Raw genomic sequence first — 57671 nt, 5'->3', positions numbered from 1 at the left:
CGCCGTCCCGCACCACCGGAGGAGATCATGGCGACCACGCAGAAGGCCCTCGTCGAGTCGGTCCCGACCCGCCTGCTCATCGGCGGCCGGTGGCGCGAGGCCACCGGGGGCGCCCGCTTCGAGGTCCACGACCCCTCGAGCGGCGCGACCCTCACGACGTGCTCCGACGCGAGCCCCGAGGACGGCATGGCGGCGCTCGCCGCGGCCGCCGAGGCCCAGCCCGCGTGGGCCGCGACGGCTCCCCGCGAGCGGGGCGAGATCCTGCGGCGCGCGTTCGACCTCGTCACCGCCCGGGCCGACGAGTTCGCGATGCTCATGACCCTCGAGATGGGCAAGACCCTCGCCGAGGCCAGGGGCGAGGTCGCGTACGGCTCGGAGTTCTTCCGCTGGTTCTCCGAGGAGGCAGTGCGCATCCACGGGCGGTACTCGGTGGCCCCCAACGGCGCGACCCGCCTGCTGACGATGGCGCAGCCGGTCGGGCCGACGCTGATGATCACGCCCTGGAACTTCCCGCTCGCGATGGGCACCCGCAAGATCGGGCCGGCGGTCGCCGCCGGCTGCACGATGGTCGTCAAGCCGGCGGCCGAGACCCCGCTGACGATGCTCCTGCTCGCCGAGGTCATGCGCGAGGCCGGGCTGCCCGACGGCGTCCTCAACGTCGTGACGACGACCCGCTCCGGCGAGGTCTGCGAGCCCGTCATCCGCGACCCGCGCCTGCGCAAGCTGACCTTCACCGGGTCGACCGCCGTCGGCAAGAAGCTCGTCGAGCAGTCGGCCGAGCAGCTGCTGCGCGTCTCGATGGAGCTCGGCGGCAACGCGCCGTTCGTCGTCTTCGAGGACGCGGACCTCGACGCCGCCGTCGAGGGAGCGATGCTCGCGAAGATGCGCAACATCGGGGAGGCCTGCACGGCGGCGAACCGCTTCTTCGTCCACGAGGACGTCGCCGACGAGTTCTCCCGCCGGCTCGCCGAGCGGATGGCCGGCCTCACCGTCGGCAAGGGCACGAAGAAGGGCGTCGACGTCGGACCGCTCATCACCGAGAAGGCGCGCCGCGGCGTGCACGAGCTCGTCGAGGACGCGGTCGACAAGGGCGCGACCGTCCTCACGGGCGGGTCGCCGGTCGAGGGCCGCGGGTACTTCTACGCGCCGACCGTCCTCACCGACGTCCCGGCCGACGCGCGCTGCCTCACCGAGGAGATCTTCGGGCCGGTCGCGCCGATCTGCACCTTCGCGACCGAGGCCGAGGCCGTGCAGCGCGCCAACGCGACCGAGTACGGGCTCGTCGGCTACGTCTTCACCCGCGACAACGCCCGCGTCCTGCGGGTCGCCGAGGCGCTCGAGTTCGGGATGGTCGGCGTCAACACCGGCATCGTCTCCAACCCGGCGGCGCCCTTCGGCGGGGTCAAGCAGTCCGGGTTCGGCCGCGAGGGCGGCTTCGAGGGCATCGACGAGTACCTCGAGGTCAAGTACGTGGGTCTCGCGACCTGAGGCCTCCGGGCGCGGGCGGCCTCGTCCGAAGGGACAGGATCGTCCGCGTCCGGCTGCGCCCCACGGGTCCCGGGTGCTCCACTGGCCCCATGAGCCGGGCCCGTCACTCCGACCGTCCGGACCGCCAGCGGTCCGTGCGCTCCTTCCTCGACGACACCGACGAGGCACTGCGCCTCGGCGCCCGACCCGGGGCCACCGTGTGGCCGACCGGTTTCGACCTGCTCGACACGACCTTCACCGGTGGCCTGCGCTCCGGTGAGCTCGTGCTCGTCGCCGGCACCGAGGGCGCCGGCAAGACGACCTTCGCGATGCAGATGATGCGCAACGCCGTCGTCACCGGCCGGCACGCCGTCGTCTTCTCCTTCGAGCTGACCGCCGCCTCGCTCATCCAGCGCCTCCTCGGCCTGGAGGCCGCGGCGGCGGCCGACCTCGTGGACGACCCGATCTTCCCGCCGGCCGACGTGCGCGCCTTCCGGGCCGTCCTCGAGGCCGAGGACCCCGACCGCCGCGGCCTCGGCTCGGCGATGCGCGGACTGTCCTTCGGGCAGGAGGCGCTCATGGCGGTCGAGCGCTGGTCGGACCGGTTGCACATCGTCGAGGGCAACCGGATGACGACGATCGGCCAGATCGCCGCCACCGTCGCCGCGGTCGCCGACGAGACCGGCGAGCCCCCGCTCGTGCTCGTCGACTACCTCCAGAAGATCCCCGTCGACGGCATCGAGGGCACCGCCGACGAGACCACCCGCGTCACCTTCGTCGTCGAGACGCTCAAGGAGATCGCGATGGAGCTCGAGTGCCCCGTCGTCGCGATCACCGCCGCCGACCGCGAGGGCCTCGGGGCCGGGCACCGGATGCGTACCCGCGACCTGCGCGGCAGCAGCGCGCTCGCGTACGAGGCCGACATCGTGCTCATCCTCCAGACCAAGGAGAACATCGTCGCCCGCGAGCACCTGACCTACGACCTCGGGGCGATCAAGACCTACCGCCGCTGGGTCGTCATCTCGGTGGAGAAGAACCGTTTCGGCGGCGGGCAGATCGAGCTCGAGGTCGAGAAGGACTTCGAGCACGGGCGGTACCGGCCGCAGGTCCGTGTCGTCGGCGAGCGCCTCATCGAGGAGCGCGTCTTCACGTCGTGAGGGATGAGGCAGGATGGCGAGCCGTGAGCTCACGCACCGTCGCCGTCCTCGGCTCCACCGGGTCGATCGGCACCCAGGCCCTCGAGGTCGTCGCCGCCCACCCGGACCGCTTCACCGTCGTCGCCCTCTCGGCCGGGCGCAACCTGCGGCTGCTCGCCGAGCAGGCCGCCGCGACCCGGGCGCCCCTCGTGGCCGCCGCCGTCGGTGACGCCGACGAGGTGCGCGCCGCGGTGGCCGCCGCCGCGGGCGACCCGTCCTACCGGCCCGAGGTCGTCGTCGGCGACGACGCCGCGACGCTCGCCGCCGGCTGCGGCGCCGACGTCGTGCTCAACGGCATCACGGGCTCGATCGGCCTGCGGCCCACCCTCGCGGCCCTCGCCGCGGGCTCGACCCTGGCGTTGGCGAACAAGGAGTCGCTCATCGTCGGCGGCCCGCTCGTCAAGAAGGCGGCCCGCCCCGACCAGATCGTCCCCGTCGACTCCGAGCACAGCGCCATCGCGCAGTCGCTGCGCGGCGGCCGGGCGAGCGAGGTGCGACGGCTCGTGGTCACGGCCAGCGGCGGCCCGTTCCGTGGCCGCACGCGCGCCGAGCTCGCCGGGGTCACGCCGGACCAGGCCCTCGCACACCCGAACTTCTCGATGGGCCGGGTCATCACGACGAACTCGGCCACCCTCGTCAACAAGGGCCTCGAGGTCATCGAGGCCCACCTGCTCTTCGACGTCCCGTTCGACCGGATCGACGTCGTCGTCCACCCCCAGCAGCAGATCCACTCGATGGTCGAGTTCCACGACGGCTCGACGATCGCCCAGCTCGGGCCGCCGCGGATGCTCGTCCCGATCGGGCTCGGCCTCTCGTGGCCCGAGCGGCTGACCGACGTCGACGTGCCGTGCGACTGGACCGCCGCGCAGACGTGGAAGTTCCACCCCCTCGACGACGACGCCTTCCCGGCGGTCCGGCTGGCCCGGCGGGTGGGGCAGGCCGGCGGCACGCACCCGGCGGTCTACAACGCGGCGAACGAGGTCGCGGTCGACGCCTTCCACGACGGCGCCATCGGGTTCACCGACATCGTCGACACCGTGGCGCGGGTGGTCGAGGCGCACGAGGCGTCCGCGGGGCACAATGGGATCGATGTCGACGCCTCGAGCGTTGACTCGGTGCTCGCCGCCGACCGGTGGGCCCGCGAGCGGGCCCGCGAGATCGTGGGGGCGGCACCCGTCGAGACCCCCGGAGGAGACCGGTGACGATCCTGGCCTACGTGGTCGGCGTGCTCGCCATGGCGTTCGGCGTCGCCGCGTCCATCGCGCTGCACGAGGTCGGCCACCTCGTCCCCGCCAAGAAGTTCGGCGTCAAGGTCACGCAGTACATGGTCGGCTTCGGCCCGACCGTCTGGTCGCGACGCCGCGGCGAGACCGAGTACGGCCTCAAGGCCGTCCCGCTCGGTGGCTACATCCGGATGATCGGGATGTTCCCGCCGCGCCCCGGCGACGCCCCCGGCATGCTGCGCGCCTCGAGCACCGGCCGGTTCAGCCAGCTCGTCGACGAGGCCCGCGCGGCGAGCCTCGAGGAGGTCAAGCCGGGGGACGAGGACCGCGTGTTCTACCGGCTCTCGGTCCCCAAGAAGGTCGTCGTCATGATGGGCGGCCCGCTGATGAACCTCCTCATCGGCGTCGTCCTGCTCACCCTGTTCGTCACGGCCCACGGCCTGCCGACGGCGCAGCCCGGGGCCCAGGTGGCCTCCGTCGCGCAGTGCGTCGTGCCCGCCGCGCAGGCGTCGCAGGCCACGTCGTGCGCCGGCAAGCCGCAGACCCCCGCCCTCGCGGCGGGCATCCTCCCCGGGGACCGCTTCGTGTCGATCGGCGGGCAGCCCGTCCGTGAGCTGACCGACGTGGGCCGGCTCGTCCGGCCCGCCGCCGGGCGCGCCGTCGACGTCGTCGTCGAGCGCGACGGCCGGCAGCTGTCGCTGAGCGTCACCCCGATCCGCACCCAGGTCGCCGTCCTCGACGACCAGGGCCGCCCGGTCACGAACGCGGACGGCACGGTGCAGACGACGGAGGCCGGCTTCCTCGGTGTCACGAGCAGCTCCCCGACGGCCTGGGTCCCGCAGCCGGCGACGGCGGTGCCGGGCATCCTCACGGACTCGGTGGTGCGCACCGCGGCCGCCCTCGTCGACATCCCCTCGCGGATGGTCGGTGTCTGGAACGCGGCGTTCTCCGGTGCCGAGCGCGAGGTCGACGGCCCGATGTCGGTCGTCGGCGTCGGCCGGGTCGCGGGGGAGGCCTCGGCCGGTCGGCTCTCCTCGCTGACCGGCGGGTCGGTCACCGACCGGCTGTGGTTCCTCGTCAGCCTGCTCGCGGGCCTCAACCTCATGCTCTTCGTCTTCAACCTCGTGCCGCTGCTGCCGCTCGACGGCGGGCACGTCGCCGGCGCGCTCTGGGAGGGCACGAAGCGCCGGTGGGCCCGGCTGCGCGGGCGTCCGGACCCCGGCTACGTCGACGTCGCCAAGGCCCTGCCGGTCGCCTACTCCGTGGCGATCGTGCTCATCGGGATGTCGGCGCTGCTCATCTACGCCGACCTCGTCAACCCCGTCCGCCTCGGCTGACGCCGGTCGCGGCCGCGAGGTCACCCCGACCCCGTCCTGCCGCCTCGACCTCGCCTTGCCGCACTGCCCTGGCGCCTCGGCACGGCGAGGTGTCTCCGGCACCGCGCGGTCACCCCGACCCCGTCCGGCCGACCCAGCTCCGCCCTGCCGCCCTGACTTCGCCTGGCCGACCCGATCTCGCCTCGTCGCACTGCCACGGCACCCCGGCACGGCGAGGTGTCCCCGGCACCGCGGGGTCACCCCGATCCCGTCCTGCCGCCTCGACCTCGCCTCGTCGGTCAGCCGCCGACGAGCTCGTCGCGCCGGCGCAGCAGCGCCGCCCGCTCCTGCGCGAGCAGGCCGGCGCGTCGCTCGAGGTCCGCGAGGACGTCGCGCACGGCCAGCGCCGCCGCGTCGACGTCGGCGGCGGAGTCCTTGATGCGCGCGCGGACCGACAGGTCGGTGAAGAGGTTGTCGAACCAGATGTCGACGGTCCGCATCGTCGGCCCGACGCCGAGGTCGGCGCGCAGGGTGTCGACCGCGCCGACGTCGCCGAGCTCGCGGGCGAAGTCGGCGAGGGCCGACTGCGCCGATGCCACGTGGCGGCCGGCGTCGTCGAGGCGGTCGTGCTTGACCATCGACGAGACGAGCCCACCCCCGAGCCAGGTGTCGTAGGTCGACCAGCTCTCGGCCGAGCCGAGGCGCCCGCGCGCGGCGGCCAGCTCGTGGGCGGCGCGGAGGCCGGCGGCGGTGGCCTCGTCGAGCTCGGTGCCGAGGGACTCGACCCGGGCGAGGTCGTCGAGGACGGTCTCGAGCTCGGGGGAGGAGCCGGTCGCCCGGACCGCCTGGGCGTGGGCGCGCCGGGCCCGCTCGACCCGGCCCGCGGTGTCGCCGAGGCGCTCCAGCTGCTCGACGGTCGCCTCGCGGCGGGCCTCGAGGTCGGCGACCCGCGCCGAGGCCGCCTGCAGCGCGTAGCGAGCAGCGGTCTCCTCCGCCCGCTCGCGGTCGAGCTCGCCGGTGCGGGTGCCGCGCACGGCGGCGACGAGCGAGGACCACCCGACGCCCTCGAGCCGGCGCACGTCGTCGGCCTCGAGCCGGTGGCGTCGCTCGACGAGGTCCCGCTCGCGACGAGCGGCCTCGAGCTCGGTGTCGAGACCGCCGACCAGCCGGCGCAGGTGCCCGGCCTCCTGTGCGTCGGCGACGGCCGCGTCGAGGGTTGCGCGGGTGGACGAGGTCGCGGGGAGGTCACTCATGGTCCTCCGAGGTTCGGACCGTAGGCTTGGTTCCATGTCCGTCTCCCTCGGTATGCCTGCCGCGCCGCCGCCCGTCATCGCCCCCCGCCGCCCGTCCCGCAAGATCCGGGTCGGCAAGGTCGAGGTCGGCGGGGACGCGCCGGTGTCGGTGCAGTCGATGACGACGACGCCGACGACCGACATCAACGCCACGCTCCAGCAGATCGCCGAGCTGACCGCCGCCGGCTGCGACATCGTCCGTGTCGCGTGCCCGAGCCAGGACGACGCCGAGGCCCTGCCGGCGATCGCGCAGAAGTCGCAGATCCCGGTCATCGCCGACATCCACTTCCAGCCGAAGTACGTCTACGCGGCCATCGACGCCGGCTGCGCCGCGGTGCGCGTCAACCCCGGCAACATCCGGCAGTTCGACGACCAGGTCGGCGAGATCGCCCGCCGCGCCAAGGAGGCCGGTGTCTCCATCCGCATCGGGGTCAACGCGGGCTCGCTCGACAAGCGGCTGCTCGAGAAGTACGGCAAGCCGACCGCCGAGGCGCTCGTCGAGTCGGCCGTCTGGGAGGCGAGCCTCTTCGAGGAGCACGACTTCCACGACTTCAAGATCTCGGTCAAGCACAACGACCCCGTCGTCATGGTCAAGGCCTACCAGCTGCTCGCCGAGCGCGGCGACTGGCCGCTGCACCTCGGCGTCACCGAGGCCGGCCCCGCGTTCCAGGGCACGATCAAGTCCGCGACCGCGTTCGGGGCGCTGCTGTCGCAGGGCATCGGCGACACCATCCGCGTCTCCCTCTCGGCCCCGCCGGTCGAGGAGGTCAAGGTCGGCATTCAGATCCTCCAGTCGCTCAATTTGCGTCCGCGCAAGCTCGAGATCGTCTCCTGCCCGTCGTGCGGGCGCGCCCAGGTCGACGTCTACAAGCTCGCCGACGAGGTGACCGCCGGTCTCGAGGGGATGACCGTGCCGCTGCGCGTCGCCGTCATGGGCTGCGTCGTCAACGGCCCCGGCGAGGCCCGCGAGGCCGACCTCGGTGTCGCCTCCGGCAACGGCAAGGGCCAGATCTTCGTCAAGGGCGAGGTCATCAAGACCGTCCCCGAGAGCCAGATCGTCGAGACGCTCATCGAGGAGGCCATGCGCATCGCCGAGGAGATGGGCGAGCCGGTCGACGAGGAGTCCGCGGGCGCCCCGAGCGTCACCGTCTCCTGACCGGGTGACCCCACCCGCGCTCGACGCGTTCGTCCCTCCCGTCCCGACCGGGCAGCGGGCCCAGGTGCTCGGCGAGCTCGCGGGTCGCCTGCTCGTGCTGCGGCCGGGGGAGCGGGCCGTCGTCGCCCTCGACGGCGTCGACGGGGCCGGCAAGACGGGTGCTCGCGCGTGAGCTGGCCGCGCTGCTCGACGGGCGGCGCGAGGTCCACCGGGCCGGCGTCGACGGGATCTTCCTCCACCGCCCCGAGCTCGCCGGCCTGTGGGACGCGAGCCTGTGGGTCGAGGTGCCGTTCGAGGTCTCGCTGCCTCGGGGCAACGCCCGCTTCGGGCCGCTCGACGACGCGGCGTGCGACCCCGGCTCGCCGGCCAACACGAGGTACGTCGGGGGACAGCGGACCTACCTCGCCGAGGTGGCGCCGCGGTCCCGCGCCACGTGGGTCCTGGACAACACCGACCTGGAGCATCCTGTGCTCGGGGCCGCGCGGCCCTAGGCTGTGCACGTGCTGCGCACACGATCCCCGGTCCGGCCGCTGTCGCTCGCCGACCGCGACGCCGCTCTCGAGGTGTGCGCCCGCGACCTGCCGCGCGGTGTGTTCGTCGCCGCGCGCCTCCTCGAGGGGGCGCGCACGGGCTCCATCGGCTCGGTGCTCGGCCTGCGCGAGGAGGGCGAGCTGCGCTCGCTCTGCTGGGCCAGCGCCAACGTCGTCCCCGTCGGCACGACCGCCGCCGACCAGCCGGCGTTCGCCGAGCGGCTGCGCCGCTGGCGCGGCCGGGCCGCCTCGGTCTTCGGGCCGCGGGAGGAGGTCGAGGGGCTGTGGAGCCACCTCGAGCCGCACTGGGGGACACCGCGGGCGGTGCGGGCGCACCAGCCGCTGCTCGCCGCCCACCAGCCGCCGTCGGCCCTCGGTGTCGCCCTCGACGAGCGGGTCCGCCCCGCTCGTCCCTCGGAGGTCGACCTCGTCCTGCCCGCCGCCGAGCACATGTTCACCGCAGAGATCGGCTACCGCCCCTACAGCGGCTCGAGCAGGGGCTACCGCGCCTCCATCTCCTCGCTCGTGGCCCGGGGGCACACCTACGTCGTCGTCGAGGACGGCGAGGTCGTGTTCAAGACCGACATCGGCAGCATCGCCCTCGGCTGCGCCCAGCTCCAGGGGGTCTGGGTCGCGCCGCGGCTGCGCGGGCAGGGTCTCGCGGTGCCGATGCTCGCCTCGGTGCTCGATCAGGTCATGGCCGGCCAGGCGCCGCTGGTCTCGCTCTACGTCAACGACTTCAACACCGCCGCCCGGGCCACCTACGACCGGCTCGGCTTTCACGAGGTCGGCGAGTTCTCCACGGTCCTGCTGTGAGCCCTGGGCCCCACTGATGGCCCTCACCGAGTGGACGCCCCTCGGGCCGGCGGACCTGCCCGACCTGCGCGAGCTCGCCCTGGCCTGCCTGCGCGCGGACGGCGGGCTGCCGCTCCTCGCCGACGAGGCGATGCTGCGCCGGCTCTTCCTCGACGGCCCCGGGGTCGGCGGTCGGGACGAGACCGGCGACCTCGTCGCGGCCGCCGCCGTGCGCCCGGTCGGGGGCGGGGGATGGAGCGCCACCGGGCTCGTGCGGCCCTCGGCCCGGCACACCGGCCTCGGGGAGCAGCTGGCCGCCTGGTGCACCCAGCGGTCCGGGGGAGTGCTGACCCGGGTCGTCGTCGAGACGACCTCGGCGGGCACCGACGACTTCCTCGGCGCGCTCGGGCTGCGTCGCACCTTCGCCGAGCACGTGATGCGCCACGACCTCGACGCCGTGCCGCTCGTGCGCCGGCCCCGCGGCACCAAGGCCCTGGCCTGGAGCGAGGACACCGCCCCGCTCTTCCACCGCGCCTACCGGGCGTCGTTCGCCGACCGACCGGGCTTCCCCGACACCCCGCTCGAGGAGTGGGTCGGCGAGCTGACCGAGGACCCCGGCTTCCGGCCCGACCGCTCGCGCGTCGTCCTCGACGCCGACGCCCGGGTCGCGGGCTTCGTCACGCTGTCGGACTGCTGGCTCGACCAGGTCGGCGTCGTCCCGGCCTGGCGCGGCCGGGGTCTCGGCGCGCACCTCGTCGCGCGGTCGCTGCGGGCCCTGGCCCGCGGGGGCTGCGAGGAGGCCTGGCTCGCCGTCAACGTCGACAACCCGGCCCACCGGCTCTACGAGCGGCTCGGGTTCGTCGACGCCGGCCTGCGCAGCCGCTGGGAGCGCGAGACCTGAACGCCTTCCTCGTCCTCTCCGCCGGGGACGACGGAGGGCCCGTCCGCGGGTGCGGACGGGCCCTCGTCGTGGATGACCGTGCGGTCAGCCGGCTGGGGTCACTTGGTCAGCGGGCCGAGCGTCGGGTCGTTGGCGTAGGCCTCGGCGGCGTTGTCCTTGGTGACGATGACCGGGGCGAGGAGGTTCGCCGGGACGACCTTGACGCCGTTGTTGTACGACTTGTCGTCGTTGACGGTCGGCTTCTCGCCCTTCTGGAGCGCGGTGACCATCGCGATGGTCTCCTTGACGAGCTCGCGGGTGTCCTTGTTGATCGTGGAGTACTGGACGCCCTCCATGATCGACTTCACCGACTCGACCTCGGAGTCCTGGCCGGTGACGACCGGGACCGGCTTGCCGGCCTGGTCCACCGAGGTGAGGATGGCGCGGGCCAGGGTGTCGTTGGGGGACAGGACGCCGTCGAGCTCCGTGCTGCCGCCGTAGGAGCCGGCGAGCAGGGTGTCCATGCGCTTCTGCGCGTTCTCGGCCTTCCAGCCCTGGGTGACGGCCTGCTCGAACGAGGTCTGGCCGGAGACGACCTTGAGGGTGCCGTCGTCGATCTTCGGCTGGAGGACGCTCATCGCGCCGTCGAAGAAGACCTTGGCGTTGTTGTCGTCGGGGGAGCCGGCGAAGAGCTCGATGTTGTACGGCCCGTTCGGCTTCTTCTTGGCCATGCCCTCGAGGAGCGCCTGGCCCTGCAGCTCACCGACCTTGAAGTTGTCGAACGCGACGTAGTAGTCGACGTCGGCGGTGTTCGTCAGGAGGCGGTCGTAGGCGATGATCGTCGCGCCGGACTCCTTGGCGGCCTTGAGCTGGGTGCCCAGCTGCGAGCCGTCGATGGCGCCGACGACGATGACCTTGGCGCCCTTGGTGACCATGGCCTGGATCTGGTTCTGCTGCTCCGAGACACCGCCGTTGGCGAACTGCACGTCGCCCTGGAAGCCGGCGGAGGCGAGGCCGTCCTTGAACAGCTGCTCGGCGAGCACCCAGTTCTCGGAGGTCTTCTGCGGCAGGGAGATCCCGATGACCGAGTCGGCCGCGAAGCCGCCGGCCGCGGCCGAGCTGCCTGCGCTGGCCGTGGCCGCCGTGTTGTCGGAGTCGGACCGACCGCAGCCGGTGAGGGCGAGGCCGGCGACCGCGGTGACCGCGAGCGCCTTGGTGAGGTGACGCATATGTGCTCTTCCTTCTACTCGCGCGTCCTGCGGACGCGGGGTCCTGCTCACGGGTCGGCGGGCGCCGGCCGGAGGGGTCTGGTGGTGGCTCAGGAGTCCGAGCCGAGGGTGCTGCTCGTCGAGGTGACGCTCGACTGGGCGGGGTTCTGGGTGTCGACGGTGCCGCTCTCGGCCTCGGCCAGGCGCCGGTTGCGGTCGCGGTTGCGCTGGAACAGGCCGAGGATCGAGGGCTTGCCCTGGCTCTTGTTGTAGACGTCGAAGGCGACGGCGACGAGGAGGACGAGACCCTTGATCATCTGGGTCGCGTCGGCGCCGACGCCCTGGAGCTGGAGGCCGTTGTTGAGGACGGCCATGACGAGACCGCCGACGATCGAGCCGACGACCGTGCCGACACCGCCGGTGACCGCCGCACCACCGATGAAGACCGCGGCGATGGCGTCGAGCTCCCAGCCGACGCCGTCGAACGGGCCGGACGCGGTGGAGCGGGCGACGAACATCATGCCGGCGAGGGAGGCGAGGACGGCCATGTTGGCCATGACGAAGAAGTTGATCTGCCGGCTCTTGACACCGGACAGCTCGGCCGCGTGCCGGTTGCCGCCGACGGCGTAGATGTGCCGGCCGAGGACGGTCTTGCTCGCGATGAAGCCGTAGACGAGGACGAGGACGACGAGGATGAGGCCGGAGACCGGGAAGCCCTTGCGGCCCGAGGCGATGAGGAACATGGCGCCGAGGATCACGAGGCAGACGAGCGCGAGGCGGACCCACATCGCCCACGCCTCCTCGACCTGCGCGCCGATCTTGGTCAGGCGGGCGCGGGAGCGCAGCGCGCCGAAGACGATCGCCGCGCAGCCGAGGATGCCGAGCAGCACGGTGAGGTTGTTGTAGCCGGTGTTCGGGCCGACCTCGGGGAGCGAGCCCGAACCGATGACCTGGAAGCCGGCGGGCACCGGGACGGTGGTCGAGTCGCCGACGAACTGGTTGGCGCCGCGGAAGAACAGCATGCCCGCGAGGGTGACGATGAAGGCCGGGATGCCGACGCGGGCGACCCAGAAGCCCTGCCAGACGCCGACGAGGGCACCGAGGCCGAGGCCGAGCAGGATGCCGACCGGCCAGGGGAGGCTCCAGTCGCGGATCGCGATGGCGACGACGATGCCGACGAACGCCGAGATCGAGCCGACCGAGAGGTCGATGTGGCCGGCGATGATGACGAGCACCATCCCGATGGCCAGGACGAGGATGTATGCGTTGCCCTGGATGATGTTGTTGACGTTGTTCGGGTCCAGGGTCAGGCCGCCGGTTCGCCACTGGAAGTACGCGATGAGGATGACGAGCGCGGCGACCATGCCGAGCTGGCGGATGTCGCCACCGAAGATCTTGCGGACGATGTTCATGGGGGTCCTCGGGTCGGGGTCAGGAGACCGCGTTGGCCTGGGTGCGGGTGGTGTTCTTCGTCATGAGGCGCATGAGCGACTCCTGGTCGGCCTGGGCCTTGTCGAGGCAGCCGGTGATGCGGCCCTCGGCGATCGTGTAGATGCGGTCGGCGAGCCCGAGGAGCTCGGGCAGCTCGGAGGAGACGACGATGACGCCCTTCCCCTGCGCCGCGAGGCGCTGGATGATCCCGTAGATCTCGAACTTCGCGCCGACGTCGATGCCGCGGGTGGGCTCGTCGAGGATGAGCAGGTCGGGCTCGGTGAAGAGCCACTTCGCGAGGACGACCTTCTGCTGGTTGCCGCCCGAGAGCTTGGCGACACCCTCCTCGACGTTCGGGGTCTTGGTGCGCAGGTCCTGGCGGTACTGCTCCGCGATCCGGTACTCCTCGGTCTCGTCGACGACGAGGCCGTGGGTGATCCGGGACAGCTTGGCCGAGACCGTCGTGCGCTTGATGTCGTCGAGGAGGTTGAGGCCGAGGGTCTTGCGGTCCTCGGTGACGTAGGCGAGGCCGGCGTCGATGGCGTCGCGCACGTGCTTGAGGTGCAGCTCCTTGCCGTCCTTGACGATCGTGCCGCCGAGGAGCGTGCCGTACGAGCGGCCGAAGATGCTGCGCATCAGCTCGGTCCGGCCGGCGCCCATGAGCCCGGCGAAGCCGACGATCTCGCCGCGGCGGACGAAGAAGCTCGCGTCGTTCGCCACGAGCCGGTCGGCCCGCACCGGGTGCTGGACGTTCCAGTGCTTGACCTCGAAGAACACCTCGCCGATCGTCGGCGTGTGGTCGGGGAAGCGCGACTCGAGGTCGCGGCCGACCATCCCGCGGATGATGCGGTTCTCGTCGACGCCGTCCTCCTTGACCCGGAGGGTCTCGATGGAGCGGCCGTCGCGGATGATCGTGATGGCGTCCGAGATCTGCTCGATCTCGTTGAGCTTGTGGCTGATCATGATGCAGGTGACGCCGTGCGAGCGCAGGCCGTCCATGATCTGCAGCAGGTGCTGCGAGTCGGACTCGTTGAGCGCCGCGGTCGGCTCGTCGAGGATGAGCAGCTGCACGTCCTTGGACAGGGCCTTGGCGATCTCGACGAGCTGCTGCTTGCCGACGCCGATGTCCTTGACCTTGGTCATCGGGTCCTCGGAGAGCCCGACGCGCTCGAGCAGCTGGGCGGCCTTGGCCTGCGTCTGCACCCAGTCGATCGCGCCCCGGCGGGTCTGCTCGTTGCCGAGGAAGATGTTCTCGGCGATCGACAGCTCGGGGATGAGCGCGAGCTCCTGGTGGATGATGACGATGCCGGCCTGCTCGCTGTCGCGGATCGAGGAGAACTGGGCCGGGGCCCCGTTCCAGAGGATCTCGCCGCGGTAGCTGCCGTGCGGGTGCACGCCCGACAGGACCTTCATGAGGGTCGACTTGCCGGCGCCGTTCTCGCCGCAGATCGCGTGGATCTCGCCGCGGCGGACGGTCATGTCGACGTCGGAGAGGGCCTTGACGCCCGGGAACTCCTTGGTGATGGCGCGCATCTCGAGGATGACCTCGTGGCTGCCGGTGCGGGCCGTGCCCGTGGCGGTCGGTGCGACGTTGCTCATTCCCATCCTCGACGTTGAGGGCTTCAGGCGTCCGGGGGCCGCTGGGGCCCGGGGCTCACGTGAATTGTTGTACGGCCGAACATATTGGAGACACCGTTGTCCGGCAAGAGGCTGCCCGGTACCGGCTGGTAACGATCGGGTAACTCGCCGTTCACCCGGCCGTGACGAGCCAGGCCGAGGGGTCGGCGATGACGTCGTCGAGGACGGTGAGCGCGGCGCCGCGGGCCGGCGAGCTGGAGCCGCCGAGCGCGGGGGAGACGCGGACGGCGGCCCACCGGGCGATGACGGCCCGGCGCTCGAGCTCCGCGAGGACGCGGGGGGAGAGGCGGCCGTGCAGCGTCGCGTAGACCCCGCCGAGCACGACCTCGTCGACGTCGACGACGTTGACGACGGTGGCGGCGGCCTGGCCGAGGGCGCGGGCCGCGGCGTCGACCGCATCCGCCGCCGGGCCGGCGGTCTCGGCGGCGCCGCTCAGGGCCGCCGTCGTCGTGCCCGGGGGCATCCCGGCGGCCTCGACCATCGCGTCCTTGCCGGCGTAGGGCTCGAGGCACCCGACGGCGCCGCAGTGGCAGGGCCGGCCGTCGGGGTCGACGACGACGTGGCCGATCTCGCCGCCCCAGCCGTGCATGCCCTCGAAGACGCGGCCGCCGAGCACGACCGCCGAGCCGATACCGACCGCGCCGTAGGCGAAGAGGAAGTTCTGGGCCTCGGCCGGGCGGCGGTCGCGGCGGCGGCGCTCCTCGACCTCGGTCCGCGCCGAGAGGTCGGCGTCGTTGGCCGCGGTCACCCGGAGGTGCGCCAAGGCGGGGTGGCGGGTCAGCGCGTCGTCGACCGCGATGTCGTGCCAGTCGAGGTTGGGCGCGTAGCGCAGGGTCGTCGTCTCGCGGCTGACCAGGCCGGGCAGGGCGACGCAGGCCCCCGCGACGCGCATCCCGTCGGCCGTCACGGCGCGGACGGTCTCGGCGGCGAGCTCGGCGAGGCGGGCGAAGGTGCGGTCGGGGTCGCACCCGCGCAGGTCGACCTCGACGACGCGCTCGGAGACGGTGATGCCGGCGAGGTCGAGGACGAGCGCCGAGAGGTGGTCGATGCCGACGGAGAGCCCGAGCCCGACGACCGAGCGGCCGCAGGGGGCGAGGGGGACGGCGGGACGCCCGGCCCGCGAGGCGGTGAGCGGCTCGAGCTCGGTGACGAGGCGGGCCTGGATCAGCCGGTCGACGAGGTCCGAGACGGTGGCGCGGGCCAGGCCGACCTCGCCGGCGATGGCCGCCCGGGACAGCGGGGCGCCGACGGCCTGGGCGTCGACGACGCGCTGGAGGACGACGGCGAGGTTGTGCTCCCGCAGGGTCGACTGGCGCGCGGCCTCCCGGCCCCCTCCGCGGGGCAGCGCGGACCCCGGGGCCCGACGGCTCGTCGACGTCGACATGGCGGTCACCATAGCCCCGGGGCGCCCTTTCGTTCGACCACCTGACAAATGACGGTCGGTGGCCGGCGCGCCGTGGCTCCTCGCCGGGCGCGCGTGCGGGCGGTGGGCGGAGGGCCTCGCTGTCCGGCCGCCGCACAAACCGCGCGGCACCCGGGGTGGGCGCGTCGTTATCCTTGCCGGGTTCTCTCCCACGACCCCAGGAGCCTCCCCGTGGCCATGCGCATGTCGTCCCTGTTCCTGCGAACCCTTCGCGAGAACCCGGCGGACGCGGAGGTCCCGAGCCACCAGCTGCTCGTGCGGGCCGGGTACATCCGCCGGGTCAGCCCCGGCATCTACACGTGGCTGCCGTTGGGGCTCAAGGTGCTCCGCCGCGTCGAGCGCATCGTGCGGGACGAGATGGACGCCATCGGCGCCCAGGAGCTGCTCTTCCCCGCGCTGCTGCCGCGCGAGCCCTACGAGACCTCGGGCCGCTGGACCGAGTACGGCGACGGTGTCTTCCGCCTCCAGGACCGCAAGGGCGACGACTACCTCCTCGGCCCGACGCACGAAGAGATGTTCACCCTCGCCGTCAAGGACCTGTACTCCTCGTACAAGGACCTGCCGCTGTCGATCTACCAGATCCAGACGAAGTACCGCGACGAGGCGCGGCCCCGTGCGGGCATCCTGCGCGGGCGCGAGTTCGTCATGAAGGACAGCTACTCGTTCGACCTCGACGAGGCCGGGCTCGACAAGAGCTACCAGCTGCACCGCGACGCCTACGTCCGGATCTTCGACCGGCTCGGCTTCCACTACGTCATCGTCCAGGCGATGGCCGGCGCGATGGGCGGCTCGAAGTCCGAGGAGTTCCTCGCCACCGCCGAGAACGGCGAGGACACCTACGTCAGGTGTGCGAACTGCGGGTACGCCGCGAACGTCGAGGCCGTCCGGGTGCCCGTGCCCGACGCGGTCGACGCCTCCGGCGTGCCCGCCGCGCACGTCGAGGACACCCCCGACACCCCGACCATCGACACGCTCGTCGCCCACCTCGAGCACTCCTTCCCCCGCGCCGACGGCCGGTCGTGGACCGCCGCCGACACCCTGAAGAACGTCGTCGTCATGCTCGTCCACCCCGACGGCACGCGCGAGCCGCTGGCCATCGGCCTGCCCGGCGACCGCGAGGTCGACGAGAAGCGCCTCGGGGCGCAGGTCGAGCCCGCGAGCGTGGAGGCGTTCGACGAGAAGGACTTCGCGCGCTACCCGACGCTGACCAAGGGCTACATCGGGCCGGGGGCGCTGGGGTCCGAGCGGTCCTCGGGCATCCGTTACCTCCTCGACCCCCGCGTCGTCGAGGGCACCGCGTGGGTCACCGGCGCCGACGAGCACGGCCGGCACGTCCTCGACCTCGTGGCCGGGCGGGACTTCACCGCCGACGGCACGATCGAGGCCGCCGACGTCCGCGAGGGCGACGCCTGCCCCTCGTGCGGGCACAAGCTCGAGTCGGCGCGCGGCATCGAGATGGGCCACATCTTCCAGCTCGGGACGAAGTACGCCGAGGCGCTCGACCTCAAGGTGCTCGACGAGAACGGCAAGCTGCGCACCGTCGTCATGGGCTCCTACGGGGTCGGCGTCTCGCGCGCCGTCGCGTGCGTCGCCGAGGGCAACCACGACGAGCTCGGGCTCGTCTGGCCGCGCGAGCTCTCGCCCGCCGACGTGCACGTGGTCGCCACCGGCAAGGACGAGGAGGTGCACCGGTACGCCGAGGAGCTGACCCGCGCGCTCGAGTCCGAGGGTGTCGAGGTGCTGCTCGACGACCGCCGGCAGGCTTCTCCCGGAGTCAAGTTCAAGGACGCCGAGCTCATCGGCGTGCCGACCATCGTCGTCGTCGGCCGCGGGCTGGCCGAGGGGAAGATCGAGGTCAAGGACCGTCGCTCCGGCGAGCGCCGCGAGGTCGCCACGGACGACGCCGTGCGCGAGGTGCTGGCGGAGGTCGGTCGCGCGTGAGCCGTCGCGTCGAGGCGGTCGTCTTCGACTGGGGCGGCACGCTGACGCCCTGGCACGACGTCGACCTGCCCGAGCAGTGGCGGGTCTTCGCGCGCGAGGTGCACGGCATCCCCGTCGGGTCGCCGGACGTGCCGCAGGCCGACCTCGACGAGGCGCACCGGCTGGCCGACCGCATCCTCGAGGCGGAGGCCGGGGCGTGGGCGCGCGGCCGTGACGAGCACTCGTCCGCGGCGCTCGCCGACATCCTCGACGCCGCCGGGGTCGACGCCGAGCACGACCGGCACCACCTGGCGCTCGCGGCGTACCGGCGCTTCTGGGAGCCGCACACCCTCACCGACCCGCAGGTCAAGCCGCTCTGGGAAGGGTTGCGCGAGAGGGGGATCAAGGTCGGCGTGCTGTCCAACACCATCTGGACGCGCGAGTACCACCGCGAGATCTTCGCGCGCGACGGCGTGCTCGAGCTCATCGACGCAGACCTCTACTCGAGCGAGCTCGACCACGTGAAGCCGCACCCGGAGGTCTTCCTCGCGGCGTGCCGCGCCGTCGGGGTCGAGCCGGCCGCGGCGGTGTACGTCGGCGACCGGATGTTCGAGGACGTGCACGGCCCGCAGCAGGTCGGGATGCGCGCCGTGTGGGTGCCCCACTCGGTGCTGCCCGACAACCAGAAGGTCGAGGTGACCGCCGTCCCCGACGCGCGGGCCCACGAGCTGCTCGACGTGCTGGAGATCGTCGACGGGTGGAACGCCGCGTGACCCGTGGGTGACGTCGCGCCGCACGTCCTCGCGCTGCTCGCGCTCGCCGGGTTCGTCGCCGGGTGGGTCGACGCCGTCGTCGGGGGCGGCGGGCTCGTCCAGCTGCCCGCGCTGCTGCTCGGGATGCCCGGGGCCACCCCGGCCCAGGTGCTCGCGACGAACAAGTTCGGGTCGGTGTGGGGCACCGCCACCGCGTCGGTCACGTACTACCGGCGGGTGAAACCGGATCTGCGTACGGCGCTGCCGATGGCGGCCGTCGCGTACGTCGGGGCGATCGGCGGGGCGCTGCTCGGGCTGCACATCCCGAAGTCGCTCTTCAACCCGGTCATCCTCGTCATGCTCGTCGTCGTCGGGGCCTACACGCTGCTCAAGCCGTCGGTGGGGGAGCTGACCCGGCTGCGCTTCAGCGGCGCCCGGCACACGACGGCCGCGGTGCTGACCGGCTTCGTCATCGGCGTCTACGACGGCGCGCTCGGGCCGGGCACGGGGTCCTTCCTCGTCTTCGCGCTCGTCGGGCTGCTCGGGTACGCCTTCCTCGAGGCGAGCGCCAAGGCGAAGATCACCAACCTCGCGACGAACCTCGGCGCGCTGACCGTGTTCGCCCCCGGGGGGCACGTCGTGTGGGTCGTCGGCGGCGTCATGGCGGTCGCGAACCTGCTCGGCGGGTGGGTCGGCGCGCGCACCGCGGTCGCGCGCGGCAGCAGGTTCGTCCGGACCGTCTTCGTCGTCGTCGTCGGCGCCTTCACCCTCCGCATCGGAGGAGACCTCGCCGGCCTCTGGTGACACCCCACCCCGACCCGCCCCTCCCTCGCCCCCTCCCTCTCCGCGAACGTGTGTGAAACCGCCGGGGAGCACCGGCGATTCCACACGCGTTCGCGGGGCTGTGGATGACGACCGCGGGCCGACCGCCCGGCGGTGCAGGCTGCGCGGATGGACCCCGAGCACCGACGAGGAGTCGAGAGGCTGGCCGAACCGTACGGCGGCATCCTCTCGCGGTCGCTGCTGCGCGGGCTCGGCGTCGACCGGGACGCCGTGGCGCGCCAGGTGGCGGCCGACCGGTGGGCGCTGCCCGGGCGCATGACCGTTGCGATGCACCGCGGGCCGCTGGCGGATGCGGCGAGGCCGTGGCTCGCGGTGTGGGAGGTCGGGCACGCGGTCGCCGTCGTGGACGGAGTCAGCAGCCTGGTCGCCGCGGGGCTCACCGGCTTCACCGAGCACGACGTCCACGTCTCGGTGACGCGCAACTCCCGGTGTCCGCGGGTCGACGACGTGCGCATCCACCGGGTGCGGCGACGGCCGGACGAGCTGGTCGGGGACGACTCGCTCCCGCGGACACGACCGGCGGTGGCGGCCGTCCGTGCCGCGGGCTGGGCGAGGAGCGACCGGCAGGCCGCCCTCGTGCTCGCGATGACCGTCCAGCAGCGGCTCGTCACCGGGGCCGACCTCGTCACCGCGGCGAAGGTGGTGCGGACCCGGGGTCGTCACCCCTTCATCCGGCAGGTCGTGCGGGACGTCGCGGACGGCGCGCAGTCCCTCGGCGAGCTCGACTTCGCGGCCATGTGCCGACGCCACGGCATCCCCGAGCCGGACCGGCAGGTCGTGCGTCGCGGGCCGACGGGGCGCATCTACCTCGACGTGCGGTGGGCGTTCGCCCGGCTCGTCGTCGAGATCGACGGGTCGGGCCATCGCTCGGGGCTCGCCCTGACCGACGACAACCTGCGGCAGAACACCGTGACGCTCGGCAGCGACCGGGTGCTGCGCTTCGACCTGCTGGCGCTGCGCCTCCAGGAGTCGACCGTCATGGCCCAGGTCCGCGCCGGCCTGCGCGGATGCGTGTGAAACCGCCGGGGGTCCCCGGCGATTTCACACACGTTCGGGGAAAGGGCGGGGGGAGGGGGTCAGGGGGTGGTGAGCCAGAGGGCGGCGTAGGGCGGCAGGTGGACGTCGCCGTCGGCGTGCCAGGGCAGGGGCTGCCCGGTGAGGGCGTCGACGGCCGCGTCCAGGCCGAGCTCGTGGACCCGCCAGCCCGGCCAGACCCGCTCCTGCGGCGTCACGTTGTAGACGCCGGCGAAGCGCCCGAGGGGGTGCTCGCGCAGGGTCACGAGCACCCCGGGGTCGTCGACCGGGCCGATGCGCGTCTCGACCGAGCCGTGCAGGTGCGGCAGCGCGGCCCGCGCCCGGACGAGCCCGACGAGGTCGCCGAACACCCGCCCGGACACCGTCGAGCGGTCGTGCCGCGTCGCCATCGCGGCGAGGTCGAGCCGCGGCCGGTGCGCCCACCGGTTGTCGTCCTCGTGGCCCGGCTCCGACGCCCACTCGGGGTCGTTGACCTGCCCGAGCTCGTCGCCGCTCCAGATGACCGGGATGCCGCCCCAGCCGACGACGACGGCGTGCGCGAGCCGGAGGGCCGCGACGGCGAGGTCGAGCTGCTCGGGCGTCCCCGCACCCTCGATGCCGACGAGCGAGGCCGCGGTGCCGGACGTGCGCCGGTCGCCGGTCTCGGGGTTGAACTGGAAGACCAGGCCGCGCGCCGGCGAGCCCCAGAAGTCGCCCGAGTACCAGTCGGCGAGGAAGTGGCGGTGCCCCGGGCCGGTGACGCCGACCGCCGCCGCGTCCTCGTCCATGATCGCCCAGCCGATGTCGTCGTGGCAGCGCAGGTAGGTCAGCCACGTGGCGCTCGCGGGCTTGGGTGGCAGCGACCCCAGCGCGCGCGCGGCCAGCCGGACGTCGCGGGCCGCGAGCATCGACCAGACCTGCACCATGAGGCTGTTGTGGTACGCGAGGTCGCTCACCTTGCCGGTGTGCTCGCGCTCCCCGAGGTACGCGAGCAGCTTGGTGGGGGCGACGATGGCCTCGGCCTTGAACGCCACTGCGGGACAGGCGATCCGGGTCACCGCGCGCAGCACCTGCGTCAGCGCGTGCACCTCGGGCTGCCCCTGGCAGTCGGTGCCGAGGCGCTTCCACATGAAGGCGATGGCGTCGAGGCGCAGGACGTCGACGCCGCGGTTGGCGAGGTCGAGCACGACCTGCGCGTACTCGACGAGGACGTCGGGGTTGCCCCAGTTGACGTCCCACTGCCACGCGTTGAAGGTCGTCCAGACCCAGCCGTCGAGCTCCTCGTCCCACGTGAAGTTGCCCGGGGCGAAGTCGGGGAAGACCTCGGGCAGCGTGCGCTCGTAGGCGTCGGGGAGGCGGCGGTCGGGGAAGACGTGGAAGTACGAGCGGTAGCGCAGCACGCCCTCGCGCGCCTTGCGCGCCCACTCGTGCTCACGCGCGACGTGGTTGAGGACGAGGTCGAGGACGAGGCTCATCCCGCGCTCGTGCAGCGAGTCGGCGAGCGCGGTGAGGTCCTCCATCGTCCCGAGGTCCGCGCGCACCTCCCGGTAGTCGGCCACGGCGTAGCCGCCGTCGTTGTCGCCCTCGCGCGGGCGCAGGAGCGGCATGAGGTGGAGGTAGGTGACGCCGAGCTCCTCGAGGTAGCCCAGGCGCTCGCCGACGCCGCGCAGGTCGCCGGCGAAGCGCTCGGTGTAGGCGGCGTACCCGACCATCGAGGGCTCCTGGAGCCAGTCGGGGCGCAGCATCCGCTCGAGGTCGCGCCGGTGCAGCCGGTCGGGTCGGCGCGCGTAGGCGCGGGCGGCCCGGGTCACGAGCTCGGAGGCCGTCTGCGCCGCTCGGTCCTCGCCGTAGACGGCGACGAGACCGCTCCACAGGTCCGGCCACCAGCGCTCCAGCCGCGCCTGCAGCATCCCGGCGCGCTCCGGGTCCCACCCGGAGGTCGGGAGGGCGGGGGGCGGCGGCACCGGTGCGGTCACGGGCGCCATCCTGCCGAATCCGCGCAAGCGTTTCCACAGCTTCCACGGAGCGTGTCCCCGGCACTCACACGGCGGCCCGAGACGGCACACAGGTGACGCATAGGGAGCCGCCCGACAGTTCAGGCATGACGACGAGCACGGCGGCGCCCGACGAGGCCTACCGCCGCCCCCACGCCGCTCTCCGCCGTCCCCGTCGCGCCGTCGTGCCCGTGCCGCGCTGGTGGCGGGACGCGACCGCGGCCGCCGGCTGGGCGGTGCTCCTCGGGGTCACGGCGCTCTGGGTGCAGGACGGTGGCGTGCAGGACCTCGGCACCCTCGCCGGGGCCCTCACGTCGACCGGCCGGCTGACCGGGCTCGTCGCCTCCGCGCTGCTGCTGCTCCAGGTCGTCCTCATGGCCCGCGTCCCGTGGGTCGAGCAGGCCTGGGGGCAGGACGAGCTGGCGCGCGTGCACCGCCTCGTCGGCTTCACGTCCTTCACGCTGCTGCTGGTCCACATCGGCCTCATCACCCTCGGGTACGCGGCGAGCGGGCCCCTCGGCCTCTGGGGCACGACGTGGGACTTCGTCGTGAGCTACCCGGGGATGCTCCTCGCGTGGGCCGGCACCGCGGCGCTGGTCATGGTCGTCGTCACCTCGGTCAAGCGCGCCCGTCGCCGGCTGCGCTACGAGTCGTGGCACCTCATCCACCTCTACGGCTACCTCGGCGCGGGGCTGGTCCTGCCGCACCAGCTGTGGACCGGCGCCGACTTCCTCGACTCCCGTGCCGCCACCGTCTTCTGGTGGGGCCTGTGGGCCGCCACGGCCGCCTCCGTCCTCGTCTTCCGCGTCGGCCTGCCGCTGTGGCGCTCGCTGCGCTCCCCGATCCGCGTCCTCGACGTCCGCGCCGAGGGCCCCGGCGTCACGAGCGTCACCGTCGGCGGCGACGGCGTCCGGCACCTGCCGGTGCGCGCCGGCCAGTTCCTCCAGTGGCGCTTCCTCGACGGCCCCGGCTGGACGCGCGCGAACCCCTACTCGATCTCCGCCGCCCCGGACGGACGCACCCTGCGGATCACCGTCGCCCACCTCGGGGACGGGTCGGCCCGTCTCGCCGCCTTGCGGCCCGGCACCCGCGTCCTCGTCGAGGGCCCGTACGGCCGGATGCACGGCGGTGTCCGCACCCGGCGCAAGGTGCTCCTCATGGGTTCGGGCATCGGCATCACCCCGATGCGCGCCCTCCTCGAGGAGCTCCCGCAGCACCCCGGCGACGTCACCGTCGTCCACCGCGTGCGCTCGCGCGCCGAGGCCGTCCTCGCCGACGAGCTGCGCTCGCTCGCGGCCGCCCGCGGCGCCCGCTACCTCCTCGTCGAGGGCCCCCGGGTGCGGGACCGGGCGAGCTGGCTGCCCCAGCAGGCCGCGCACCTCGGCGACGCCCAGGCGCTGCGCGAGATCGTCCCCGACATCGCCCGCCACGAGGTCTACGTCTGCGGCAACGACGGCTGGATGGACGCGGTGCGCGACGCCGCGCACACCGCCGGCGTCCCGCACGACGCCATCCACCTCGAGCGCTTCGGCTACTGACCCTCGACCCCCACGACCCCGCGAGGACCTCCACGATGCGACGCATCACCACCTGGCTGCTGAGCACGGTCTCGGCGCTCGTCCTGCTCTTCAGCTACCACACCTCGACCGGGCAGGGCGCGACCACCGTGGCGCTCGGCGACGCCAACGCCGGCGGCGCCGCGGTGCCCGACGCCGCGAGCGGCGACGGGACGTCGAGCGGCTCGAGCGACGACTCTTCCTCGTCGTCCGGCTCGTCCTCGTCCGGGTCCTCGGACACCTCGAGCGCGACACCGTCCCCCTCGACGACGAAGAAGTCCTCGTCGTCCGCCGCGAAGACCTACACCGGCGACGCGATCCAGACGCGGTACGGGCCGGTGCAGGTCGAGATCACCGTCAAGGACGGGAAGATCACGAAGTCGGCCGTGACGCAGGTGCCGTGGAGCGACCACCGCGACCAGGAGATCAACGGCTACGCCGTGCCGATCCTCAACGACGAGGCCGTGCAGGCTCAGGACGCCGGGATCGACATGGTCTCGGGGGCGACGTTCACCTCCGACGGCTACATCCAGTCGCTGCAGTCCGCGATCGACCAGGCGAACCTGTGATCACCGCCGAGATCCCCGTGGCCCCCGCCGCCCCGGCGCCGCCGGTCCTCGCCCGCCGGGCCTGGGTGGAGCACGTGATGGGCACCGCGGTGAGCATCCACGTGCGGGCCGTCGAGCCGACCCGCCCCGACATCGAGGCCGCGGTCCGGCGGGCCTTCGCGCACCTGCGGCGGGCCGACGCGGTCTTCTCGACGTGGCGCGCCGACAGCGACCTGCTGCGCCTCCAGCACGGTGAGGTCGACGACGTGCACGGCTGGGTCGCGGACGTCGTCGGGCTCTGCCTCGAGGCCGAGGAGCGCACCGACGGCCTGTTCTCCGCCTGGCGCTCGCGCGCGGGTGGCCGCCCGGTGTTCGACCCGACCGGTCTGGTCAAGGGCTGGGCCGCCGCCGGGGCCGCGGAGCACCTCGCCGTCGTGCCCGAGATCGCCTACAGCCTCGGGGCCGGCGGCGACGTCGCCGTCGGGGTGGGGCCCGGGCCGTCCGTCACCGCGCCGACGTGGCGGATCGGGCTCGAGGATCCGCGCACGCCGGGCCGGGTCGCGGACGTCGTGGCAGTGCGCCGCGGTGGCGTCGCGACCTCCGGGGCGGCCGCACGCGGCGCCCACGTCGTCGACCCGCGGACCGGGCGAGGGGTCGCGCGACCCGGCTCGTGCACGGTCGTGGGTCCCGACCTCACGTGGGCCGACGTGTGGGCGACGGCCGCGTGGGTGGACCCCGAGCGGGTGGCCCGGATGCTCCCGGAGCGTGACCCGGAGTACTCGCTCATCGTCCTCTGACGAACGTCCGCGCCTGTGGCACAGCGGGGTTTACGAGGCCGCGGGGGGTTGTCCACCGCCGCAGGAGGCCCCTGCCGCGGGCGCGCGGCCGCTGCTATGTTCGACGCACCACGCCGGGCTTCAGCAGGGGGTCCCGGCTCGAGCCACAGGCCGGGTCATGGTCCGATCGCAGCTCCGCGTGCTCCCGCGTCCGCACCCGCCGACGCCCCGGGCCCGTCGGGTGGCGCACCTGCGGTGCGCCACCGCTGCTCCGCCGTGCCGGTCGTCGGCTCCCTCGGACCCGGCGGGTCCTGCGGCGTCGCCGCGGGGCTCGCTCGGCCCGGCGCCGGTCGCCCACGGGTGGCTGCAGCGCGGGTCGGCGGGCGCCGGGACGGCGGTGGCCGCGCCGAGCGCCGGTCGCCTTCCCTCTGTGCCGCCCGGCGTCCGTGGGCCCCGGCCCACGGACGGCAGCCGCCCGCTCAGCCCCGCGGGAGGGCCTCGGCCAGCGACTCGGCGTCGGTGACCGGCCGGTCGCAGACGAAGCCGCGGCACACGTAGGCGGCGGCTGCGCCGTCCACGAGGGGACGGTCGGCCAGCAGGGGGATGCCGGGGGCGTCCGGCCGGCCGGCGACGTGCACGAGCCCGGGCGAGGTCGACGCCCGGACCGCGGCGAGCATCGCGTCGGCCTCCGGCCCCTCGCCGACGACGGCCACCTGGAGCGGTCCGGCCACGGCGGCCTCGGCGACCGCCAGGGCCCATCCGGCGAAGCGTGGCTCGGACGCAGCCACCGAGCCACAGGCGGCCAGCGCGCGGTCGGCGGCCTCGCGGTGCCGGCCCGAGCCGGTGAGGGCGGAGTACGTGAGGAGCGCCCCGGCCAGGGCCGCGGCGCCCGACGGCTCGGCGTTGTCGCTGCGGCTCGCCGGGCGCGCGAACAGCCCCGGCGCGTCGTGGGCGGTGTCGTGCAGGGCGCCGTCGGCGTCGACGAAGCCCGCGAGGGCGCGGTCGAGGAGGTCACCCGCGCGCACGAGCCAGCGCGCCTCGCCGGTGGCCTGGTGCAGCGCCAGGAGCCCCTCGGCGAGGTCGCCGTGGTCGTCGAGGACGGCGGGTGCGGCCGACACGCGACCGGCGCGCGAGGTGCGGTGCAGCGTCCCGTCGACGTCGTGCGTCGCGAGGACGTGGTCGGCGGCGCGCGCCGCGGCGTCGACGAGGTCGGGCCGCCCGAGCAGAGCCCCGGCGTCGGCGAGCCCGGCGATGGCGAGGCCGTTCCAGGCCGTGACGACCTTGTCGTCGCGCGCCGGCTGCGGACGGGACCCCCTGGCCTCGAGCAGGCGGGCGCGGGTGGCGGACCACCACGTGGCGTCCTCGGGGTCGCGCCGCAGCTGCAGGGTGGAGCTGCCGTGCTCGAAGGTGCCGTCGTCGGTGACGGCGAGCAGGGCCGCGGCGCGGGCGCCGTCGTCCGCGCCGAGCACCTCCGCGAGCTGCGCCGGGGTCCAGGCGTAGGTCAGGCCCTCGTGCGACGTGCCGTCGACGACGGTGTCGGCGTCGAGGGCGGAGGCGAACGCCCCCTCGGGGGTGCCGAGGTCGCGGACCACGAAGTCGGCGGTCTCCTCCGCGACCCGCCGGGCCAGGGGGTCGCCGGTGACCCGCCAGAGGTGGGCGTAGACGCGCAGCAGGAGGGCGTTGTCGTAGAGCATCTTCTCGAAGTGCGGCACCACCCACGAGGCGTCGACCGCGTACCGCGCGAAGCCGCCGGCCAGCTGGTCGTACATCCCGCCGCGGGCCATCGCCTCGCCGGTGTGACGGGCCATCGCGAGGGCGTCGGCGGACCCGGTGCGCGCGTGGTGGCGCAGGAGGAACTCGAGCACCATCGACGGCGGGAACTTCGGGGCGCCGCCGAACCCGCCCCGCACCTCGTCGTACTGGCTGCGCAGGCGCACGACGGCCCCGTCGAGGACGTCGGCCGGGACGGGCGCCGGGGCCGGGGGACCGGTCACCTCGCGTAGCCGCTGCGCGACGTGCGCGCCGGAGGCGAGGACCTGGTCGCGCTGCTCGCGCCAGACCCGCGACGCGTTGTCGAGCAGCCCGAGGAAGTGCGCCCGCGGGAGGTAGGTGCCGGCGAAGAACGGGTCGCCGTCGGGGGTCAGGAGGCACGTCATCGGCCAGCCGCCCTGACCCGTCAGCGCGGTGGTCGCGGCCATGTAGACGGCGTCGACGTCGGGGCGCTCCTCGCGGTCGACCTTGACGGCGACGAACCCGTCGAGGAGGACGCGTGCGACCTCGTCGTCCTCGAAGGACTCGTGCGCCATGACGTGGCACCAGTGGCACGCGGCGTACCCGACCGACAGCAGCACGGGCACGTCCCGTCGTCGTGCCTCGGCGAAGGCCTCGTCGCCCCACTCCCACCAGTCGACGGGGTTGTCGGCGTGCTGCAGGAGGTAGGGGGAGAGGGATGCCGCGAGCCGGTTCGCCATCACCCCACCGTACGGGCGGCGACCCGGCCGGGCGCCGGGGCGCCTGCGGTGCCTTCGTGCAGGCATGCTGGAGGCGACCGTCCCGGCTGCCGATCGAGGAGACCCACCGTGCCCAAGGCCCCGCTGCCCCCAGACGTCGCCGAGCTCTTCCGCCGGCCCAACCCGGCCGTCGTCGCGGTCCTCCGGCCGGACGGCTCCCCGATGTCCGTGGCCACCTGGTACCTCCTCGAGGACGACGGCTCGGTCCTGCTCAACATGGACGCCGAGCGAGCGCGGGTGTCGTGGATGCGCCGGCGGCCCGAGGTCGCGCTGACCGCCCTCGAGGAGGGCAGCTGGTACACGCACGTGAGCATCCGGGGGCGCATCGTGCGGTGGGAGGAGGACCCGGAGCGGGCGATGGCGGACATCGACCGCCTCTCGAACCTCTACGGCGGACAGGACTACCGGGTGCGCGACCGCCGGCGGATCAGCTGCTGGGTCGAGGTCAGCCACTGGCACGGCTGGGGCGAGGCCAAGGCCGACTGAGGTCGCCGCGCCCGACCGAGGGCGACGAGGCGGGACCAGCCGCTCGTCACCGGGCCGGTCCACAGCCACCAGTAGGCCAGACCCGCGGCGGTGCCGAGGACGAGCCCGAGGACCGGCCCGTGCTCGGGCAGCCCCCAGGTCCACTGGAGCACCTGCCAGTGCGCGACGTAGACGAACAGCGACGCGGAGGCGAGGACCCGCGCGACGGGGACCACCGGCCCGGGCAGTCGCACCGTCGGGACCCAGAGCAGCGCGAGCACGCAGGCGAGGGTCAGCCCGTCGCGGGAGGGGTTGCCCGAGAACGTCATCACCATCGCGGCGGACACGGCGGTGAGGGCCAGCCGCTGCCCGGTGGAGGTCGCCCGGGCCAGGGCCCAGCCGAGCAGGACCAGGTGGAGCACGACGAGCGCGGCGCCCTGCATCCGCGGCGTCGGCAGGTCGAGCACCGGCAGACGGAAGGCGACGAAGGCCGCGACCGACAGGCCGACCGGGAACAGCAGCGGGTGGCGCCCGTCGAGGGCCGTGACGCCGGGGACGCGCACGAGCAGACCGATGCCGACGAGCGCGACGAGGAGGGCCTCGACGAACCAGAAGCGCCACGGCGGCCCGAGGTGCTCGGCACCGAGCGCCCAGTTCATGAGGACGAGGTTGCGCGGGGCGTAGAGGCCGAGGAGGAAGTGCGCCGCCCAGACGACGACGAGCGTCGGGAGGGCCATCCGCAGCGCGGCGCCGAGCAGCCCCCGGCTGCGCTCGCCCGGGTCGGGGCTCGCGAGCTGGAAGCGCGCCAGCTGGAAGCCGGCGACGACGAGGAGGGCGTTGGCGCTGCCCTGCAGCGTGAACACGTGCGTGTGCGTGCCGACGACGAGGACGATGGCGAGAGCCCGCAGGGCCACGCTCGTCTCGACGGTGCGCCAGCGGGGGAGGCGTAGCCCCGACGCGCGAACCGGGCTGCGGCGCAGAGCGTCCAGCTGCGCGACGGTCATCAGGTGCCAGCCGCGGGGGAGGTGCCCGAGCAGCTCCTCCAGCCGCACCGACACCTCGACGAAGGACAGCGAGTCGCCACCGAGCGACGCGAACGTGCTGTCGGGCGCCGCGGGTCGGTGCAGCAGGGTGGAGTACAGCGCCGCCACCCCGGCGTCGCTCGCGACGGCCTCGGCGCCGACCTCGACCTCGGTCGGTGCCGCCTGGGCCAGGACGGCCCGGTGGTCCGGCTTGCCCGACGGCAGCAGCGGGTGCTCCGCGACCGCGACGACGCGCACCGCGTCGGCCGGGACCCCCGAGGCGCGGACCGCGGCCCGGCGGACCCGCTCCCGGGCCGGCGCGGACGACGCCCCGCGGGCGGACACCGCGAGCAGCCCGTCACGGCCGGCGACACGCACGTCGTGGCCGTCGGCGCGCAGCGCACCCTCGACGGTGTCGAGGTCGACCCGGTGGCCGAGCACCTTGACGAAGCGCGCCCGCCGGCCGGTGACGCGCAGGAGGCCCTCGGGCGTCACCTCGCCGAGGTCGCCGGTGCGCAGCTCGTGGACGGTGCGGCCGAGCGCCAGGTCCGCGGGGTGCTCGGCGTACCCGAGCATCACGTTGGGGCCGGCGTAGACGATCTCGCCGTCGTCGATGCGCACCGACCCACCGGGCACCGGGGTGCCGACGCAGTCGGGGTGCTCCTCCACGAGATCGCCTGCGAGACAAGCCATCCGAGCGGTCGCCTCGCACTGGCCGTACATGACGACGAGCTCGTGACCGCGCTCGCGGCCGAGCCGGGCCACGCGGCGGACGCGCTCGGGGTCCATCCGGCCGCCGGCCTGCGTCAGCTGCCGCAGCGTCGGGAGCGAGCGCTCGGCGAAGCCGCTCCGCTCGAGCAGCTCGAAGGTGTGCGGGACACCCGGGATGGTCGTGACGCCGGCCGCGCGCGCCTGGTCCCAGAAGCAGTCGTCGACGACGGAGAGGTCCGTGAGGAGGACGGACGCGCCGGCGTCGAGGTGGGACAGCAGGACCGAGAGGCCGTAGCAGTAGCTGAGCGGCAGGGTGAGCGCCGCGACGTCGTCGGACCGGACCCCCAGGGCCGCCCGGACCTGCGCCGTGTTGGCCAGCAGGTTGCGCTGCGAGAGCCGGACGAGCTTGGGCGAACCGGTGGACCCGCTCGTGCTCATGAGCAGCGCGAGCTCGGGGTGCAGGTCGTGCGCGCTCGTCGGCCGGAGCACGTCGACGCCCTCGACGGCGAGGACGACGTCGGGGTCGTAGGCCTCGGCCAGCGACCGCGCAGCGCGCCCGGGGGCCGAGAGCAGCACGACGTGCCCGGCGGCCCGCGCCGCCACGAGCTGGGCGACCGTCGCCACCGTCGCGCTCGCCCGGACGTGGACGAGCGAGCGCCCCGAGGGCAGCAGCCCGACGACGTCGGCGGCGCGCGCCGCGAGGTCGGCGTACGACACCGGCCCGTCGGCCGTGTGCAGGGCGGTCCGCCCGCCGAGGGCCGCGAGCCGCGTCAGGCTGACGCCGTCGGGCGCGAGCGTCGGCGACGGCGCGCCGGGCAGCGGGGCGGTGGCGAGCAGGGTGGGCACGGCGGACAGTCAATAAGGTTAGGCACACCTAACGCAAGACGGGCGGTGTGATCCGTCTCGCGCCCCGGGCCGGTCGTGGGCACGCTCAGCGCTCCGTTACGCTGGACCGAGTTAGGCAAGCCTTCCCTACACAGACGGAGGATGACTCGGTGAGACGCCGGACCCTGTCCGCCACGGCCGCCGCGCTCGTCGCGCTGCTCGGCCTCGCCGCCTGCGGCGAGAGCACCCTCGAGGCCGGCGACGACCTCGACTCCTCGAAGCTGACGATCTACAGCGCCCAGCACAAGAACCTCACCGAGGAGTGGGGCAAGGAGTTCCAGGAGAAGACCGGCATCGAGGTGCAGGTCCGCTACGGCAACGACTCCTCGATGGGCTCGCAGATCGTCCAGGAGGGCGCGAGCTCCCCGGCCGACGTCTTCCTCACCGAGAACTCCCCGGCGATGACGACCGTCGAGCGCGCGGGCCTGCTCGCGCCGGTCGACGCCTCGACGCTGGCGCAGGTCGGCCCGGGTTACGCGCCGTCCTCGAAGGACTGGGTCGGCATCGCGGCCCGCTCGACCGTGCTCGTCTACAACCCCTCGAAGATCTCCGAGCAGGACCTGCCGTCCTCGCTGATGGACCTCGCCGACCCGAAGTACGCCGGCCAGTGGGGCGCCGCGGCCGGGGGCGCCGACTTCCAGGCCATCGTCTCCGCGGTCCTCGCGACCGAGGGCGAGGAGAAGACCGCCGCGTGGCTCGACGCGCTCAAGAAGAACGCGAAGGTCTACCAGAACAACATCGCGACGATGAAGGCCGTCAACGCCGGCCAGTCGGCGATGGGCGTGATCTACCACTACTACTGGTACCGCGACCAGGCCCTCAACAAGTCCGGCAGCGGCAACACGAAGCTGCACTACTTCAAGAACGAGGACCCCGGCGCGTTCGTCAGCCTCTCCGGCGGCGCCGTCCTCAAGAGCAGCACGAAGCAGGCCGACGCGCAGAAGTTCCTCGCCTTCGTCACCTCCCAGCAGGGCCAGCAGGCGCTCGGCACCACGGCCTCCAAGGAGTACGCGGTCGGCCGTGACGCCGCCTCCGACCCCGCCCTGCCGCCGCTCGACACCCTCGAGGCCCCGCAGATCGACCCCTTCACCCTCAACGGCCCCGAGGTCATCTCGCTCATGACGAAGGCCGGTCTGCTCTAGGTGTCGACCACCGCGCCCGTCACGACGCCGACCCCCACGCCGGGGTCGGCGTCGGCGGCGTCCCCGCGGCGTCGTCGGCAGGGTGGCGGCAGCCCCGGTCTGCGCCTCGGCGCGGTCCTCGTCGCGCTGGTGTGCCTGCTGCCGCTGGCCGTCGTCGCGCTCAAGGCCTTCGAGGCCGGGCCGTCCGAGGTCGCTGCGCTCCTGTTCCGCCCGCGCGTCGGCGAGCTGATGCGCAACACGCTCGCGCTCGTCGCGCTGACCGGCACGCTCGCCACCGTCCTCGGCGTCGGGGCCGCCTGGCTCGTCGAGCGCACCAGCCTGCCGCTCGCCGGCCTGTGGCGCGTGCTGTTCGTCGCGCCGCTGGCCATCCCGGCCTTCGTCAACAGCTTCGCCTGGTCCACCGTGCTGCCGGGCCTCGAGGGCCTCGGGGGAGCGGTGCTGGTGACGACGCTGTCGTACTTCCCGTTCGTCTTCCTCCCGGTGGCCGCGATGCTGCGGTCGGCCGACCCCGGGCTCGAGGAGGCCGCGCGCGCCCTCGGGCTCGGCCCGTGGCGCACGGTCGCGAAGGTCGGTCTCGCGCAGGTCCGCCCGGCGCTGCTCGGTGGCGTCCTGCTCGTCGCGCTGCACCTGCTGTCGGAGTTCGGCGCGCTCGAGATGCTCCGCTTCCCGACCTTCACGACGGCGATCCTCGACCAGTTCGACGTGGCCTTCGACAGCCGCTCCGGCAGCGTCCTCGCCCTCGTGCTCGTCGGCCTCGCCGTCGCCCTGCTCACGGTCGAGCTGCTCGCCCGCGGCCGCACCCGGTACGTGCGGGTCGGCTCGGGCGCGGCCCGCCGCCCGGCCCGGGCGCGGCTCGGCCGGGCGACGCCCCTCGCGCTGCTCGCCGTCACCGCGCTCGCCGTGCTCGCCGTCGGCGTGCCCGCCTGGGTGACGGGCACGTGGCTCACCCGCCCGGAGGAGGCGCTGGAGCCGACGGTGCTCTGGCCCGCCCTGTGGTCGACGGTCCGGCTCGCGCTCGTCGCGGCCCTGGTCACCACGCTCGCCACGCTGCCCGCCGCGTGGCTGCTCGCCCGCCGGCGCACGTGGTTCGGCGTGCTCGTCGAGCGGGTCAGCTACCTCGCCTCGTCGGTGCCCGGCGTCGTCGTCGCCCTCGCGCTCATCACCCTCTCGATCACCTGGGCCCGCTCGCTCTACCAGACCTCGGCGGTGCTCGTCCTCGCCTACGTCGTGCTCTTCATCCCGCGCGCGATGGTCTCGACGCGGGCCGCCGTCGCAGCGGTGCCGCCGGAGCTCTCCGACGCCGCGCGCTCGCTCGGCGACGGACCGCTGCGGACGTTCGTGCGGGTGCAGCTGCCGCTCATGCTGCGCGGCACCCTCGCCGGCTCGGCCCTGGTCGCCATCGCCGTCTCGACCGAGCTGACCGCGACCCTCCTGCTCGCCCCGACCGGCACCCAGACGCTGTCGACGGCGTTCTGGGAGGCGAGCGCCTCCCTCGACTACGCGGCCGCCGCGCCGTACGCTGCCGCGTTGGTCCTCCTGTCCGCACCCCTGACCTGGCTGCTGCTGCGCAGCGGCCCCGAGGAGCACACCCCGTGACCGCCCTGCGCCTCACCGGCATCACCGCGTCGCACCCCCGCACGCCCGTGCTGCACGGCATCGACCTCACCGTCGCCTCGGGCACGACGACCGCGGTGCTCGGCCCGTCGGGCTGCGGCAAGACGACGCTGCTGCGGGTCGTCGCCGGCTTCATGCGCCCCGACGCGGGCGAGGTCCGCATCGGTGACGAGCTCGTGGCCGGCCCCGGTACGTGGGTGCCCCCGGAGAAGCGCGGCTTCGGCTACGTCGCCCAGGAGGGCAACCTCTTCCCGCACCTCGACGTCGCGGCCAACCTGTCCTACGGCCTGCCCCGACGGGAGCGTCGCGCGCGCGAGCGCGTCGCCGAGCTGCTCGAGCTCGTCGGGTTGCCCGCCGAGACCGCCTCCCGCCGCCCCGACCAGCTCTCGGGCGGTCAGCAGCAGCGGGTGGCGCTCGCCCGCGCCCTGGCCCGGCGTCCCCGCGTCGTCCTCCTCGACGAGCCGTTCTCCGCGCTCGACCCCGAGCTGCGCGCCACGACCCGTGAGGCCGTCGCCGACGCGCTGGCGCACGAGGGCGCGACCGTCGTGCTCGTCACCCACGACCAGGCCGAGGCCCTCTCGTTCGCCGACGAGGTCGCCGTCATGCACGAGGGCCGGCTCAGCCAGGTCGGCGCCCCCTCGCTCGTCTACTCGTCGCCGGCCGACCGCCGCTCCGCGCTCTCGCTCGGCGAGGCGTGCTTCCTCCCCGGCGTGCTCGAGGCCGGGATCGTGCACTGCGCGCTCGGCGACCTCCCGGCCGACCGCCGCGCCGCCGCGGGCCCGGTCGAGGTGATGATCCGCCCCGAGCAGCTGCGCCTGGCCGACGCCCGGACCGGTGCCGTGGCGCCGACGGGGGAGGTGCGCCACGTCGCCTACTTCGGTCACGACGCGCTCGTCGAGGTGCACCTCGACACCGCCGACGTCCTCGTCCGCGCGCGCACCTCGCACACCCCGCCGCCGCCGGTGGGCTCCCGGGTGGAGGTGACGGTCGACGGCCGGCCGCACCTCCTCACGGCCGGCGGCGCGCCCGGCATCGGCTGACCGGACCTGATCCGAACCCGGACCCATCCGGTCCGGGGGTCGGCTCCGAACGTTCGGTACCCGCGCCGCCCGATCCCCCTGCGGGCACGACGACGTGTCCGGTCGGTGGGTGCAGGAAGGACCGTCGATGACGACCGCCCCGACCTCCCGTACGCCCGAGACCCCCGCCTCGGAACCACCGGACCGCCCCGGCGTCAGCCGCCGCCGCCTCATCGGCTGGGTGCTTGCGAGCGGCACCCTGGCCGTCGCCGCCGACCTGTCGAGCGGCGCCCCGAGCGCGTCCGCCGCGGTGCCGAGCCCCCCGCAGGTGCCCGAGATCTTCGACCTCGGTGACCTGCAGACCAACTCGGCCCTGCCGACCTCGCAGCTCATCCGGATCGACCTCGACGAGGACGGCGTCGCCCACTTCGCGATCCCGCGGATGGAGGTCGGCCAGGGCATCACGACGGCCGCGGCGATGATCATCGCCGAGGAGCTCGACCTGCCCGTCGACCGCGTCCGCGTCACCCTCGCGCCGGCGCGGCCCGAGCTCGTCTTCAACCAGCTGACCGGCGGCTCGAACACGATGCAGTCGATGTTCACGCCGATCCGCGTCGCGGCCGCCACCGCCCGCGGCGCGCTCCTGCGGGCCGCCGCCACCGAGCTCGGCGCGCAGCTCTCGGCCCTCACGACGAAGGCCGGCGTCGTCACCGGACCGACCGGCGCCACGCTCACCTACGGGCAGCTGTCGACGCTCGCCGCGAGCACGGAGGACGTCGCGGTCGAGGTCTCGCTGACGCCCCGCCGCGAGTTCTCGGTCATCGGCACCTCGCACGGCCGCGACGACGCCGTCGCCGCCGTGACCGGCCGCAAGCAGTTCACGATGGACCTCTTCGTGGAGGGCGCGCTGCCGACGATGGTGTGCCGCCCGCCGACGCTCAACGGCTCGCCGCGCGCGGTCCGCAACCTCGCGACGGTGAAGGCGATGCCGGGTGTGACCGACGTCGTCACCGTCGACACCGGTGTCGCCGTCCGGGCCGCGACCTTCGGCCAGTGCATCGACGCCGTCCGCGCGCTCGACGTGCAGTGGAACGGCGGGCCGGTCGACGGCGAGGACGACGAGTCCATCCTCGCCGAGCTGCGCCGGGCCGAGCTGCCGATGGTCGTCCCGAAGGTGCCGGTGCTCGCGAGCACCCTGGACCTGCGGGTGGAGTTCATGTTCCGCAGCAGCGCTGCGCTGGAGCCGAACTGCGCCATCGCCGACGTCCGTCGGGACCGCGCCACCGTGTGGGCCGGCCTCAAGGCGCCGCTCGTGGCGCAGCGCAACGTGGCCCGCGCGGTCGGCCTGCCGATCTCGAAGGTCACCGTCAACGTCGTCACCGGCGGAGGGTCGTTCGGGCACAAGCTGTTCGGTGACGCCGCCATCGAGGCCGCCAAGATCTCCAAGGCGATGGGCAAGCCGGTCAAGCTCATGTGGCACCGCGCCGACGAGCCGCGCCAGGGGCGCACGCACCCGATGGCGACCTCGCGGGTGCGGGCGACGATGCTGGCCGGCCAGGTCCTCACCTTCGAGCAGCGGCACACCAGCGTCGTCACCGACTTCGGCCACGGGCTGGGGGAGCGGCTCACCGCCCTCGCGGCCGAGCTGCCGGCCAACCTCGGCGGGCTCAGCCTCTCGCAGTCGATCTTCACGCTGACCCAGGAGCTGCCCTACGACTTCGGCGTCGTCACGCAGCTGCTCAACGAGGTCGACACCCGGTTCAACACCGGCAGCATGCGCAACATCTACAGCCCGGACGTCGCGACCGCCAACGAGCTGGCCGTCGACCAGATCGCCAAGCGCTTCGGCAAGGACCCCTACTCCTTCCGGATGTCGTTCCTGCGCAACGCGAAGGCCAAGCGCTGCCTCCAGGCGGTCGCGAAGGCCGGCGGGTGGGGTCGCGCGCTGCCGAAGGGCGTGACCCAGGGCATCGCCGTCCACACCGAGTACAAGGGTGCGACGGCGGTGCTCGTCGAGCTCGACACGCGGCCCGCGACCGTCAACCGGAAGATCCGCGACGCCGTCACCGGCCCGCGCGTCACGAAGGCGGTCATCGCGGTCGACGCCGGGCTCGTCGTCAACCCGCGCGGGCTCGAGGCGCAGATGATGGGCGGCGTCGCCGACGGCATCGCCCTCGCCCTCACGAGCAGCAACCACCTGCAGGACGGCCACTTCCTCGAGGCGAGCTGGGACAACTACTTCTACACGCGGCAGTGGAACGTCCCGCCCGAGTTCCGGTGCATCGTCATGCCCTCCGACGAGGAGCTGCCCGGCGGCGCCGGTGAGGCCGGCGTCGCGGCCTCGGTGGCCGCGGTCGCGTGCGCCTACGCCCGGGCGACCGGCAAGGTCCCGACCCGCTTCCCCGTCAACCACGGGACGGTCTCCTTCACCCCGAAGAGCTTCGTCCCGTCCGTGCCCGAGTCGCCGACCGACGGCCTGTCGTACACCTCCTGAGGAGCCAGCCATGCCCCAGCACACCTTCCTCGTCAACGGCGAGCGGGTCACGGTCGACGTGGCCGACGACGTCCGCCTCCTCTGGGTCCTCCGGGACGTCCTGCGCCTCACCGGGCCCAAGTACGGGTGCGGCATCAACGTCTGCAAGGCGTGCACGTCGCACGTCAACGGCAAGGCGTTCAACCCCTGCTCGGTCCGGGTCGGCGACCTCGCGCCCGACGACGAGGTGACGACCATCGAGGGCCTCGCCGACACCGTCGACGCCGACCTGCACCCGATGCAGCAGGCGTGGGTCGACCACGACGTCGCGCAGTGCGGCTACTGCCAGCCCGGCCAGATCATGGCCGCGGTGGCGCTCGTGCGCCGCGTCCGGGCTGAGGGCCGCGCCATCACCGACGCCGACCTCGACGGCATCCGCAACATCTGCCGCTGCGGCACCTACACCCGCATCCGGGAGGCGATCCGGGACGGCGCCGAGCGGATGTGACGACCCGCCGCGGGTCGTGCCGTCACGAGGGGGCGGCGCGACCCGCGGTCACTCGTCGAGCGCCTTGTGCAGGGCGATGCACGCCGTGACGGCCTCGTCGCCCTCGAGCGCGCTCGCCCAGCTGACCTCCACCCCGGCGCGCAGCAGCGTCCAGGCGCGTGCCTCGTCCGGGTCGAGGCCCGCGGCCTCGGCCACGACCTCGAGCCGTCGGCGCACCGACCAGCGGAAGGCCGAGCCGGTGCCCATCTCCGCGAACCGGTTGCGCAGCACCGGCCAGAGGTCGAAGCCGGGGTGCCCCGCGACCGGCTTGGGGTCGATCGCCGTCCAGCCCTCCTGCGGGTGGAGCAGCACGTTCTCGTAGTGCAGGTCGGTGTGCAGGAGGAGCTCCGGCGCCCCCGGCAGGAGGTCGCGCGCGAGCCCGAGCGTGCGCGTGACGAGGCGCCGCGGGACGGCGGGTCGTGAGGCCATCCGCTCCAGGTGCGGCTCGAGGTAGGCGGCGATGCGCGGGACCTGCGGCGGGGCCGGCACGTGGAGGCGCCGCAGCAGCCCGCCGACGACGGCGCAGGCCTCCTCGTCCCACGCGTCCGTCAGGTCGGTGCGCTCGAGCCGGTCGAGGAGCAGCAGGCCGTCGGACGGCAGGGCCGCGACGAGGCGCACCGCGCCCTCCCCGCCCCACGTGCGCAGGGCGAGGTGCTCGTGCGTGCCCTCGGGGTGCGGCCAGCCGACCTTGAGCGCGAGGCGCTCGGTGCCGCGGCGAACGGGCAGGACGAGGGCCGTCCACCCGGTGCCCGCCGGTCCGTCGTCGAGGACGAGATCCCACCGCTCCAGCGCCTGCGTGACGAGCCGGGGGACGGTCGCCAGCCAGTCCTCCCCGGTCGGGCCGCCGTCCGCCGGGTAGGTGACGACCCGAGCCGCCCATTCCGGGGGCAGCTCGACGGTCACGTGAGCCCCGGGAACGGCACGAGGGACCCGCCCCACCGGTGCACCTCGACCTCGACGCCACCGAGCCAGCGGGCCGCGCCCGCGAGACCGGTCGGCGCGTCGGTCGCGAGGAGCGCGGGCAGGGCCGCGCCGAGCGACGAGCGCAGGTCGGTCGTGGCCCGTGCGACGAGCCGGTCCACGTCGGCCCCGGTCTCGACGGCGAAGGGCAGCGGGTACCCGAGGGCCGGCGGGGGCTGGCCCGGGCGCGCGGCGTCGTCGCACAGGGCGCGCAGCACGCCGAGGGTGACGACGGCCCGCTCGCGCCGGGCGCCGGCGGAGCGCGCGGCCGCGACCTCGAGCAGGTAGCAGGCCCTCCGGAGGGCGGACACCGCGTCCGTGGGGCCGGTCCCGGCCGGCGGGTCCCCCGCCGGCCGGGCCGGCTCGCCGAGCAGGGCCGCCGCCGCGACGCGCTGCGCGTGCAGCGCCGCGAGGCTCGGCAGCAGCTCGGCGGGAGCCGCCGCGAACGACGACGCCGCCGCCGCGGCCGCCGACTCCCGGGCGGCGACGTCGGACCGCAGCCCCTGCGCGTCGGTCGTCGAGGAGGGGGAGGGGGAGGGGGTCGGGTCGAGGGCGTCCGCGGGCACGCCGGCCCGCAGCAGCGTCGTGCGCAGCACGGTCACCTGTCGCCGGTGGGCGGTCGCGAGGTCCGTGCCGAGGTCGTCGCCGAGCGCGGACGCGTCGGCGGCGAGGACCGCGGTGTCGCGGACGAGGGCCGCCATCAGGTCCTTCGCCGGGAGGGGACGACGGGTGGGCACGAGGGGCAGGCGTGGGGCGTCGTCCTCGAGGCGGACGCCGCACCCCGTGAGCGCGCCCAGGAGGACGGTCCCGGTGCCGGCGAGCAGCAGGCGCCGCCCCGGACGCCGGGGGTCGTCGGCCGGCACCGCGCCATCATGCCACGGTGCGAGCACGCGTCGCGGGGCCCTAGAGTGGTGCCCCCGGCGCGAGCCGGGACGAGAACTGCACAGGGAGAGGAGACCGGCGTCATGGCCACCGCGGACAGCGTCCGACCCGTCCTCGAGGAGGGCCTGGCCGGAGCCGGCCTCGTCCTCGAGGACGTCACCGTCACGCCGGCCGGCAAGCGCCGCGTCGTGCGCGTCCTCATCGAGCGCGACCTCGGCGACGTCGACCGCGTCACCGAGCCGACCACCCCCCTCTCCCTCGACGAGGTCGCCGACGCCACCCGCGCCGTCAGCGAGGCCCTCGACACCAGCGACGTGATGGGGGAGCAGCCCTACACCCTCGAGGTCTCCTCCGCCGGGGTCGGTCGCCCGCTCACCCTGCCGCGCCACTTCCAGCGCAACGTCGGCCGCCTCGTCACCGCCCGGACCGCCGACGGCGAGACCACCGGACGACTCGTGGCCGCCGACCGCGCGGGCCTCGTGCTCGAGGTCCCCGCCACCGCCAAGACCCCCGCCCGCACCGTCCCGCTGGCCTACCCCGACCTCGACCACGCCGCCGTGCAGGTCGAGTTCTCGCGCCGCGACGACGACCCGAAGGAGAGCTGACCCGTGGACATCGACCTCGCCGCCCTGCGCGCCCTGGAGCGCGAGCGCGGCATCTCGCTGGACATCATCGTCCCCGCCATCGAGCAGGCCCTGCTGCTGGCCTACCAGCGCACCGACGGGCACTACCGCTCCGCGCGCGCCGAGCTGGACCGCAAGACGGGCCACGTCGTCATCTGGGCGCGCGAGGAGCACGAGGTCCCGGCGCCCGAGGGCGAGGTCGACGAGGAGGGCAACCCCGCCCGCCCGCGCCGCGAGCTCGGCCCGGAGTTCGACGACACCCCGACCGGCTTCGGCCGCGTCGCGGCGTCGACGGCCCGCCAGGTCATCGTCCAGCGGATGCGCGACATCGAGGACGACGCGATCCTCGGCGACTTCAAGGGCCGCGAGGGCGACATCGTCGCCGGCGTCGTCCAGCAGAGCCCGAACCCGCAGCACGTGCTCGTCGACTTCGGCACCATCGAGGGCATCCTCCCGCTCGCCGAGCAGGTGCCCGGCGAGACCTACCAGCACGGCCAGCGGCTGCGCACCTTCGTCGTCTCGGTCAAGCGCGGCCCCCGCGGCCCGCAGATCGGGCTCTCGCGCACCCACCCCAACCTCGTCCGCAAGCTCTTCGCGCTCGAGGTGCCCGAGATCGCCGACGGCAGCGTCGAGATCGCGGCCCTGGCCCGCGAGGCGGGGCACCGCACGAAGATCGCCGTGCACTCGACCGTCCCCGGCCTCAACGCCAAGGGCGCCTGCATCGGCCCGATGGGCGCCCGCGTCCGCGCCGTCATGGCCGAGCTCCAGGGCGAGAAGATCGACATCGTCGACTGGAGCAAGGACCCCTCGTCCTTCATCGCCTCGGCCCTGTCGCCGGCGCGCGTGCAGTCGGTCGAGGTCGTCGACCCGACGCTGCGCGCCGCGCGCGTCGTCGTCCCCGACTACCAGCTCTCGCTGGCCATCGGCCGCGAGGGGCAGAACGCCCGTCTCGCGGCCAAGCTGACCGGCTGGCGGATCGACATCCGGCCCGACACCGACGCCGGCCGCGGGGGGTCCACGGGTGCCCGCGACACGCCCGGGCCCGCATAGGCGGTAGACTGGTGCGAACCGACCGGACTGGACTCCGGACGTCGGGGTCCGTGCGCACGTGCATCGGGTGCCGGGGGACGGATAGCCGGTCGGCACTCCTGCGAGTGGTACTCGGGCAGGCGGAGCAGGGCCCCACGGTCCTCCCCGACCCCGGGCGCCGTCGCCCGGGACGCGGCGCCTGGCTGCACCCGAGCGTCTCGTGTCTCGACCTCGCCGTCCGTCGGAGGGCGTTCGGGCGCGCACTGCGAGCCGGTGCCGCCCCGGACACCACCGAGGTGCGGGCCTGGGTCGAGGGCCTCGAGCAGGAGTGACCGTCAGATGCACGACAGAACCGGAAGCGGGTTTGAACGCAATGAGCACCCGATGAGTCCTCAGCGATGAGCACCCCCCAGCTGTAACGACGGTCCGCGCCGCCCCGGCACGGACCTGGACAGGAGAGATGTGTCTAAAGTCCGTGTGAGCGCACTTGCGAAGGAGCGCGGGGAGACCAGCAAGGTCGTCCTCGAGCGCCTCAACGAGATGGGCGAGTACGTCAAGAGCGCCAGCTCGACGATCGAGGCGCCGGTGGTCCGGCGCTACAACGAGCGGTTCCCCGTCGAGGCCGCGGCCCCGAAGGCCGCCGCCGAGGCGCCCGCCCCCAAGGCCCCCGCCGCCCCGGCGGCTCCGGCCGCTCCCGCCGCCCCGGCGGCCCCCCAGCAGCCTGCCGCCGCGGCCCCGTCCGCGCCGGCTCCGGCCACCCCCGGCCCGAAGGCCCCCGCGGCCCCGGCCACCCCGGCTCCGGCCGCCCCGGCCCCGGCGGCGCCCGCCGCCGCGGCGCCGTCCGCGCCGGCTCCGGCGACGCCCGGCCCGAAGGCCCCGGCCCCCAAGGCCCCGGCCCCGGCGGCCCCCGCCGCACCGGCGCCCGCCGCTCCCTCCGCCCCCGCGGCGCGCGAGGGTGGCTCCGCCGGCCCGCGTCCGGGCGGTCCCCGCCCGTCGGGCCCGCGCCCGGGCAACAACCCGTACGCCCCGAGCCAGGGGATGGGCCGCAGCCGCGAGTCCGCCCCGCGCCCGGGCAACAACCCCTTCGCCCCGAGCCAGGGCATGCCCCGTCCGCAGAACCGCCCCGGCGGTCCGCGTCCGGGTGCCCCGGCGGGCACCGGCGGCCCCCGTCCCGGTGGCGCGCGTCCCAGCCCCGGCATGATGCCCGACCGCAGCGCGGTCGCACGCCCCGGCGAGCGTCCGGCCCGCGGCGGCGGTCGTCCGGGTGCCGGTGGCGCCGGCCGTCCCGGTGGTGGCGGTGGCTTCGCCGGCCGTCCGGGTGGTCCCGGCGGTCGCGGTGGCCGCGGCAGCACCCAGGGTGCGTTCGGCCGCGGTGGCGGTCGTCCGGGCCGCGCCCGCAAGTCCAAGCGCGCCAAGCGCGCCGAGTTCGAGCAGATGCAGGCGCCGTCGATCGGCGGCGTCAGCGTCCCCCGCGGCGACGGCTCGACCGTCATCCAGATCCGCCAGGGCGCGAGCATCAGCGACTTCGCGGACAAGATCAACGCCAACCCCGGTGCGCTCGTCACCGTGCTGTTCCACCTCGGTGAGATGGCCACGGCGACCCAGAGCCTCGACGAGGACACCTTCAAGGTCCTCGGCACCGAGCTCGGCTACGACATCCGGATGGTCTCGCCGGAGGAGGAGGAGCGCGAGCTCTACGACTCCTTCAGCATCGACCTGGAGTTCGGCATCGACTCGGAGGACGACGAGGACCTCGAGGCCCGTCCGCCGGTCGTCACCGTCGTCGGCCACGTCGACCACGGCAAGACGCGCCTGCTCGACGCCATCCGCAACGAGGACGTCGCGGGCGGCGAGGCCGGTGGCATCACGCAGCACATCGGTGCCTACCAGATCCACCGCGAGCACGAGGGCGTCGACCGTCCGATCACCTTCATCGACACCCCGGGTCACGAGGCGTTCACCGCCATGCGTGCCCGTGGTGCGAAGGTCACCGACATCGCGATCCTCGTGGTGGCGGCGGACGACGGCGTCATGCCGCAGACCATCGAGGCGCTCAACCACATGCAGGCGGCCGACGTGCCGATCGTCGTCGCGGTCAACAAGATCGACGTCGACGGCGCGAACCCGAGCAAGATCCGCCAGCAGCTGACCGAGTACAACCTCGTGGCCGAGGAGTACGGCGGCGAGACGATGTTCGTCGACGTCTCCGCGAAGCAGGGGCAGAACATCGACAGCCTCCTCGAGGCCGTCCTGCTCACCGCGGACGCCGCGCTCGACCTGCGGGCCAACCCCGACCGCGACGCCCGTGGTGTCGCGATCGAGGCCAACCTCGACAAGGGTCGCGGTGCGACGGCCACCGTCCTCATCCAGTCCGGCACCCTCAACGTCGGTGACGCGATCGTCGCCGGCTCGGCCCACGGCCGCGTCCGCGCCATGCTCGACGAGCACGGCCAGAACGTCTCGGAGGCGACCCCGTCGCGTCCGGTCCAGGTGCTCGGCCTCTCCTCGGTCCCGCGGGCCGGCGACACCTTCGTCGTCGCCCCCGACGACCGCACCGCGCGCCAGATCGCCGAGAAGCGCGAGGCCGCCGACCGCCAGGCCAGCCTGGCCAAGGCCCGCAAGCGCATCTCGCTCGAGGACCTCAACGAGGCCCTCGCGGCGGGCAAGGTCGACACCCTCAACCTCATCCTCAAGGGTGACGTGTCGGGTTCGGTCGAGGCGCTCGAGGACGCCCTGCTGCAGATCGACGTGGGCGACGAGGTCGACCTGCGGATCATCGACCGCGGCGTCGGCGCGATCACGCTGAACAACATCAACCTGGCGATGGCGTCCAACGCGATCATCATCGGCTTCAACGTGCGGGCCGAGGGCCAGAACGCCGAGGTCGCCGAGCGCGAGGGCGTCGAGATCCGGTACTACCCGGTCATCTACCAGGCGATCGACGAGATCGAGCAGGCCCTCAAGGGCATGCTCAAGCCGGAGTTCGAGGAGGTCGAGCTCGGTTCGGCGGAGATCCGCGAGATCTTCCGCTCGAGCAAGTTCGGCAACATCGCCGGCTCGATCGTCCGCAGCGGCGAGATCAGGCGTGGGACGAAGGCCCGCATCACCCGCAACGGTGTGGTCGTGGCCGAGAACGTCGAGGTGGCCGGTCTGCGCCGGTTCAAGGACGACGTCACCGAGGTCCGCGAGGGCTTCGAGTGCGGCATCAACCTCGGGTCCTACAACGACCTCCAGCTCGAGGACCTCATCACCACCTACGAGATGCGGGAGAAGCCGCGCGCCTGACGCATCGAGTGAACAGAACACGCCGTGTGCCCTCCGGGGCGCACGGCGTGTCCTGTTCCCTCGACGGGTGGGGGGACGGGGTCAGGTGAGCATCGCCTGGCCGAGCAGCTCGCCGGGCCGCGCTCCCGGCAGGACGGCGAAGACGGCCGAGCCGACCGGCGTCGTCCAGAGGTTGAGCAGGTCCATCTCGGCGAGCCGACGCTGGACCGGCACGAGCTGGCGCACGGGGTCGGCCTGGTACGCGACGAAGACCAGCCCGGTGCTGCTCGCGGCGCCGGTGCCGTCGTCGTAGGAGTAGGGCCGGCGCAGGAACCGCTCGTGCGGGGCGCTCGCGTGCGCCCGGCGCAGGTGCGCCGCGTCGTCGATGCGGTGGAAGCCGAGCTCGTCGACGGCCGTGAGGTCGGCCGGGGCGTCGACGCCCCCTCCGGTCACCGGCGCGCCGGTGTCGAGCCGGCGGCCGACCGCGTTCTCGCGCGAGAGCCGGTCGGCGCGGTCCCAGGCGTCGAGGTCCATCGCGATGCGGCGCACGACGACCGACGAGCCCCCGCGCAGCCACGCCGGTCTGTCGTCCCCGACCCACAGCAGGTCGGCGTCGAGCCCCGTGACGTCGGGCTGCACGGTGCCGTCGACCTGGCCGAGGAGGTTGCGCATCGGCAGCCCCGGCCCCTCGAACGGCTCGCGGAACCCGCGCTGCACCCAGCGCACGCGCGCGAGGTCGGTGACCGCGGCGGTGAGGCGGCGCTGGGCATGGGCGACCGTCGTCGGGCTCGCGGCGCACACCTGGAGCAGGAGGTCGCCCCCGCTCCAGCGCTCCTCGAGCCGGTCGATCTGCGGGAAGTCCGGCAGCGGCGCGAGCCACGTCGGCACCGGTGCCCCCGCGAGGCGGACGACCCTCGGGCCCACGGCGACCGTCACCGTGAGGGACGCGGGGACGGCCGCGAGCTCGGGCTCGAGGTCGGTCAGCGGCCCGCGGCCGCCGACCAGCCGCTCGACGTCGTCGGTCCACACGGTGAGCAGGCGCTCGACGGCGCCGCGGTCGGCGCCCGCCAGCAGGTCGAGCGCGACGAAGGCGGCGTACGGCGGCGGGGCCTCGAGGATGCCGGCCTGGTGCGCCCCGCGGAACCCGCGCGCGACGGCACGGGCACGGACCAGGCGGTCGTCGACGACCGGCGTCGACCGCTCGCGGGCCACGGCGGCGCCGGCGCCGGTGACGACACCGGCGCCGGCTCCCGCGAGCCCGGAGAGGAGGACGGCCCGGCGGCGCGGTCGTGCGCCGCCGGCCCCGTCGGTGGTCCCGGACCCGTCGGTCACGACGCGGGGGAGGGCGCGTAGGACTCCTCGGCGCCCGAGAAGGCGCGCACCGGCACGGTGAGGGTGACCTCGCCCGCGGACGTCGTCAGCGTCACGCTCGCCCGCGAGCCGTTGGGCACCGGGCCGGTGAGGTCCATGAGCATCACGTGGTTCGCCCCCGGCTCGAGGACGAACGTGCCGCCGGCCGGGATGGTGAAGCCGCCCTGCTTCTGCTGCATCTGCATGGCGCCGGTGTCGGTCTTGACGGTCTCGTGCAGCTCGACCTTCCCGGCGAGCGGAGAGCTCCCGCCGGTGACGGTGAGGGCGGAGCCGCTCGTGTTCCTCAGCGTGCCGAACATGGCCGTCATCGGCATCGACATGTCCATGCCGTCCATGCCGTCCATGCCGCCGGAGGGGCTCGCGGAGGACATGTCCATCGGCGAGGCCGTCGCGGACGGTGACATCGACGCCATCGGTGACATCTCGCTCGCGTCGACGGCCTTGACCCAGCCGTCCTCGACGGTCAGCGGGGTCGCGGAGGGGGAGGAGCCGGTCTCGCCGGCGGTGTCGGTGCCGCAGCCGGCCACCCCGAGGGTGACGGCGGCGAGCACGGCGGTGAGGGCGACCCGGCGGGTCGCGGAAAGGGTACGGGACATGGGTGTCTCTTCCTGGCTGCGGGCGCGCGCACGCGCGCCCGGTCGGGCTCGTCGGGTGGCTGTGGTGGCGGGCCGGCCGGAGGAGGATGGACACCGACCGGCCCGGAGCCGGCCCGGGGGATGGGGCGAGCCGGCTCAGGAGAGGCCGAGAGGTGGCGCTCGGCCCCCCACCGGACGCGGCGTGCGCCCGAGGGGCCGGACGGCCACGAGGGGCACGGCGAACCGCGGGACGAGGGGGGAGCGCAGCGGCGCCGCGGCCGGGGGCAGCAGCGCGGAGACCACGTGCCAGAGGGCGTCCTCGGCACGGGCGAGCAGGAGGGTGAGCGCGAGCGTCGCCACGACGTGGGCGAGGAGCATCCGCGGCTCGAGGTGGGTCATCGACGGCATGGCGGCGCCGGCGCCCGGCAGCGTCGCGCCGTGGTGGTGCGCCGCGGTGCCGGTGCCGTGGCCGGGGGCCATCGAGAGCAACCCGAGGTGGACGACGACCTGGGCGGAGGCCAGCACGCCGAGCACCCCGGCGGTGCGCAGGCGGCGCCCCGCCACGAGCCACAGGGCCGGGCCGAGCACGAGCGCGAGGACGACGAAGGCGGCCGCCCCCGGGGCCTGCCCGCCACCGAGCTGGTGGGCGCCGGCCGAGACCCCGAGCACCGCGAGGGTGGCCGTGGCCGCACGCGCGGCACGCACCACCGGGGCCCCTGCGGTCGCCATGGCGACGATGGTAGCCCCGGGGCGGTCGGGGGCGCTGCGGGTCACTAGGGTTGGGGACGCCCCGCGAGGGGCCGAGACCCCACCCAGCCCGAGGAGGACCCGTGGCCGACGAAGCACGCGCCCGCAAGGTCGCCGACCGCATCAAGACGCTGACCGCCGCGAACCTCGAGTCCATCGTCAAGGACCCCGACCTCGGGTTCGTCACCGTCACCGACGTCCGCGTGACCGGCGACCTCCAGCACGCCTCGCTCTTCTACACCGTCTTCGGTGACGAGGCCCAGCGCGAGACGACCGCCCGGCTGCTCGAGGAGAGCAAGGGCCGGCTGCGCTCCTTCGTCGGCAAGCAGCTCGGCATCCGCCTCACCCCGAGCCTCGAGTGGATCGCCGACGCGATCCCCGAGACCGCGGCGCACCTCGAGGACCTGCTCAAGGAGGCCCGCGAGCGCGACGCGCAGGTCGCGGCCGCGGCCGCCGCCGCGACCTACGCCGGTGAGGCCGACCCCTACCGCAAGCCCGAGGCGGACGAGGACGACGACACCGACGACACCGACGAGGGGCCCCGGGACGAGGCGTCGGGTGCGCTCGAGCGCTGAGCCCGCGCCCGACGGCCTCCTCGTCGTCGACAAGCCGCAGGACTGGACGAGCCACGACGTCGTCGCCCGCAGCCGGCGCCTGTGCGCCACCCGCAAGGTCGGCCACGCCGGCACCCTCGACCCGATGGCGACCGGCGTGCTCGTCCTCGGCGTCGGCCGGGCCACCCGCCTGCTGACCCACCTCGTCGGCGCCGACAAGGACTACACCGCGACCGTGCGCCTCGGCCAGGGCACGCTGACCGACGACGCCGAGGGCGAGGTGACGATGGCGCCCGGCGCCGGGTCCCTGGACCGCGCCGCCGTGGAGGCCGCCGTCGTGGGCCTGACCGGCGCCGTCGAGCAGGTCCCGAGCGCCGTCAGCGCCATCAAGGTCGACGGGAGGCGTTCCTACCACCGGGTGCGCTCGGGGGAGGACGTGCAGCTGCCGGCGCGGCCGGTCACGGTGTCGCGCTTCGTCGTCGTCGAGGCCCGGGCGGGCACGGCGCCCGACGGCACCGCCGTGCTCGACGTCGACGTCGAGGTCACGGTCTCCTCCGGCACCTACGTGCGGGCCCTCGCGCGCGACCTCGGTGCCGCGCTCGGCAGCGCCGGCCACCTCACCGCACTGCGCCGCACCCGCGTCGGCGGACTGACCCTGGCCGACGCCCACCCGCTCGCGGACCTCGAGGCGCGCCAGGGCGAGCCGATGCCGGTCCTTCCGCTGGCCGAGGCCGCTCGGGCCACGTTCCCCTCGCGGTCCCTCGACGCCGACGAGGCCCGCGCCCTCGGCTACGGCCAGCGCATCCCTTCGCTCAGCCCGGGCCGCACGGGCCCGGTCGCGGCGTTCGCCCCGGACGGCACGCTCGTCGCCCTGCTCGACGAGGCGCGCCCCACCGCGCGGTCCCTCGTCACCTTCGCCCCCGCGAGTTCGTAGAGTGTCACCCGTGCACCGATGGAGCGACCCCGCCGCCACGCCCGAGGCCCTGCGCCCCTGCGTGCTCACGCTCGGCAACTTCGACGGCGTGCACCGCGGCCACAAGGCGGTGATCTCGGCCCTCGTCGAGGCCGGCGCCCGGCTCGGCCTGCCCTCGGTCGCCATCACCTTCGACCCGCACCCGGTGGCGGTCCTGCACCCCGAGCGCGCCCCCGAGCTCATCGCCCCCGGCCGGGTGCGTGACGACCTCATCGCCGACACCGGCGTCGACGGCCTGCTCGTCCTCGACTTCACGACCGAGTTCGCGCAGCAGACGCCCGAGGACTTCGTGCGCTCCGTGTTCGTCCGCGGCCTCGACGCCCGCTGCGTCGTCGTCGGGATGGACACCCGCTTCGGCTACCGCAACGCCGGCGACGTCGGCACCCTCGTCGACCTCGGGGAGCAGTTCGGCTTCGAGGTCATCGCGCTCGACGACGTCGGCGACGGCGAGCGCTTCAGCTCGACCGTCATCCGGCGCGAGCTCGGCGAGGGCCGCGTCGCCGAGGCCTCGCGCATCCTCGGCCGTCCGCACCGGGTCGTCGGCGAGGTCGTGCACGGCAACCACCGGGGCCGCGGCCTCGGGTACCCGACGGCCAACCTCTCGCCCGACTCCCTCGGGCTCGTGCCCGCCGAGGGCGTCTACGCCGGCTGGCTGACCCGGCTCGACGTGCCCGACGACGCCCCGGACCGCACCATGCCGGCCGCCGTGAGCGTCGGCACCAACCCCACCTTCGACACCGGCGACCGGCGCACCGTCGAGGCGTACGTCCTCGACCGCGACGACCTCGACCTCTACGACGAGACCGTCATGGTCGAGTTCGTCGAGCACATCCGCCCGACGCTGCGCTTCGAGAGCGTCGAGGAGCTCAAGGACGCGATGGCGGGGGACGTCGAGCGGTGCCGCGAGGTCCTCGCCAACATCGTCCCCGCCTGAGCGGCGTCCCGGCCGTGCGCCGGGACGGCCGGGCGGCGGGTCACGACGTCGGGCTCTTCGTCGCCGCCGGCGGGGCATCGCTCGTCGGCGCGCTGCTCGTCTGGTCGGCCACCGTCCGCACCGCCGGGTCCGCCTACCTCGTGCGACACCTCGTCACGGCGGCCGTCGGGCTGGCGCTGGCGGTGCTCGTCGCGCGGGCCGGGCGGGGACGGCTGCGCGTCGCGGCGCCGTGGACGTGGGGAGCGGCCGTCGTCCTCCTGCTGCTCGTCCCGACCCCGCTCGGCACGACGGTCAACGGCGCCCGCTCCTGGATCCCGCTCGTCGGCGGCTTCACCCTCCAGCCGGCCGAGCTCGCCAAGGTCGGGATCGTGCTGGCCCTCGCCGCCGTCCTCACCCCGTGGCCCTCGCGCGGCGCGCCGCCCGGGGGCCGGGAGGTCGGGCTCGCCGTGCTCGTCCTCGCGGTGCCCGTCGGACTCGTGGCGCTCCAGCCGGACCTCGGGAGCGCGGTCGTCCTCACCGCCGTCGGCGTCGTCGTGGTGGTCGTCGCCGGGCTGCGGCTGCGCTGGGTCGCGCTGCTCGGGGTGGCCGCCCTGGGGCTCGGCGTCGCCGCCTGGACGACGCCGCTGCTCTCGGGCTACCAGCGGGCGCGGCTGCTCACCTTCCTCGACCCGTCCGCCGACCCACTCGGCGCCGGCTACCAGGTGGGCCAGGTCCGCCTCGCCGTCGCCGGGGGCGGCCTGTGGGGGCAGGGGTTCATGGAGGGACCTCGCACCCAGGGCGGGTTCGTGCCCTTCCAGCTCAACGACTTCGTGTTCTCGGTGGCGGGGGAGGAGCTCGGGTTCGTCGGGGCGGCCGGCCTCGTCGTGCTGCTCGGGGTGCTCGTCGTCCGGGTGCTCGTCGTCGCCGCGCGCTGCGAGGAGCCCTTCGGCCGCCTCGTCGGGGTCGGCGTCGCGACGTGGCTGGCGGTCCAGGTGGTCCAGAACGTCGGGATGAACCTCGGTCTCCTGCCGGTCACCGGGCTGCCGCTGCCCTTCGTCTCCTACGGCGGCTCGTCGATGCTCGCCTCGTGGCTCGCGGTCGGGCTCGTCGACGCCGCGCAGGGCGGCTCGCGCGCGCCGTGAGAAGGAAAGTGACCCGCCGGTAACGAACCCGTTCCCTCCGGGCGGCTCGTGTGACAGGATTCTGCGACCACGCCACCGATGCCGAGGACGATGCACCATGCACCGGGTGACCCCGCAGATCCACAGCCCCGCCGACGAGCCCGTGGACCACGCGGTCCTGGAGCACCGTGCCCGCAGCGTCGCGCACCTGTTCCGCGACCGGGTCGCCGCCTCCGGCGACCGGCCGGCCTTCCTCCACGCCAAGGTGTCCGAGGCGGGTGACGAGTGGCTGACGACCTCGTGGCGCGAGCTCGACGTCGTCGTGCGCGAGCTCGGCGCCGGGCTGGTCGCGCTCGGGGTCGAGCCCGAGGACCGCGTGGCCATCGCCTCCGGCACCCGCTACGAGTGGGCCCTCGCCGACCTCGCGGTCATGGTCGCGGGCGCCGCGACGACGACCATCTACCCGACGACGATCGCTGACGACGTCGCCTTCATCCTCGCCGACTCCGGCACGCGGGTCGTGTTCGCGGAGAACACCGAGCAGCTCGAGAAGCTGCGCTCGGTGCGTGAGCGGACGCCGGGCGTCGGCCGTGTGGTCCTCATGGAGGGGAGTGCGGACGGCGACGACTGGACGCTCACCTTCGACGAGCTGCGGCAGCTGGGTCGGGAGTACCTCGAGGGCGACCCGGGTGCGGTCGACGCGCGCATCGACGCGCTGACCCCGGACCGGCTCGCGACGATCATCTACACCTCGGGCACGACCGGCCGCCCCAAGGGGGTGCGCCTGCTGCACAGCGCCTGGACCTACGAGGGCGCCGCGACCGAGGCCATCGACATCCTCACCGAGGACGACGTCCAGTACCTCTGGCTGCCGCTCGCGCACGTCTTCGGCAAGAACCTGCTGACCCTGCCGCTGCAGATCGGCTTCGCGACGGCCATCGACGGGCGGATCGACAAGATCGTCGACAACCTCGCGGTCGTCAAGCCGACCTTCATGGGCGCCGCGCCGCGCATCTTCGAGAAGGCGTACGCGCGCATCCAGATGATGATGGAGGCCGAGGGCGGCCTCAAGCTCAAGCTCTTCCGGGCGGCGTCCGCGACCGGCCGCGAGGTGAGCATCCTGCGCGAGCAGGGCAAGCAGCCCTCCGGCCTGCTGGCGCGCAAGCACGCCCTGCTCGACAAGCTCGTCGCGAGCAAGATCCGCGAGCGCTTCGGCGGCAACATCCGCTTCTTCATCTCCGGCTCCGCGGCGCTCAACCAGGACGTCGCGCGCTGGTTCGACGCGATGGGGATGCTCATCGCCGAGGGCTACGGGATGACCGAGACGAGCGCCGCGTCGTTCGTCAACCGCACCCGGGCCTACCGGTACGGCACGGTCGGCTGGCCGCTGCCCGGCATCGAGGTGCGCATCGCCGAGGACGGCGAGGTGCTGCTGCGCGGCCCGGGCAACATGGAGGGGTACCACAACAACCCCGACGCCACGGCCGAGACCATCGACCCCGACGGCTGGCTGCACACCGGCGACATCGGCGAGCTCGACGAACGCGGCTTCCTGCGGATCACCGACCGCAAGAAGGACCTCTTCAAGACCAGCGGCGGCAAGTACGTCGCGCCGGCGGTCATCGAGTCCACCTTCAAGGGGCTGTGCCCGTACGCCAGCCAGCTCATCGTCCACGGCGCCGACCGCAACTTCGTCTCCGCGCTCATCACGCTCGACCCGGACGCCATCGCCGGCTGGGCCGCGCAGAACGGGATGGAGGGCGCCTCCTACCGCGACGTCGTCACCTCCGACGCCTGCCGCGAGATGGTCCAGGGCTACGTCGACCAGCTGAACGCCGGCCTCAACCGGTGGGAGACGATCAAGAAGTTCACCATCCTCGAGAGCGACCTCACCGTCGAGCAGGGCGAGCTGACGCCGAGCCTCAAGCTCAAGCGCAAGGTCGTCGCCGAGCGGTACAAGGACGTCCTCGACAGCCACTACTCCGGCTGACCCCTCCCTTCCCCCCTCCTTCCCCCCGGGGGTCCCTCCCTCCTTCCGCACTCGACCCGAGGGATGCGGGGCTCGTCAGCCGCGCTCGCCGACGCCGAGGCGGACCTCGCGGGTCGAGCCGTCGGTGTAGGTGACCGTGGCCGGGGGCGTGGTGTCGAGGGTGGGGTCGTCCGGCGTCACCCCGACCGGGCCGGGCCACCACGCCGCGAGGTGGCCGCCGGCGACGGTCGCGACGACGTCGCCGTGGTCCGGCGTGTGGACGGTGACGGCGGCGACCTGCGGGCCGACGAGCCCGACGAGCACCGAGACCATCCGCCCCGAGGAGCCGCCCGAGCCGCCGCTCGTCACGGCGACCTCGCGCGGCCCCGGGATGGGAGAGCCCGGCCCGTAGCCCATCGAGCCGAACTCGGTGCCCCCGAGGAAGCGGTCCTCGGTGATGCAGGTGGCGTCGAAGCCGCGGTCGTCGCCGAGGACGACGAGGGTCCAGTCGCCCCGCTGCTCGGCGGCGACGACCGGGGCGCGCTCGATCGTGCTGCGGCTGACGCCGGTCGGGTCCGGGCCGTCGCTCCTCAGCGAGTCGACGAGCGAGTCGCGGCAGTCGTCGGCGGCGGCGAGCTGCTCGGGGGTCGTCGGGCGGTGGGGGGTGGCCGTCCACGTGGCGTAGGCGGAGTCGCCGCCGGTGAGCACCTGGGCGCCGACGACCCCGACGACGGCGGTCGCCGCCGCGAGGGCCCCGGTCAGGGCGAGGCGGCGCCCGGTGCGTCGGCGTGGGGCCGGCCGCGGCGGCGCCGGCGCCGGGGGAGCGGCGAGGACCCGCTCGAGGGTGGCGGCGGCGCGGACGCGCTGGGCGTCGTCGAGGTCGTGCGGGGCGGGGTCGAGGGCGGTCAGGGCCGCGCGGGTCGTGGCGTCGATGTCGGAGCGGCTCATGACGGGCTCCCTTCGGGGACGGGTCGGGTTCGGGCGGAACGGGTCTCGACGAGGTCGAGGTGACGGCGCAGGGCGCGTCGGGCGCGGGTGAGTCGCAGCCGGAAGGCGACCGGCGAGATGCCGAGGACGCTCGCGGCCTCCGGCGACGTGAGGTCGTCCCAGTAGGCGAGGGCGAGCACCTCCTGGTCACCGGCCGTCAGGCGCGGCCACGCGGCGACGAGGTCGAGACGGCGGGCGACGAGGTCGGGGTCCTCGCCGCCGAAGGGGCGGCTGCGCCCGGCCTCGTCGGCCAGCCGGACGGCCAGCGCCTCGCGCCGCCGGACGCCGCGCCGGTCGTTGAGCAGCACCCCGCGGGCGACGCCGAAGGCCCAGGCCCGTCCGTCACCGGGGTCGGACGGCAACTCGGCGACCCGCCGCCACAGCACGAGGAAGGTCTCGGCGACGACGTCCTCGGCGTGGGTGGGGTGCACGCGGCGGCTGACGAAGCGCAGGACGTCGGGGTACCACGCCGCGAACGCGGCGCGGAAGCGCTCCTCGTCGCCCGGCGGGGGCTGGTCGCTCGGTGTCTCCATGTCCCCCTCCTGTCCGGCTCCGGCGGCAGTGTGTCACCGTCCGTCACGCCGCCACTCGGAGTCGAGTGCGGAGGTGGCAGCCGGGGCGACCACTTCCGCACTCGAATCCGCTGGACAGAGGGGAGGAGGGGGTGTCAGTCGAGGTCGGCGAGCGCGGTGGAGACGGCGCGGTGGAAGGTCGGGTAGGCGAGCACCTGCTCACGCAGCACCGCGGTCGGCACCTTCGCGTGCACCGCCGTCGCGAGCATCGAGAGGACCTCGCCGCCCATGGGCCCGACGGAGGTCGCGCCGACGAGGTGGCCGGCCGCCCGGTCCTCGACGAGGACGATGACGCCCTCGCCGCCGGGGCCGTGGATCCAGCCGCGCGAGCTCTCGCCGAGCGGTGCCCGCCCGACCCGGACGTCGACCCCGGCGTCGCGCGCCTGCTGCTCGGTCATCCCGACGGCGCCGACCTCGGGGTCGGTGTAGGTGACGCGGGGGACGGCGTGGTAGCTGGCCCACGGCCCGTCCGTGCCCGTGATGTCCCGCACGGCGATGCCCGCCTGGTACATCGACATGTGGGTGAAGGCGCCCTTGCCGGTGATGTCGCCGATGGCCCACAGCTTCTCGCCCGCGCGCATCCGCTCGTCGGTCTCCAGCGAGCGGGCGGCGGGGTCGAGCCCGACGGTCTCGAGGCCGATGTCGTGGAGGTTCGGGCGGCGGCCGGCGGCGACGAGCAGCCGGTCGGCGTCGAGGTCGAGGTCGGTGCCGTCGGCGTCGGTGACCGAGACGGTGAAGCGGCCGTCGGCGTGGGCGACCGACCGGATGGAGGCCCCGGCCAGGACCTGGATGCCGTCGGCCGCGAAGGAGGTGGTGACGACCTCGGAGGCCGCGGGCTCCTCGAGAGCGAGGATGCGCGGCGCCATCTCGACGAGGGAGACGCGCGTGCCGAAGCGCGCGAAGGCCTGCGCGAGCTCGGCACCGATCGCGCCGCCCCCGACGACGACGAGTGAGGCGGGGGCCTCGGTGGCTTTCAGCGCCTCGCGGTTGGTCCAGTACGGGGTGCCGGCCAGGCCCTCGACCGGCGGGGCGGCGGGGGCGGTGCCGGTGTTGAGGACGACGCCGACCGCCGCGACGTACCGGGTGCCGCCGACCTCGACGACGCCCTCGCCCGCGAGCCGCCCGTGCCCCCGCACGAACGTGACCCCGGCGTCCTCGAGGCGCTGCACCGCGACGGTGTCGTCCCAGTCGTCCGTGGCCTCCTCCCGGATACGGCGCGCGACGACCGAGAAGTCGGGGGAGGTGGTCGCGGCGCCGGCCAGCGTCCCGACCCGGTGGGCCTCGGCGAGCGAGTTCGCGGCGCGGATCATCATCTTGCTCGGGATGCACCCGAAGTACGGGCACTCGCCTCCGACGAGGCGTTCGTCGACGCCGACGACGGACAGGCCGGCCTTCGCCGCCTCGGTGGCGACCGACTCACCACCGGGGCCGAGGCCGAGGACGACGAGGTCGACGTGCTGCTCTTCGCTCATGGGGCGAGCCTCGCACGCCCGGCGCCACCTCGACACCCGTCGCGACGCCGGTTTGGGTGCCGCTCGCGCCCGACCTACCCTTGGGGGATGCCCGGTGAGTCCGTCTTCCCCGCCCTCGAGCCGCTGCTCGAGCAGGTGAGCAAGCCCATCCAGTACGTCGGGGGCGAGCTGAACTCGACGGTCAAGCCCTGGGAGGTCGCCGGCGACGCGACCGTCCGCTGGGCGCTCATGTACCCCGACGCGTACGAGGTCGGCGTGCCGAACCAGGGCGTCATGATCCTCTACGAAGTGCTCAACGAGCGCGAGGACGCCCTCGCCGAGCGCACCTACGCCGTCTGGCCCGACCTCGAGGCCCTGATGCGCGAGCACGGCGTCCCGCAGTTCACGGTCGACGCCCACCGGCCGGTCGGCGACTTCGACGTCCTCGGGATGTCGTTCTCGACCGAGCTCGGCTACACGAACATGCTCACCGCGCTCGACCTCGCGGGCATCCCGCTGCACGCCGAGGACCGCGACGAGACCCACCCGGTCGTCCTCGCGGGCGGGCACGCGGCGTTCAACCCCGAGACGGTCGCCGACTTCGTCGACTGCGCCGTCGTCGGCGACGGCGAGGAGGCCGTGCTCGCGGTCACCGACATCATCGGCGACTGGAAGCGCGAGGGTCGCCCGGGCGGCCGCGACGAGCTCCTGATGCGCCTCGCGCGCACCGGCGGCGTCTACGTCCCGCGCTTCTACGACGTCTCGTACCTGCCGGACGGCCGCATCCAGCGCGTCGCCCCCAACCGTCCCGGCGTGCCGTGGCGCGTGTCGAAGCACACCGTCATGGACCTCGACGCCTGGCCCTACCCGAAGCAGCCGCTCGTGCCGCTCGCCGAGTCGGTGCACGAGCGGATGTCGGTCGAGATCTTCCGTGGCTGCACCCGCGGCTGCCGCTTCTGCCAGGCCGGGATGATCACCCGCCCGGTGCGCGAGCGTTCCATCACCGGCATCGGCGAGATGGTCGAGCGCGGCCTGGCCGCGACCGGCTTCGAGGAGGTCGGGCTGCTCTCGCTGTCGAGCGCCGACCACTCCGAGATCGCCGACGTCACCAAGGGCCTGGCCGACCGCTACGAGGGCACGAACACCGGTCTGTCGCTGCCGTCCACGCGCGTCGACGCCTTCAACATCGACCTCGCGAACGAGCTGACCCGCAACGGTCGCCGCTCCGGCCTGACCTTCGCGCCCGAGGGCGGCTCCGAGCGCATCCGCAAGGTCATCAACAAGATGGTCAGCGAGGACGACCTCATCCGCACCGTCGCCGCCGCGTACGGCGCGGGCTGGCGGCAGGTCAAGCTCTACTTCATGTGCGGCCTCCCGACCGAGACCGACGAGGACGTGCTCCAGATCGCCGAGCTCGCCAAGCGGGTCATCGAGACCGGCCGCCAGGTCAGCGGCCGCCGCGACATCCGCTGCACGGTGTCCATCGGAGGCTTCGTGCCCAAGCCGCACACGCCGTTCCAGTGGGCCGCCCAGCTCGGCGCCGACGAGACCGACGCGCGCCTGCAGAAGCTGCGCGACGCCATCCGGTCGGACAAGCAGTTCGGCCGCTCGATCGGGTTCCGGTACCACGACGGCAAGCCGGGCATCGTCGAGGGCCTGCTCTCGCGCGGCGACCGCCGGGTCGGCCGGGTCATCGAGGCCGTGTGGCGCGCCGGCGGCCGGTTCGACGGCTGGTCGGAGCACTTCTCGTACGAGCGGTGGATGGACGCCGCAGAGCGCGAGCTGCCGCCGCAGGGCGTCGACGTCGCCTGGTACACGACCCGCGAGCGCGAGGAGTCGGAGGTCCTGCCGTGGGACCACATCGACTCCGGCCTCGACAAGGAGTGGCTCTGGCAGGACTGGCTCGACGCCGTCGACGAGGTCGAGGTCGACGACTGCCGTTGGACGCCGTGCTTCGACTGCGGCGTCTGCCCGCAGATGAACACCGAGATCGAGATCGGCCCGACCGGCAAGACGCTCCTACCCCTCACCGTCCTCGGCGCCGGTCGCGAGCGGATGGCCGAGGCCGCCCACACCCACTGACGCGAGGATCTGCGTCGTCACGGTGACGGCGCGGATCTTCCGGGACGACGCGGATGCATCCGCGTCCCGAGGGATCTTCCCCGTCATCACGGTGACGGCGCGGAAAGTCCGGAGCTGGGTGCGACAGCGATAACCCCGCACGTGCGGGTTTGGCGCGGGCGCCTGGCGGAGCGGACAGCGATAACCCCGCACGTGCGGGTTTGGCGCGGGCGCCTGGCGGAGCGGACAGCGATAACCCCGCACGTGCGGGTT

The 57671-nt window shown here is 74.2% G+C and carries 48 protein-coding genes; 32 read left to right on the top strand and 16 right to left on the bottom strand.

Translation table 11 applies throughout. The features are described 5' to 3' along the window. Positions 1-27 precede the first annotated feature (27 nt). The 4 genes from J3473_RS10305 (at position 28) to J3473_RS10290 (ending at position 5223) form a co-directional block, all read left to right on the top strand. Complete coding sequence (locus tag J3473_RS10305; protein WP_207023149.1) at positions 28-1488, top strand: NAD-dependent succinate-semialdehyde dehydrogenase; 1461 nt, start codon at positions 28-30, stop codon at positions 1486-1488. Between the two features lie 89 nt (positions 1489-1577). Then, positions 1578-2624, top strand: a complete 1047-nt coding sequence (locus J3473_RS10300; protein ID WP_051750408.1) for a DnaB-like helicase C-terminal domain-containing protein — start codon at positions 1578-1580, stop codon at positions 2622-2624. A gap of 23 nt (positions 2625-2647) precedes the next feature. Then, positions 2648-3865 carry a 1-deoxy-D-xylulose-5-phosphate reductoisomerase gene (gene dxr / locus J3473_RS10295; protein ID WP_207023146.1) on the top strand — a complete coding sequence of 406 codons (1218 nt, stop codon included), beginning with the start codon at positions 2648-2650 and terminating at the stop codon, positions 3863-3865. Further along, complete coding sequence (locus J3473_RS10290; RefSeq protein WP_207023144.1) at positions 3862-5223, top strand: RIP metalloprotease; 1362 nt, start codon at positions 3862-3864, stop codon at positions 5221-5223. The genes dxr and J3473_RS10290 overlap by 4 nt, the downstream gene beginning before the upstream one ends. Before the next feature lie 278 nt (positions 5224-5501). Here J3473_RS10290 and J3473_RS10285 read toward each other — a convergent pair whose 3' ends face one another. Further along, a complete protein-coding gene (locus J3473_RS10285) occupies positions 5502-6455 on the bottom strand; it encodes a hypothetical protein (protein ID WP_207023143.1) in 954 nt (317 codons plus the stop codon). A gap of 34 nt (positions 6456-6489) precedes the next feature. On the opposite strand from J3473_RS10285, the gene ispG reads away from it, so the two are divergent. The 5 genes from ispG to J3473_RS10260 are packed head-to-tail and all read left to right on the top strand — an operon-like array spanning position 6490 to position 9876. Beyond that, positions 6490-7650, top strand: a complete 1161-nt coding sequence (gene ispG, locus J3473_RS10280) for a flavodoxin-dependent (E)-4-hydroxy-3-methylbut-2-enyl-diphosphate synthase (RefSeq protein WP_207023142.1) — start codon at positions 6490-6492, stop codon at positions 7648-7650. 4 nt (positions 7651-7654) lie between these two features. After that, positions 7655-7822 (top strand): hypothetical protein, encoded by a 168-nt coding sequence (locus J3473_RS10275; protein WP_207023140.1) that lies wholly within the window; start codon positions 7655-7657, stop codon positions 7820-7822. Beyond that, the gene (locus J3473_RS10270) at positions 7809-8141 is read left to right on the top strand and encodes a hypothetical protein (RefSeq protein WP_207023138.1); all 333 of its coding nucleotides are present in this window, start codon (positions 7809-7811) and stop codon (positions 8139-8141) included. The genes J3473_RS10275 and J3473_RS10270 overlap by 14 nt, the downstream gene beginning before the upstream one ends. A gap of 9 nt (positions 8142-8150) precedes the next feature. Beyond that, positions 8151-8996 (top strand): DUF4081 domain-containing GNAT family N-acetyltransferase, encoded by an 846-nt coding sequence (locus tag J3473_RS10265; protein ID WP_207023137.1) that lies wholly within the window; start codon positions 8151-8153, stop codon positions 8994-8996. Between the two features lie 16 nt (positions 8997-9012). Further along, a complete protein-coding gene (locus J3473_RS10260; protein WP_207023135.1) occupies positions 9013-9876 on the top strand; it encodes an N-acetyltransferase in 864 nt (287 codons plus the stop codon). A gap of 98 nt (positions 9877-9974) precedes the next feature. Here the strand turns inward: J3473_RS10260 and J3473_RS10255 are convergent, their stop codons facing one another. The 4 genes from J3473_RS10255 to J3473_RS10240 form a co-directional block, all read right to left on the bottom strand. Continuing rightward, positions 9975-11084 (bottom strand): sugar-binding protein, encoded by a 1110-nt coding sequence (locus J3473_RS10255; protein ID WP_207023132.1) that lies wholly within the window; start codon positions 11082-11084, stop codon positions 9975-9977. Between the two features lie 89 nt (positions 11085-11173). After that, positions 11174-12475 carry a multiple monosaccharide ABC transporter permease gene (gene mmsB, locus J3473_RS10250; RefSeq protein ID WP_207023129.1) on the bottom strand — a complete coding sequence of 434 codons (1302 nt, stop codon included), beginning with the start codon at positions 12473-12475 and terminating at the stop codon, positions 11174-11176. Between the two features lie 19 nt (positions 12476-12494). Continuing rightward, positions 12495-14093, bottom strand: a complete 1599-nt coding sequence (gene mmsA, locus J3473_RS10245; RefSeq protein ID WP_207023126.1) for a multiple monosaccharide ABC transporter ATP-binding protein — start codon at positions 14091-14093, stop codon at positions 12495-12497. A 151-nt stretch (positions 14094-14244) separates the two neighbouring features. Further along, positions 14245-15516: an ROK family protein gene (locus tag J3473_RS10240; protein WP_207023124.1), complete on the bottom strand. Its 1272-nt coding sequence runs from the start codon at positions 15514-15516 to the stop codon at positions 14245-14247. A 210-nt stretch (positions 15517-15726) separates the two neighbouring features. Here J3473_RS10240 and J3473_RS10235 point away from each other — a divergent pair, with 210 nt between their 5' ends. From J3473_RS10235 to J3473_RS10220, 4 genes are all read left to right on the top strand, one after another. Next, positions 15727-17496 carry a proline--tRNA ligase gene (locus tag J3473_RS10235; protein ID WP_207023121.1) on the top strand — a complete coding sequence of 590 codons (1770 nt, stop codon included), beginning with the start codon at positions 15727-15729 and terminating at the stop codon, positions 17494-17496. After that, the gene (locus tag J3473_RS10230; RefSeq protein WP_207023119.1) at positions 17493-18248 is read left to right on the top strand and encodes an HAD family hydrolase; all 756 of its coding nucleotides are present in this window, start codon (positions 17493-17495) and stop codon (positions 18246-18248) included. The genes J3473_RS10235 and J3473_RS10230 overlap by 4 nt, the downstream gene beginning before the upstream one ends. A gap of 3 nt (positions 18249-18251) precedes the next feature. Next, positions 18252-19031, top strand: a complete 780-nt coding sequence (locus tag J3473_RS10225; protein ID WP_207023117.1) for a TSUP family transporter — start codon at positions 18252-18254, stop codon at positions 19029-19031. Between the two features lie 147 nt (positions 19032-19178). After that, positions 19179-20087 carry a hypothetical protein gene (locus tag J3473_RS10220; RefSeq protein WP_207023115.1) on the top strand — a complete coding sequence of 303 codons (909 nt, stop codon included), beginning with the start codon at positions 19179-19181 and terminating at the stop codon, positions 20085-20087. Positions 20088-20146: 59 nt separating this feature from the next. On the opposite strand, the gene J3473_RS10215 is transcribed toward J3473_RS10220, so the two are convergent. Beyond that, the gene (locus J3473_RS10215; protein WP_306790183.1) at positions 20147-22060 is read right to left on the bottom strand and encodes an alpha-amylase family protein; all 1914 of its coding nucleotides are present in this window, start codon (positions 22058-22060) and stop codon (positions 20147-20149) included. Between the two features lie 125 nt (positions 22061-22185). On the opposite strand from J3473_RS10215, the gene J3473_RS10210 reads away from it, so the two are divergent. Genes J3473_RS10210 through J3473_RS10200 form a run of 3 tightly spaced genes read left to right on the top strand, consistent with a single transcriptional unit; the run spans position 22186 to position 24979 of the window. Continuing rightward, a complete protein-coding gene (locus J3473_RS10210; RefSeq protein WP_207023110.1) occupies positions 22186-23616 on the top strand; it encodes a ferric reductase-like transmembrane domain-containing protein in 1431 nt (476 codons plus the stop codon). Between the two features lie 35 nt (positions 23617-23651). Next, a complete protein-coding gene (locus tag J3473_RS10205) occupies positions 23652-24203 on the top strand; it encodes an FMN-binding protein (RefSeq protein WP_207023107.1) in 552 nt (183 codons plus the stop codon). Beyond that, positions 24200-24979, top strand: coding sequence for an FAD:protein FMN transferase (locus J3473_RS10200; RefSeq protein WP_242525808.1), 780 nt, complete (start codon positions 24200-24202; stop codon positions 24977-24979). Before J3473_RS10205 ends, J3473_RS10200 begins: the two co-directional genes overlap by 4 nt. Before the next feature lie 458 nt (positions 24980-25437). Here the strand turns inward: J3473_RS10200 and J3473_RS10195 are convergent, their stop codons facing one another. Continuing rightward, complete coding sequence (locus tag J3473_RS10195) at positions 25438-27429, bottom strand: thioredoxin domain-containing protein (RefSeq protein WP_207023105.1); 1992 nt, start codon at positions 27427-27429, stop codon at positions 25438-25440. Positions 27430-27537: 108 nt separating this feature from the next. Between J3473_RS10195 and J3473_RS10190 the strand changes: the two genes are divergently transcribed. Further along, positions 27538-27954: a pyridoxamine 5'-phosphate oxidase family protein gene (locus tag J3473_RS10190; protein WP_207023103.1), complete on the top strand. Its 417-nt coding sequence runs from the start codon at positions 27538-27540 to the stop codon at positions 27952-27954. Here the strand turns inward: J3473_RS10190 and J3473_RS10185 are convergent. Next, on the bottom strand, positions 27870-30512 hold the full coding sequence (locus J3473_RS10185) for an AMP-binding protein (protein ID WP_207023100.1): 2643 nt from the start codon (positions 30510-30512) through the stop codon (positions 27870-27872). The genes J3473_RS10190 and J3473_RS10185 overlap by 85 nt on opposite strands. A gap of 149 nt (positions 30513-30661) precedes the next feature. Between J3473_RS10185 and J3473_RS10180 the strand changes: the two genes are divergently transcribed. The 5 genes from J3473_RS10180 (at position 30662) to J3473_RS10160 (ending at position 37307) form a co-directional block, all read left to right on the top strand. Then, a complete protein-coding gene (locus tag J3473_RS10180; protein ID WP_030528030.1) occupies positions 30662-31693 on the top strand; it encodes an extracellular solute-binding protein in 1032 nt (343 codons plus the stop codon). Further along, complete coding sequence (locus J3473_RS10175; RefSeq protein WP_242525807.1) at positions 31694-33289, top strand: iron ABC transporter permease; 1596 nt, start codon at positions 31694-31696, stop codon at positions 33287-33289. Further along, positions 33286-34347, top strand: a complete 1062-nt coding sequence (locus tag J3473_RS10170; protein ID WP_207023097.1) for an ABC transporter ATP-binding protein — start codon at positions 33286-33288, stop codon at positions 34345-34347. Before J3473_RS10175 ends, J3473_RS10170 begins: the two co-directional genes overlap by 4 nt. Positions 34348-34474: 127 nt before the next feature. Beyond that, positions 34475-36820: a molybdopterin cofactor-binding domain-containing protein gene (locus tag J3473_RS10165; RefSeq protein WP_207023095.1), complete on the top strand. Its 2346-nt coding sequence runs from the start codon at positions 34475-34477 to the stop codon at positions 36818-36820. Positions 36821-36830: 10 nt separating this feature from the next. Beyond that, a complete protein-coding gene (locus tag J3473_RS10160; RefSeq protein ID WP_030528034.1) occupies positions 36831-37307 on the top strand; it encodes a (2Fe-2S)-binding protein in 477 nt (158 codons plus the stop codon). A gap of 48 nt (positions 37308-37355) precedes the next feature. On the opposite strand, the gene J3473_RS10155 is transcribed toward J3473_RS10160, so the two are convergent. Both J3473_RS10155 and J3473_RS10150 read right to left on the bottom strand, forming a co-directional pair. Continuing rightward, entirely contained in the window at positions 37356-38249 is an 894-nt protein-coding gene (locus J3473_RS10155) for an aminoglycoside phosphotransferase family protein (RefSeq protein ID WP_207023093.1), read from the bottom strand. Next, a complete protein-coding gene (locus J3473_RS10150; protein ID WP_207023091.1) occupies positions 38246-39169 on the bottom strand; it encodes a DUF4439 domain-containing protein in 924 nt (307 codons plus the stop codon). Before J3473_RS10150 ends, J3473_RS10155 begins: the two co-directional genes overlap by 4 nt. 102 nt (positions 39170-39271) lie before the next feature. On the opposite strand from J3473_RS10150, the gene rimP reads away from it, so the two are divergent. The 4 genes from rimP to infB all read left to right on the top strand — a co-directional run bounded on the left by rimP (position 39272) and on the right by infB (position 44125). Next, positions 39272-39793, top strand: a complete 522-nt coding sequence (gene rimP / locus J3473_RS10145) for a ribosome maturation factor RimP (RefSeq protein WP_030528037.1) — start codon at positions 39272-39274, stop codon at positions 39791-39793. A gap of 3 nt (positions 39794-39796) precedes the next feature. Next, positions 39797-40861, top strand: coding sequence for a transcription termination factor NusA (gene nusA / locus J3473_RS10140; protein WP_030528038.1), 1065 nt, complete (start codon positions 39797-39799; stop codon positions 40859-40861). 104 nt (positions 40862-40965) lie between these two features. Next, the gene (locus tag J3473_RS10135; RefSeq protein WP_242525806.1) at positions 40966-41172 is read left to right on the top strand and encodes a YlxR family protein; all 207 of its coding nucleotides are present in this window, start codon (positions 40966-40968) and stop codon (positions 41170-41172) included. A gap of 130 nt (positions 41173-41302) precedes the next feature. Continuing rightward, the gene (gene infB / locus J3473_RS10130) at positions 41303-44125 is read left to right on the top strand and encodes a translation initiation factor IF-2 (protein ID WP_207023089.1); all 2823 of its coding nucleotides are present in this window, start codon (positions 41303-41305) and stop codon (positions 44123-44125) included. 81 nt (positions 44126-44206) lie between these two features. On the opposite strand, the gene J3473_RS10125 is transcribed toward infB, so the two are convergent. From J3473_RS10125 to J3473_RS10115, 3 genes are all read right to left on the bottom strand, one after another. Then, on the bottom strand, positions 44207-45436 hold the full coding sequence (locus J3473_RS10125) for a Dyp-type peroxidase (RefSeq protein WP_207023088.1): 1230 nt from the start codon (positions 45434-45436) through the stop codon (positions 44207-44209). Beyond that, positions 45433-46071 carry a copper chaperone PCu(A)C gene (locus tag J3473_RS10120; protein WP_207023084.1) on the bottom strand — a complete coding sequence of 213 codons (639 nt, stop codon included), beginning with the start codon at positions 46069-46071 and terminating at the stop codon, positions 45433-45435. The genes J3473_RS10125 and J3473_RS10120 overlap by 4 nt, the downstream gene beginning before the upstream one ends. Before the next feature lie 135 nt (positions 46072-46206). Further along, on the bottom strand, positions 46207-46779 hold the full coding sequence (locus tag J3473_RS10115; RefSeq protein WP_207023081.1) for a hypothetical protein: 573 nt from the start codon (positions 46777-46779) through the stop codon (positions 46207-46209). A 101-nt stretch (positions 46780-46880) separates the two neighbouring features. Here J3473_RS10115 and rbfA point away from each other — a divergent pair, with 101 nt between their 5' ends. The 5 genes from rbfA (at position 46881) to J3473_RS10090 (ending at position 52348) form a co-directional block, all read left to right on the top strand. Then, positions 46881-47372 carry a 30S ribosome-binding factor RbfA gene (rbfA, locus tag J3473_RS10110; protein WP_207023078.1) on the top strand — a complete coding sequence of 164 codons (492 nt, stop codon included), beginning with the start codon at positions 46881-46883 and terminating at the stop codon, positions 47370-47372. Continuing rightward, positions 47356-48285 carry a tRNA pseudouridine(55) synthase TruB gene (gene truB / locus J3473_RS10105; RefSeq protein WP_207023075.1) on the top strand — a complete coding sequence of 310 codons (930 nt, stop codon included), beginning with the start codon at positions 47356-47358 and terminating at the stop codon, positions 48283-48285. The genes rbfA and truB overlap by 17 nt, the downstream gene beginning before the upstream one ends. Positions 48286-48295: 10 nt before the next feature. Next, positions 48296-49258: a bifunctional riboflavin kinase/FAD synthetase gene (locus tag J3473_RS10100; protein ID WP_242525805.1), complete on the top strand. Its 963-nt coding sequence runs from the start codon at positions 48296-48298 to the stop codon at positions 49256-49258. Positions 49259-49272: 14 nt separating this feature from the next. After that, on the top strand, positions 49273-50379 hold the full coding sequence (locus J3473_RS10095) for an FtsW/RodA/SpoVE family cell cycle protein (protein ID WP_242525804.1): 1107 nt from the start codon (positions 49273-49275) through the stop codon (positions 50377-50379). Between the two features lie 97 nt (positions 50380-50476). Continuing rightward, positions 50477-52348 carry a long-chain fatty acid--CoA ligase gene (locus J3473_RS10090; protein WP_207023072.1) on the top strand — a complete coding sequence of 624 codons (1872 nt, stop codon included), beginning with the start codon at positions 50477-50479 and terminating at the stop codon, positions 52346-52348. Between the two features lie 75 nt (positions 52349-52423). Here J3473_RS10090 and J3473_RS10085 read toward each other — a convergent pair whose 3' ends face one another. The 3 genes from J3473_RS10085 to J3473_RS10075 form a co-directional block, all read right to left on the bottom strand. Beyond that, positions 52424-53275 carry a hypothetical protein gene (locus J3473_RS10085; protein WP_207023070.1) on the bottom strand — a complete coding sequence of 284 codons (852 nt, stop codon included), beginning with the start codon at positions 53273-53275 and terminating at the stop codon, positions 52424-52426. After that, positions 53272-53847, bottom strand: a complete 576-nt coding sequence (locus J3473_RS10080) for an RNA polymerase sigma factor (protein ID WP_207023069.1) — start codon at positions 53845-53847, stop codon at positions 53272-53274. Before J3473_RS10080 ends, J3473_RS10085 begins: the two co-directional genes overlap by 4 nt. A gap of 134 nt (positions 53848-53981) precedes the next feature. Next, positions 53982-55358 (bottom strand): NAD(P)/FAD-dependent oxidoreductase, encoded by a 1377-nt coding sequence (locus tag J3473_RS10075; protein ID WP_207023067.1) that lies wholly within the window; start codon positions 55356-55358, stop codon positions 53982-53984. A gap of 87 nt (positions 55359-55445) precedes the next feature. Between J3473_RS10075 and J3473_RS10070 the strand changes: the two genes are divergently transcribed. Then, a complete protein-coding gene (locus J3473_RS10070) occupies positions 55446-57419 on the top strand; it encodes a TIGR03960 family B12-binding radical SAM protein (protein WP_207023065.1) in 1974 nt (657 codons plus the stop codon). Positions 57420-57671 lie beyond the last annotated feature (252 nt).

This window comes from Phycicoccus sp. DTK01 (assembly GCF_017312765.1).
Lineage (GTDB): Bacteria > Actinomycetota > Actinomycetes > Actinomycetales > Dermatophilaceae > Phycicoccus > Phycicoccus jejuensis.
Note: the sequence above shows the minus strand (reverse complement) of the source record. Positions and strands in the feature narration are given on the sequence as shown.

Coding starts and splice junctions, on each gene's coding strand:
- rimP (WP_030528037.1), top strand. CDS start 39,272: ATGGCCACCGCGGACAGCGTCCGACCCGTCCTCGAGGAGGGCCTGGCC.
- J3473_RS10090 (WP_207023072.1), top strand. CDS start 50,477: ATGCACCGGGTGACCCCGCAGATCCACAGCCCCGCCGACGAGCCCGTG.
- J3473_RS10085 (WP_207023070.1), bottom strand. CDS start 53,275: ATGAGCCGCTCCGACATCGACGCCACGACCCGCGCGGCCCTGACCGCC.
- ispG (WP_207023142.1), top strand. CDS start 6,490: ATGTCCGTCTCCCTCGGTATGCCTGCCGCGCCGCCGCCCGTCATCGCC.
- J3473_RS10285 (WP_207023143.1), bottom strand. CDS start 6,455: ATGAGTGACCTCCCCGCGACCTCGTCCACCCGCGCAACCCTCGACGCG.
- J3473_RS10070 (WP_207023065.1), top strand. CDS start 55,446: ATGCCCGGTGAGTCCGTCTTCCCCGCCCTCGAGCCGCTGCTCGAGCAG.
- J3473_RS10205 (WP_207023107.1), top strand. CDS start 23,652: ATGCGACGCATCACCACCTGGCTGCTGAGCACGGTCTCGGCGCTCGTC.
- J3473_RS10220 (WP_207023115.1), top strand. CDS start 19,179: ATGGACCCCGAGCACCGACGAGGAGTCGAGAGGCTGGCCGAACCGTAC.
- J3473_RS10255 (WP_207023132.1), bottom strand. CDS start 11,084: ATGCGTCACCTCACCAAGGCGCTCGCGGTCACCGCGGTCGCCGGCCTC.
- J3473_RS10300 (WP_051750408.1), top strand. CDS start 1,578: ATGAGCCGGGCCCGTCACTCCGACCGTCCGGACCGCCAGCGGTCCGTG.
- J3473_RS10165 (WP_207023095.1), top strand. CDS start 34,475: ATGACGACCGCCCCGACCTCCCGTACGCCCGAGACCCCCGCCTCGGAA.
- J3473_RS10075 (WP_207023067.1), bottom strand. CDS start 55,358: ATGAGCGAAGAGCAGCACGTCGACCTCGTCGTCCTCGGCCTCGGCCCC.
- mmsA (WP_207023126.1), bottom strand. CDS start 14,093: ATGAGCAACGTCGCACCGACCGCCACGGGCACGGCCCGCACCGGCAGC.
- J3473_RS10210 (WP_207023110.1), top strand. CDS start 22,186: ATGACGACGAGCACGGCGGCGCCCGACGAGGCCTACCGCCGCCCCCAC.
- J3473_RS10260 (WP_207023135.1), top strand. CDS start 9,013: ATGGCCCTCACCGAGTGGACGCCCCTCGGGCCGGCGGACCTGCCCGAC.
- J3473_RS10240 (WP_207023124.1), bottom strand. CDS start 15,516: ATGTCGACGTCGACGAGCCGTCGGGCCCCGGGGTCCGCGCTGCCCCGC.
- J3473_RS10195 (WP_207023105.1), bottom strand. CDS start 27,429: ATGGCGAACCGGCTCGCGGCATCCCTCTCCCCCTACCTCCTGCAGCAC.
- J3473_RS10160 (WP_030528034.1), top strand. CDS start 36,831: ATGCCCCAGCACACCTTCCTCGTCAACGGCGAGCGGGTCACGGTCGAC.
- J3473_RS10115 (WP_207023081.1), bottom strand. CDS start 46,779: ATGGCGACCGCAGGGGCCCCGGTGGTGCGTGCCGCGCGTGCGGCCACG.
- mmsB (WP_207023129.1), bottom strand. CDS start 12,475: ATGAACATCGTCCGCAAGATCTTCGGTGGCGACATCCGCCAGCTCGGC.
- J3473_RS10120 (WP_207023084.1), bottom strand. CDS start 46,071: ATGTCCCGTACCCTTTCCGCGACCCGCCGGGTCGCCCTCACCGCCGTG.
- J3473_RS10080 (WP_207023069.1), bottom strand. CDS start 53,847: ATGGAGACACCGAGCGACCAGCCCCCGCCGGGCGACGAGGAGCGCTTC.
- J3473_RS10305 (WP_207023149.1), top strand. CDS start 28: ATGGCGACCACGCAGAAGGCCCTCGTCGAGTCGGTCCCGACCCGCCTG.